Below are 45,171 nucleotides of genomic sequence, written 5' to 3' on the forward strand. Positions count from 1 at the left end.
CTTTATCGTGGAGGCGCTCAAAGATATTGACCTCACCAAGCTGACCAAGCCGCTGCGCATTCTCGCCACTGCCGACGAAGAGACCACCATGGCGGGGGCCCGCGCCATCGCCGCGGCGGCCGAGCTCAAACCCGACTACGCCGTGATTGGCGAGCCGACCGGACTGGTGCCGGTGGTGGCCCACAAAGGGCACATGTCGGAGGCGATCCGCATTACCGGCAAGAGCGGTCACAGCTCGGATCCCGCCAACGGTGTCAACGCCATGGAGATCATGCACAAGGCGATGGGGCAGGTGCTGCGCTTGCAGCAGGATCTGAAAGATCGCTACGCCGACCACCGCTTTGCCGTGCCGCAGCCAACCCTGAACCTGGGTTACATTCAGGGGGGTGACAGCCCGAACCGCATCTGCGGCTGCTGCGAGCTGCATATCGACCTGCGACCCACCCCGCAGGTGGGGCCGGACGAGCTGATGGGGATGCTCAAAGAGGCGCTGTCGCCCATCGAGATCCACCAGCCGGGCTGTCTGCATCTGCAACATCTGCATGAACCCATTCCCGCCTATGCCTGCGCCGACGACTCTGTGCTGGTGCGCGAAGCTGAGAAGGCGAGCGGTCGCGCCGCCGAGTCGGTCAACTACTGCACCGAGGCGCCGTTTATCCAGCAGCTTGGCTGCCAGACCATAGTGATGGGCCCCGGCCATATCACCCAGGCGCACCAGCCTGACGAGTACCTTGACCTCTCCTTCGTCAAGCCGACCACCTCGGTGTTGCAGCACCTGATCAGACGTTTTTGCCTGTAGTGGCGGCGGTGAGAGGGGCGTAAGAACTGTAAGTAAGTTACATAACAAGCCGGTTGTGGAGTGGTGATGGAAATACATGTTCTGAATCGGCCTGTTATTTGACCTTGCGCAGACAATCTGGGTAGATTGTCACCCTAAGATGACGGAGCATATGTTGTAATCGCACAACAATAAGTGAGGTCGTCTAGCACCCCGGATGGGTGTCAGGCACCAACAAGATAAGGATGTGGAATGAACGAAAAGTACGCCGCACTACGCGCCAACGTAGGTATGCTGGGTCAGCTGCTGGGTAAATCCATCAAGGATCATCAGGGTCAGGCCTTTCTCGACAAGATCGAAACCATTCGCCAATTGGCCAAGTCCTCCCGCAAGGGCAATGAATCAGACCGGGAACGTCTGCTCGATACCCTGCGCACCCTGAGCGATGATGAACTGCTGCCGGTGGCCCGCGCCTTCAGCCAGTTCCTCAATCTGGCCAACGTGGCGGAACAGTTCCACACCATCTCCCGTCGCTGCGAAGAGCAGGTCTGCACCCCAGACCCGCTGGAGCAGATGTTCGACAAACTGAAAGCGTCCAACCTGTCGCAAGAGGCCATCATTCAGGCCGTGCGCGAGCTGGATATCGATCTGGTGCTGACCGCTCACCCCACCGAGGTGACCCGCCGTACCCTGATCCACAAGCACGTGCAGCTCAACGACTGCCTCGAAGCGCTGGAGCTCTCCGACCTGCTGCCCCGCGAGCGGGACAAGATCCTCAACCGCATCGAACAGCTGATCAATCAGGCGTGGCACACCAACGAGATCCGCGAACAGCGCCCGACACCGGTCGACGAGGCCAAGTGGGGCTTCGCCGTGGTGGAGAACAGCCTGTGGCCCGCCATTCCCGAATTCATGCGCAATCTGGACGAGCGTCTGCAACACCATCTGGGTGTGCGGCTGCCGCTGGATGCCGCGCCGGTCAAGTTCACCTCCTGGATGGGCGGTGACCGAGATGGCAACCCCTTCGTTACCGCCAAGGTGACTGCCGAAGTGCTGGAGCTGGGCCGCTGGATGGCGGTTAGCCTGTTCTACAAAGACATCAAGGAGCTCACCTCCGAGCTCTCCATGTCCGACTGTACCGACGCCGTGCGCGCTCGCGTTGGCGATCACCCCGAGCCCTACCGTGCGCTGGTGCGCGAGCTGCGTGAAGCGCTGCGCGAGACCAAGGAGCACCTCACCGCCAAGGTGCAGGGCCAGGTGAGCGAGAGCCAGGATCTGGTCAAGACCACCGCCCAGCTGCGCGAGCCGCTGGAGCTCTGCTACCACTCATTGCACGCTTGCGGCATGGGCAATATCGCCGATGGCATGCTGCTGGACGTGCTGCGCAAGGTCGCCTGCTTCGGCATCCATCTGGTCAAGCTCGATATCCGTCAGGATGGCGAGCGTCACGGGCTGGTCTTCTCCGAGCTGACCCGCTATCTGGGACTGGGGGATTACGCCGAGTGGAGTGAAGATGACAAGCAGGCCTTCTTGCTCAACGAACTGAACTCCCGCCGCCCGCTCATTCCCCACGACTGGGAACCGAGCGCCGAGGTACGCGAGACGCTGGATACCTGTCAGGTCATCGCCGAGCACGACCCTGATGCGTTTGGCATCTACATCATCTCCATGGCCGGTGCGCCGTCCGACGTGCTGTCGGTGCAACTGCTGCTCAAAGAGGCAGGCTGCAAGTTCCGCATGCCGGTCGCCCCACTGTTTGAAACCCAGGATGACCTGATGGCAGGCACCGCCGTGATGGAGCGCCTGCTCTCGGTGGACTGGTATCGCGGCTACATTCAGGGCCGTCAGTACGTGATGATCGGCTACTCCGACTCTGCCAAGGATGCGGGCATGATGGCCGCTGGCTGGGCCCAGTACGCCGCCATGGAATCCCTGGTGGGGCTGGCCGAAGCCAACAACATCCGCCTCACCCTGTTCCATGGCCGTGGCGGTACCGTCGGTCGTGGTGGTGCGCCTGCCCATCAGGCCATCCTCTCCCAGCCGCCGGGATCCCTGCGCGGCGGTCTGCGTACCACCGAACAGGGGGAGATGATCCGCTTCAAGTTCGGCCTGCCGAAAGTGGCGATCAAGAGTCTGGAGCTCTACACCAGCGCCGTGCTGGAAGGGAACCTGCTGCCGCCACCCAAGCCGAAAGAGTGCTGGCGCGAGGTGATGGAACAGCTGGCCGCCGACTCCTGCGATCACTACCGCAGTATCGTGCGCGGTCATCCGGATTTCGTCCCTTACTTCCGTGCCGCCACCCCGGAGATGGAGCTCGGCAAGCTGCCGCTCGGCTCCCGTCCCTCCAAGCGCAAGCCCAACGGCGGCGTCGAGAGTCTACGCGCCATTCCGTGGATCTTCGCCTGGACCCAGAACCGCCTGATGCTGCCGGCCTGGCTCGGAGCCCACAAGGCGCTGCAACAGGCCATCGACGGCGGCAAGCTGGCGGTGCTGGAAGAGATGAGCGCCCAGTGGCCCTTCTTCCGCACTCGCCTCGAGATGCTGGAGATGGTGTTCCTCAAGGCGGACGTCTGGCTCGCCGAGTACTACGACACCCGTCTGGTGCCGCAGGAGCTGTGGGGCCTTGGCAAACAGCTGCGTCAGGAGCTCGCCGAATCCATCGAGGTGGTGCTGAAACTGAGCCCGCGCGGGGATCTGCTGGAGGATCAGCCCTGGATCAAGGAGTCCATCAAGCTGCGCAACCCCTACACAGACCCGCTCAACGTGCTGCAAGCCGAGCTGCTCAACCGCTCCCGCAACCACCCGGAGACCCTGCACCCCGAGCTGGACAAGGCGCTGATGGTCACCATCGCCGGTATTGCCGCAGGTATGCGCAACACCGGTTGATAGCCAGCCCAAGCCAGCAGGCTTCAGCAATATCCATCAAGCCAAAGGGCGCCGACACGGCGCCCTTTGTTTTTTGTTGCCCAGCAGAATTCGGCTCGATGGGAGCCTCACCCATGTTTTGGGCGGTATTTTGTAGGGTGCAATAAGCACAGCGCATTGCACCGCTCGAAAATGCTCTTTGCCTAGTCTCGTCCTGTGTTTCATAGGGCAAGCAGCACAATTCACCTTGTTCATTGCTCTCTACTCATTACCGGTGATGGGTACAGATTTCCCCTCCGGCTTGCATCCCTCGCCATGCAGGCGCAGACTGTTTGGCCTTGTTTTTATGCGATTCGATTCAAGGCAACCATCATGACTCCTGCCATCAACCTGCTGAAGAAGCTCAAGATTCCCCACAAGCTCTACCCCTACGAGTGCGACGCCCACGACGATTTCGGCAAGCATGCCGCGACCCAGCTCGGGTTGCCGGAGGCGCAGGTGTTCAAGACTCTGGTTGCCCATCACGACAAGCAGGCGGTGGTGGCCATCGTTCCCTCATCCGGCATGTGCAGTCTGAAACAGCTGGCCAAGGCGACCGGTCTCAAGAAGGTGGAGATGATGAAACCGGCGGAAGCGGAGAAGCTGACCGGCTACAAGGTGGGTGGCATCAGCCCGCTGGCCCAGAAGAAATTGTTGCCCACTGTGCTCGACGAGTCGGCGCTGCAGTTTGACGAGATCCTGGTGAGCGGCGGCAAGCGCGGCCTCTCGGTCGGCGTGGCGCCGCAGGATATGCTGACGCTGATGAAGTGGATCGCCGCACCTATCGGCGAAGAGTAGTGCCGGGCAAGGTGTGAACCCGCTATCCGGGCCTGTGGTGGCCCGGATTGCCCCACCTGTGAGCGGGCGCGAGCCCTGTGCTCAACGGGGTGCGTGCCAGTCTATACTGGGTGAACCCCGTTGTATGAGTTCAGCCATGATGTACCGACTTCTGTTGCTTTGTCTCTGTTTATCCTTCCCCTCTGCCTTGCTGGCTGCCACCCGTTTTACCCTGCTCAGTCCTGAAAACAGTCAGGACATGCGGATGCGTTATTACCGTGAGGTGATGCAGCTGGCGCTAGAGAAAACTCGCTCCGAATATGGTGACTACGAGTTGCTGGACTCCCTGCCGATGAACAAGGCGCGGATGCGGATCGAGGTGCAGGAGCAGGGCAAAAACGCCCTCTTTATTCTCGACAGCTGGCCTTATCAGGGGGAGGCGGTGGCGGATCAGGTGGCATTGATCCCGTTCCCGATCGATATGGGGATCCTCGGCTATCGGGTCTGTTTTGTCGGCTCGGATCGTGCTGCCGAGCTGGCGCGGGTGAACACCCTGGATCAGTTGCGCCACTTCACTCAAGGGGTGGGCACCGGCTGGCAGGATGCGGTGATCCTGCGCAACGGCGGGCTGACGGTACATGAGGTGGATAACTACGAGTCGCTGTTTCGTATGGTGGCACGAGGGCGCATCGATCTCTTCTGTCGTGGGGCCAACGAGATCCTGCCGGAGTGGCAATCTCATCGGGGCAAGGTGGCCGGTTTGACGGTCGATCGCCATCTGGCCCTTTTCTATCCGCTGATCCACGTGTTCTACAGCAATGCCCGCTACGTTCAGGAGCGCGAGCGCCTTGAGCGCGGTCTGCAACTGGCCTGGCAGGATGGTTCGCTCAAACGGCTCTGGCGCCATCACTTCCAACCCTCGCTGGTGTTTGCCAATCTGGGGGCTCGCCAGATTGTCCGGCTCGGCAATCCGCAGTTACCCAAGGACGGTTTTGACTATCGCCCCTACCTTTACAACCCGCTGACGGATGATTTCGGTTCACAACCCTGAGCCGGGTTATCAGGTGCGCAGCTCTGATAGAGTAAGGGAGAGATCATTGCCGCAAAGGAGATGGCCCATGCACGCATCTGCCCGCTCCCTGCTCTTCATCGCGTTGCTGCTGCCTGCCACCGGCGGTGCAGCCCCGGTCTTTACGCTGCGTACCTGCCTCGAAAACAGTGACTCCTACCCCTGGCTGCTGCAATCGGGGGAGGGGATTGTCCAGTATCACCTAAAGGCGGTTGCTACCGCCCTCAATGCCGAGATCGTGCTGACGCCGCTGCCGTGGAAGCGCTGCCTCTCTCGGGTGAGCAGTGGCCAGATGGATGCGGCCATCAAGATGAGTTACAGCGTCGAGCGGGCGACCAGGGTGGGGGTCTATCCCATGCGTGAGGGCAAACCCGACCCCGCCAAGCGGCTGCTGACCGAGAGCTACAGCCTCTACCAGCTAAAGGGGGGCAAGAGCCAGTGGGATGGCACCACCCTCAGGATCAAGGGCATGGTGGCGGCCCAGTCGGGATTCTCCATCGTCGACTGGTTGCAGGCTGCGGGAGCCGAGGTGGATGACTCCAGCCGTGACCCGCTGATCATGTTGAAAAAGCTGGTGATGGATCGGGCGCAGGCGGCCGCCATCCAGACCGAGGTGGCCGACAGCATTCTGGCGGCCCATCCCGCGTTGCAGGCCCGTATCGAGCGGCTGTCGCCGGTACTGGTGGAGAAGCCCTACTATCTGGTCTTCTCTCACCGCTTCTATCAGGCCCATCCCCGACAAAGCCGGCAGGCGTGGGATGCCATCGAGCAGGTGCGCGACTCTGCTGCCTATCAGCGTTATGCCACATCGCTCAGAAGCACACCTCCGGTGGGGGAGTAGGCTGATGGATGCGACTGGCCGAAAAGTGGAGGAGAGCGTGGGGTGGTGGCAGGGCCGAGCGGCCAAGCTAGGGGCTACACTGAAAGAACCCCTTCAGCCAAGGCGCGGTTTATGTCACCCCTGCATCTGCTGGCTGCCGCTCTGCTCTGCATGTTGTCGCTGACCGGACAGGCGGCCACCCGGTTTACCTATATCAGCCCGGAGAGCGAGCGGGATCCGCGTACCACCTATGATCGGGAGCTGCTGCGGCTCGCCCTCGACAAGACCCGCGACCAGTTTGGCGACTATCTGTTGGAGCCTGCGCCGCCCATGACCAAGGCGCGCGAGCGGGTCAGCATGCAGCTCGACAACTATCCCAACCTCTTTGTAATGGACAGCTACAGCAGCACCCGCGAGGATCTGGGGCTCGCCTATGTCCGTTTTCCCATCCATCTGGGGATCGTCAGCTACCGCATCTGTTTTGTCAGCCCGCAGCAAAAGGGGGCGGTGAGCAAAGTGACCGACCTCAAGGGGCTGCGCCAGTTCACCTTCGGTCAGGGCAAGGGGTGGCTGGATGTGGATATCCTGCGTTACGCCGGGATGGAGGTGGTGGAAGTGGAGGGGTACGAAAAGCTGTTCAAAATGGTGGCGCGGGGCCGCTTCGATCTCTTCTGCCGCGGGGTGAGCGAGCTGCGCAGCGAGCAGCTGACCCACAAGGAGATGACGGACCTGCTGGTGGATGATGCATTGTTGATCTACTACCCGCTGCCCCGGGTTTTCTACACCAATCCCAACAATCGCGAGGCGCTGCAGCGGGTCGAGCGGGGGTTGCAGCTGGCGTGGCAGGATGGCTCGCTACAGGCGCTGTGGCGCAAGAGCTTTGGCCCGGCCATCGCCTTTGCCAAGCTCTCCCAGCGCCGACTGCTGCGACTGGATAACCCCTTCCTCGACGGGATCAGCTTCGATTTCCGCCCCTACTTCTACAATCCGCAGACCGATCGCTTCGGCGATTACTGAGGTGCCTGCCGCTGGCGGCAGAGGGCCAACCAGGCCTCGGCGGTGCGGGAGAGATAGCGCTCGCTCGGCCAGATCACCCCGAGTCGCCAGCTCAATTCGGGCTCCAGCGGCCGCAGCACCAGACCATCCGGGGTCAGCCGGTGGCAGACCGGCTCCGGCAAGAAGGCGACCCCCATGCCGCTGCGTACCATGGCGGTGAGAAAATCCCACTGGCTGCTGCGCGCCGCCACCTGCGGCACAAAGCCCGCCTCCTGACATGCCTGCTCCAGCCGCTCGCTCAGGGTAAACGCCTGGGTATAGAGCAGGAAGGGCTCCTCCTGCAGGGACTCCAGCCGCAGCGGCGTCTCGCCATGCCAGCGGGGTTGATCAGGTAGCACGACCCGGATCGGGTATTGATCCAGCTCCAGCGCGCTGAGGGCGCCCCCCTCTTTGGTCGGCAGCATGGTGATGGCGAGATCCAGCTCCCCCTCCAGCACTGCCTGTTCGATGCGGCGACCGCCGTACTCCACCAGGGTTAGCTCCACCTTGGGATAGCGGGTGCGGTAGGCGCGGATCAGATCCGCATAGACGTGACCCACCATGGGGGGAATGCCGAGGGTGAGGCGACCGTGTTGCAGGCTCTGCAGATCCGCCAGTTCGGCCTCCAGCTGCTGCATCTCCGCCAATATGGTCTGGGCCCGGTTGAACAGCACCTGGCCGCTGTCGGTCAGGGTGAAGCGGCGCCCTTCCCGGTTGAGCAGGGGTTGGCCCAGCTCCTCTTCGATATTGCGGATCATCTTGCTGATGGTGGGCTGGGTGACGAACAGCTTTTCAGAGGCGCGGGTGAAGCTTTTTTCCCGCACCAGTTCGACAAAATAGCGCAGGGCGCGAATATCCATGGACTCTCTCGACTCGTGTTGGCGGGTACGGGATGAAGTATGCCTATGCGGCATGAATTCGATAATTTTAATTCATTTCTAGCAGGTTTTGCTCAACTCTATACTGTGAGCCGGTTCACAGAAAGACGATGATCATGAAAGCCCTCTGCTTGCGCTGGTTACAGACTCCCTTCCAGATTGTGTTGCTGGCAGCCATCTGGCTGCTGGCCGATACCGCGGTGCGTACCCTCCATCTGCCGCTGCCCGCCAACCTCACCGGCATGCTGTTGCTGCTGGCCTGCATCCTGCTCGGGGTGGTTAAGGCCGAGTGGTTCAGCGCGGGGGCTCGCTGGCTGCTGGCCGAGATGCTGCTCTTCTTCGTGCCCGCCGTGGTGGCGGTGGTCAACTATCAGGAGCTGCTGCTGCAAGAGGGGTGGCGCATCATGGTGGTGCTGTTGGTGAGCACCACGCTGGTGCTCGGTACTACCGCGCTGGTGGTGGACCGGGTCTACCGCCTCGAACTGAAACTGGCCCGCCGGAGTCGCCGTCATGTCTGATACCCTGCTCGGGCTGATCTGTTTCGCCCTCACCCTGATCTTCTACTACGCCAGCAAATGGCTCTATGGTAAAAAGCGCATTCTGCCGCTGATGCCGCTGCTGCTGGCGCCGACCCTGCTGGTGGCCGTGGTGCTGCTGTTCCACATCCCCTATCAGGATTACATGGCGGAATCCCACTGGCTGCTCTGGCTACTGGGCCCGGCGACCGTCGCCTTCGCGGTGCCGGTCTACGAGAACCGCCAGCTCATTCGTCGCCACTGGTTGTCGCTGTCGGTAGGGGTGGTCGCCTCGGTCATCATGGCGGTGGGGAGTACCGTGCTGCTGGCCCGCTGGCTGGATCTCTCCGACATGCTGCAGCGCAGTCTGGCGATGCGCTCCATCACTACGCCGTTTGCGGTGGAGGCGACCCGCGCCATCGGCGGTCAGAGCGACCTCACCGCGCTGTTTGTGGTGCTGACCGGCGTCATCGGTATGGCGGTGGGGGAGAGTGTGCTCACCGTGCTGGCCATTCGCAGCCGTCTCGGCAAGGGGGCGGGGTTTGGCGCCTCGGCCCACGGCGCCGGCACCGCCAGGGCCTATCAGATGGGCAACGAAGAGGGCGTGGTCTCCAGTATGGTGATGATGATTGCCGGTATGGTGACCGTGCTGCTGGCGCCCCTGCTGGGCCGGATGTTCTGGTAGGCCGGGCTTCCCTTTAGAAGGCGGCTCATCCCGGCACTACACTCTAGTGAGCGTGTATTTCCGGGATGAGCAGTATGACCTTTCATCGCCTCGCTTCCTGCTTGCTGTTGTGCAGCCTCTCTCTCCTTGCCAGTCCCCTACGGGCGAGCGACGTCATCACTCATATCAGCCCCGAGAGCGATCGGGACTTGCGTACCCTCTATTTTTGCGATCTGTTGCAACTTGCGCTGGAGAAGACCCGCGACAGCTTCGGTGACTACGAGCTGCGGGCGGCGCCGCCGATGAACCGGATCCGGCTGCGACAGGTGCTGCAAACCAATCTCTATCCCAATCTGTTTGCCGTCGATACGCCACAGCCCGCTAGCGGCGAGGCCCTCGACTATGTCCGCTTCCCGGTGGAGCTCGGCATCCTCGGCTATCGCATCTGCTTTGTCAGTCCGCAGCAAGCGAAGACGATTGCCAGCGTGACCCGCTTCGATCAGCTCAAGCAGTACCAGAACGTGCAGGAGCGTGGTTGGCAGGATGTTGCCATTCTGCGGGCGGCCGGTTTGCAAGTGCAGGAGGTGGACGGCTACGAGCGGCTGTTCAAGCTGGTGGCACGTGGGCGGGCCGACCTCTTTTGCCGCGGCGCCAACGAGCTCTTCGCCGAGCTGGAGCAGCACCGTGATGTGGCCGGCCTCATCGTGGAGCAGCGTATCGCCTTGCACTACCCCTTCCTCCATCTCTTCTACACCTTCAAGGGGAATCAGGCGGGGATCCGGCGCATTCAGACCGGGCTCAAACTGGCGTGGCAGGATGGTTCGCTGCAGCGGCTCTGGCTGCACCACTTCAAACCCTCCCTTGAGCGGGCCAGGCTCCACGAGCGCAAGCTGTTCGAGCTGCCCAACCCCCTGCTCAAGGGGATCGACTTTGATTACGACGCCTATCACTACGATCCGGTGACGGGGCGTTTCGGCCCCGGTTTGCCCTGAGTGAGTTGAGCGCACGGCCAGCCCTGCGGCTGGCCTTTTTACAGTAAAAGTTATGCCTAAATGGAATGTTTTTTATTATTTAAATTCATTTTTTGCAGGTTTGTTCGCTGCATATACTGGTAGTCGCTTGACGGTATCGGCGCACTCCAGTTGTCCTATCCGTCCAGCAGGCGTCTTGGTGCCCAGCATGAAGGCGTCCATCACCGATCGGGGTATGCCCCGAATTTTTTACCGCTGACGGAGCCTTCACATGTTCTCTTCTGCTACCAGCGCACTCATTGTCGAAGGGGGCGCCATGCGCGGCATCTTCGCCAGCGGCGTGCTAGATGCCTTCGTGGAAAGTCACCACTACCCGTTCGATTTCGTCATGGGGGTCTCGGCCGGCGCGACCAATCTGGTCTCTTACCTGAGCGAGCAGCAGCGCCGCAGCCATCACATCATCACCGAACTGGCTTGCAGCAGCGACTTTCTCGACCCGCTGCGCTTCGTCAAGGGGGGTGATTTGGTGGATGTCAGCTGGCTCTGGCGTACTAGCCGCTACCGCTTTCCCCTCGACCTGGACACTTTCTCCGCCTGTCGTATTCCCTTCTATGCGGTGACCACCGAGGTGGCGACTGGCGCGGCTGTCTACCTGCCTGTGTACCCCGACAATATGGATGAAGTGCTGACAGCTACCTGCGCCCTGCCGGTGGTGCAGCACGAGACCCCCTGTGTCGATGGCCGTCTCATGGCGGATGGCGGTATCAGTGACTCAATCCCGGTGATCGAGGCTTATCGGCGCGGGGCGCGGCGGATGACGGTGGTGCTCTCTGAACCCCGCGGCTATCGCAAGAAACCGGCCCGTTTCTGCTGGATGGTCAAAGCCTTGCTGAAAACTCAACCAGCGCTGGCGCAGGCGATGCTGGTACGGGATGTGGCCTATAACCGGGCTCTCGATTTTATTGAGACGCCACCCGCCGATTGCGAGATCGAGGTGATCGCACCACCGGCCGGTTTTCCGGTCTCCCGTTTTACCCGAGATCCATCCAAGCTGGAGTCCGGTTATCTGCAGGGCTACTGGCAGGGGCGCCAGAGCGTGCTGCGGGCAGTCAGGAGTGTACGTGCCGCTTAGCGGCAACCTGGTGTCTTTAAACGTTGCCACCCTCTGAGGCAGGTCACTGAATCGGGGGCGCTGGCGTGGTTAAATGGTCGGCTCACATCTTGCCGGATATTGCTGTGACCATGCCATCTGACCTTCAGCCGCTGCTCGCCTGGCCTGACTATCTGCAGGCATCCTGGCTGCGCTGCGCCCACCAGACCAGTGCCACCCTCTGGCATCCGCCCCACAGCGCCAAGGGGCAGACCTTGCAGAGCCTGCGCCAGCGCAAGCGGGATCTGCTCACCACCGGCGAGATGGCCCTCGAGGATCTCTACGAATTTATGGAGGGGCGCCCCTGCGCCCTGCTGCTCACCGACGAGAGTGGCTGCCTGCTGGCCCAAACCGGCCACCCGGATACCCTGCGCGAGCTGGCGGCGCTGGGGTTTGGCCCCGGCGCCTTTTTCAGCGAGGGGCGCATCGGCACCAATGCCATCAATCTGGCGGCGCTGGAGGGCGTGCCGCTCTGTGTCAGCGGCCCCCAGCACTTCAACCAGACCCTCCACCCGTGGCACAGCTGCGCCAGCCCGGTCTACAACAGCAATGGTCGTCAGGTCGCCATCATCGCCCTGATCTGCAAGGTGGAGGAGGCGAGCGCCGGCGATCTGGCGCTCACCGTCAGCGCCGGGCGCGAGCTGGCCCATCTGCTGCAGATGGAGACCCTGATGCAGGAGTCCCAGCACCACCTGAGCGAACTTTACGCCCTGCTCGACGGCATGGATGACGGCGTGCTGGCCTGGGATCCGCAGGGGCGGCTGCGCTACCTCAACGCGCTGGCAGCCCACCGGCTGCGGCTCGATCCCGCACTCTGTCTCGGCCAGCCGCTGGAGCAGCACCTGTTGTTGCCCCAGCGGTTGCAGCTGGCCATCAGGGGGCAAACGCCACTGAGTCATGTGGAGGTGACGCTGGAGCGGCTCGGCGCGCAGGAGGGGGAGTTTATCAATGCGCTGGTGAGCCTCAAGCCGCTGCCGGGGCCGGAAGGGGTCAGCTTTATCGCCCTGCTGCACCCGGTCGATCGGCTGCGGGCCATTCATCAGCTGCGCCAGACGGTGCCCGAGCTGTCGGCGCTGGTGGGGGAGTCGAGCGCCATGCGCAAGCTGCTGCGCTACGCCCGGCAGGCGGCCCAGAGTCAGGGGCCGATCCTGCTGCGCGGCGAGGAGGAGGTGGGCAAGGCCCAGCTGGCGGAGGCGATCCACTTTGGCAGCGAACGGGCCGCCGGGCCGCTTATTACCCTCAACTGCAAGGCGCTGCCGAGCGAGCGGATGGCGCTGGAGCTGATGGGTTCCGACGAGGCGGGGCAGGAGCGGGCGGGCAAGTTCGAGCTGGCCCACGGCGGCACTTTGGTACTGGAGCAGGTGGAGTGCCTCTCTGCCCCCATGCAGGCGGCGCTGCTGCAACTGCTCAAGACCGGTCGCATCCAGCGCTTCGATTCGGCCCGCATCCTGCCGCTCAAGGTGCGGATCATCGCCACCAGCAGCGCCCCGCTGGAGCAGCTGGTGCAGGAGGGGTTGTTTGGCCGCCAGCTGCTCTATGCCTTGCAGGCGTGCGAGCTGTGGCTGCCGGGATTGCGGGAGCGCGCGGCCGATCTGCCGGGCCTGATCAGCCAGCAGTTGGCAGCGCAGGGGCGCGAGCCGGTGCGCCAGTTCAGTCCGGCGGCCCTCGATTGTCTGCTCGCCTATCCCTGGCCCGGCAATCTGGGGGAGCTGCGCAGCGCCGTCGAGCATGCGCTGCTTCATGCCGGTCAGGGGCCGATCCCGCCCGAGGCGCTGCCCGCCGCCATTCGGCACGGCTATCAACGGGTGGCCGACGAGGTGGTGGGGCAACCGCTGCTCACTCTGGCGGAGCTGGAGCGGCAAGCCATTTTGCGCTGCGCTCACGCCTGCAAGGGGCAGGTGAGCCAGATGGCCCAGCATTTGGGTATCAGCCGCACCACCTTGTGGCGACGACTCAAGCTGCTCGAGATCGATCCTGCTGACTATCACGGCTGATGGTTATTGAGGTCGTTGCGAATCGGCCCGCCATATAAAACGGCCCCGCAGTTGCGGGGCCGTTTTATATGGCGGGGTCAGTGGTGGCGCTGCTACAGCCCCAACTGGTGGGCGGTGACGATGGCCGCCAGCACATCCTCGGCGGTGACCTTGAACGGCATGTTGTGGATGGTCTCCCCTTCGGCGGTGGAGGCTTTGGCCACCTCCATCAGGCTCGCCATATCCAGCTCCTTGACTCCCATCATATGCAGGTTGGTCGGTAGGCCAACCGAGCGGCAGAAGCCCAGCACGGTTTCGATCTCCGCCATCGGCGCGTTCTCCAGCACCAGTTGCACCAGGGTACCGAACGCCACTTTTTCACCGTGATAGAGGTGGTGACACTCGGCGAGCTGGGTCAGACCGTTGTGGATGGCGTGAGCGGCGGCCAGTCCGCTGCTCTCGAAGCCGATTCCGCTCAGGTAGGTGTTGGCCTCGATGATATTCTCCACCGCCTTGGTGCATAGCCCCTGCTCTACCGCCAGCTTGGCCTTGTAACCATCGGCCAGCAGAGTCTTGTAGCAGAGCTCGGCAATGGCCTGCGCCGCCAGGGTGGAGGCGCCACCGGCCATGGTCTGGCAACCTGACACCTTGTTGGCCCGCGCCTCGAAGTAGGTGGAGAGCGCATCACCCATGCCGGAGACCAACAGCCGTACCGGGGCGCGGGAGACCACGCCGGTATCCATGATGACCATGTTGGGGTTGGTCGGGATCATCAGGTATTCGCTGAACTGCCCCTCCGGGGTGTAGATGACCGCCAGCGCGCTGGTGGGGGCATCGGTGGAGGCGATGGTGGGTACTATGACCACCGGCACCTTCTGGTAGAAGGCGACCGACTTGGCGGTATCCAGCGTTTTGCCGCCGCCGATGCCGATGATGACGTCAAACGGGGTCTGCTGGCAGCGGGCCAGCAGGCGGTCGATCTCGGGGCGGGAGCACTCGCCGTTGAAGCAGTCGAACTCCGGCTTGATACCGGCGCCGTGGAAGCTGGTGGCTACGGTATCGCCCACCAGCTTGGTGACGAAGGCGTCGGCCAGAATAAGCGGCTTGCTGCCGAGCGCCTTGACGTAGTTGCCGATATTGGCGAGGGCCCCGTTGCCTTGCACGTATTTGCTGGGGCTGATGATAATGCGGTCCATATTTTATCCCTCTCTCTTTATGAATTAAGAATCGGGGCGAAGGGGCGGCTGTGCCGGGGACTCCTTCGTCTTGAATGAAGCTGCACAGGCTCAGCGAGCGAGTGCAGCCCTTGAAACAGTGGCGTGCGGCGTCAGTCGCCGAAACGCTCGTCGGCCAGCTGCTGGAAGCAGGTCAATGCTGCGGTGGCATCCTCGCCGCGCGCCAGCAGGGTGAGCGCATCGCCCTGACGCACGTTGAGCATGGCGAGCCGGGTCAGGCTGCGGGGATTGGCCTCTTTATCCCCCTTTTGCAGCTTGAGTTCGGCGGCAAAGGGCTTGAGGGCGGCCACCAGTCGGGCGGCGGGGCGCACATGCAGGCCGTGGGGGTTATCCACCACCACCTCGCAGCGCAGCCAGCCGTCGTCGACAACGGGGGCTGTCTCGGTGGCGGCCTGCGCCGCGCTGGCAGGCAGCATCGCCTGTTTCGGGCCCAGCGCGCCGATCGCCTCGGCGGCCACCTCATCCAGCGTCAGGCCGGAACCGGCCGCCACCATGGCGGCCAGGGTACCCTCGACCAGCGGGGCGGGGCAGAGTCGCACCCTCGCGCTCAGCTCCGGGGGCAGCAGTTCGAGGGCGGTCTCGGCGCTGAGCAGGGCGCTGCCCAAGTCCATCAGCACCAGCACGCCGCTGCCGTCGTCCGCTTCTTCAATCGCACTCATCACCGCGATGGCATCGGTACCGATGGGGTGGTCGGGGTCATCGACCCCGGCCGCCAGCAGCAATCGGGCCGGGCTGCCGAGCTGGTCGGCCAGCGCTTTCAAACCGGCCGCCAGCATGGCGCTGTGAGAGACAACTACGATTCCGATCATGTCACAACCTCGCTCTGTCACGCAGGGCGGTCAGCAGCAGCAGGGTCGAGGTGGCCCCAGCATCCTGATGGCCGATGCTGCGCTCGCCAAGATAGCTGGCGCGCCCCTTGCGGGCCTGCATCTGGATGGTCGCCTCGGTACCGGCCGCGGCGGCTGCCACCGCTTTATCCAGTGCTTCGTTGAGCGGCAGCTCTTGCTGCTGCGCCTGTTGCAGGGCGGCCAGTGCCGGCCACCAGGCGTCGCACATGGTCTTGTCGCCCGGCTCGGCACGGCCGCGGGAGACGATCCCCTCGACCCCGTCGCTCAGCATTTTGCACAGCTGACTGAGGCTCAGGCTCTGGCAGGCGTCACTGCTGGCCGCCGCCCGGATGAAGAAGGTGCCGTAGAGCGGGCCGCTGGCACCGCCGACCGAGGAGAGCAGGGTCATGCCGGTGGTTTTCAGTACCTGCCCGATATCCTTGTCCGCCACTGCTGGCAGCTTCTCGGCCACCTTGGCGAAGCCGCGCTGCATGTTGAGGCCGTGGTCGCCGTCGCCGATGTCGGTATCCAGCGCGGTGAGGTAGTCACGCTGCTCGGTGAAGATATGCTCGCAGTCGAGCAGCCAGTTGACGATGTGATGCTTGCTTAACATGGGTTCTCCTTAGCAGCCGCGACGCAGGGCGGGGGTGTGAACGGGGGCATCCCACAGGGTCATCAGTTCATCATCCACCTTGAGCAATGTGATGGAGATGCCGGTCATGTCGAGCGAGGTGCAGTAGGGGCCAATCAGGTTGCGCACCAGATGGATGCCCGCCTCCTCGCACAGGGTGGCAAGGCGACCATAGACGCCATAGAGCTCGGAGATGGGGGTGCCGCCGAGGCTGTTAACCAGCGCGATAACCCGATCGCCCTTGTTGAGTGGTTCAATAAAGGTGTGCTCTTCCTGCCAGCTGCCGCTGGTGCGATCCCAGTGGCGCAGGGTACGGCCGTAGGGAGTGTTGTCCGCCAGCTCGCTGAACATGTCGTCCACCAGGGTATTGAGGTCGGTGAAGGGGCGACGTTCGATGCCCGGTTCGCCGTGGATACCGACGCCGAACTCCAGCTCGTTGTCCGCCAGAGTGAAGGAGGGCTTGCCAGCGGCCGGCACGGTGCAGGCATGCATGGCCACGCCTATGGTGCGGCTCTGGTTGTTGATGCGGCGGGCCAGCGCCTCGCAGCGGGCAAGGTCATAGCCCGCCTCGGCTGCGGCACCGACCAGCTTCTCGCACAGCACGGTCGTGGCAACCCCACGGCGACCGGCGGTGTAGAGGCTGTCTTTGACCGCCACGTCGTCATCGATCAGGGCGAAGCCCACTTTTACGCCGTCGCCGTGCAGGAGCTCGACCGCGGTCTCGAAGTTGAGCACGTCACCGGTGTAGTTCTTCACCAGAAACAGCACGCCCGCGCCGCCATCAACGGCCTGACCGCACTCGTACATCTGATCCGGGGTCGGAGAGGTAAAGATCTCGCCGGGGCAGGCGCCATCCAGCATCCCTTTGCCCACCAGACCGCCGTGCATCGGCTCGTGGCCGCTGCCACCGCCGGAGACCAGCGCCACCTTACCCATCACGGGGGAGTCGGCGCGGGTGATGTAGTGGGGTTCGATACGTACCTTGAGCTCGGGGTGGGCGGCTGCCATCCCCATCAGTTGTTCACGGACCACAGCATCGACGGCATTGATCAGTTTCTTCATGGCTCACTCCTTGGCTTGCCACCGCACGGGTGGGCAAATGGTTGATGGAGCCAGTCTAACGACAGAAAAAGGGATAAAAATGACGGGTGATTTGGTTCGGATTTGAAACAGCAGAAGGGGGCTCGGTGTTTCAATCTGAAACGGCGCAGGGCTGGCGGGCGGGAAACTGTTAGCTGACTCACAGCCATGAAAAAGGGCCCCGCAGGGCCCTTCGCTACAACCGGAATATGCGGGCGGGTTAGATGGCCCAGCCACCGGCATAGAAGACCACCAGCGCCAGGGCGATGATGACGGTGCCGACGTTCAGCTTCTTCCACTCGGCAGCGAAGATGCGGCCAACGACCAGCGCCACGAAGCCCAGCATGATGCCGGTCACGATGTTGCAGGTGAGCACGATAAAGACGGCACACAGCATGCCGGAGAGCGCATCGACCGAGTCGCTGAAGTCCAGCTTGGTGACGTTGCCCAGCATCAGCAGACCGACATACATCAGCGCCGGTGCGGTGGCGTAAGCCGGTACCAGATAGCTCAGCGGGGAGAGGAAGATCATCAGCAGGAACAGCACGCCGACCAGTGCAGCGGTCAGACCGGTCTTGCCACCGGCCGCGGTGCCTGCGGCGGATTCGATGTAGACGGCCGCCGGAGCACCGCCAACGACGCCTGCCACCATGCTGCTGACGGAGTCGGCAGTCAGGGCCTTGCCGCCGCTGATGATGTGGCCACGCTCGTTGATAAGGCCAGCCTGACCGGCCACGGCACGGATGGTGCCGGTGGCGTCAAACACGGCGGTCATCACCAGCGCCAGCACGGTCGGAATGACCACCGGATTGAGGGCGCCCAGCAGATCCATGCTGCCCACCAGTGAGCCCTTCTCACCGGTCAGGCTCGGCATGGCGAAGAAGCCCTGCCAGGTCACTTTCGGGTCGAAGATAAGGCCGAGGATGGAGATGGCGATAATCACCATCAGGATGCCGCCCGGCACCTTGCGACGTTCCAGACCGAAGATGGCGGCCAGACCCAGCACCGTCATGATGACCGGGAAGGCGGTCACTTCACCCAGTTGTACCGGCAGGCCAGCTCCTTCGTTCTTGATCACCATGCCGACGCCGTTGGTGGCGATCAGCAGCAGGAACAGACCGATACCGATGCCGGTACCGTGAGCGATGCCGGAGGGGAGGTTATCCAGGATCCACTGGCGCACGCCGGTGACGCTGATCAGGGTAAACAGCACACCCATCAGGAAGATGGCGCCCAGCGCGACCGGAATGCTCAGTCCCTGACCCAGCACCAGACTGAAGGCGGTAAAGGCGGTGAGAGAGATGGCGCAACCGATAGCCATCGGCAGCTTGGCCCACAGCCCCATCAGCAGGGAGCCGAAGGCGGCGATCAAACAGATGGCCACAAACACCGGGCCCTGCTCAAAGCCGGCAGCACCCAGCATATTCGGCACCACTATGATGCTGTAGACCATCGCCAGGAAGGTGGTCAGCCCCGCGACCAGCTCCTGACGCACGCTGCTGCCGCGCGCAGAAATGGAAAAATAAGAGTCCAGAAAGCCGCCAGTCCCTGTTTGGGCGGCCATATCTTGCTTTGCCATAACTAATCCTGAAAGTGTGAAGGAAATCGTTTGCGTTGGTGGCGCGCAAAATAGCAAGAATTCGCGGCAAATACAGCGGATAACCTGACTTTTTCGTCACTATTTTACATTTTGAGTCCATTCGGAGCTCATTCTAAGACTCAAGCGGTGAGAGCGTGTAAGGGAGGGATCAAGCGGTCGGGGGAGGGGAGATCTGTGAGGAAAAAGCGGGGAAAAACAAAAAACCCGCCTAAGCGGGTTTTTTTAAATTCTTGCAGAGCTGTCAGCAGTTGGCATGAGCCATCAGCAGCATGCTCCGGCTTGAATTACAGACCAACTACGTTGGCAGCAGCCGGGCCTTTCTGGCCTTGCTCGATGGTGAACTCAACGCGCTGACCTTCGTCCAGGGTTTTGAAGCTGGTGGACTGGATAGCGGAGAAGTGTACGAACACGTCTTTGCTGCCGTCAGCCGGGGAGATGAAACCAAAACCTTTCTCAGCGTTGAAGAACTTAACGGTACCAGTCATTTTGTTAGACATAATAATTTCCTTAAATAGTGTTGAATGCCACCTAAATGGCAATTTTTGATTTTTCGTCAGCAATACGTATGGGGAGCACTAAAGAAGGAGAATTAATTGATAAGAATTATCCGAGGATAATTCTTATGCTAATCACTGCTTTACTAAAATGACTGCCTAACATAATCAGGTCTGAACTGCCGAACCATCGAGAAAGATTAAAACACGCTCTCATTTTTAAAGCAAACTTTATCTCGATATTAATGTTTTGTAACAGCCAAAAATATCATTTTTTATAGTAAACATGATGCATTTCAACGGCATAGAAAAATCAGTGCAGACTCATATCACCCTGTGGCAAGTCAGATTCGGCTTTTTTGTCCTGACTATGTAGCCAGTTCTGACAAAAAATATGAGAAAAAACTGAAAAAGGTGGCGATAGACCGGGGATTGTCAGTTGGCGTTCTCTCTAAGTCACAATGTAAATCACTTCTTTGCTGCTGCGATTAGCTTCTGGGCTGCAAATCAATGGCAGCGCCAAATCTGGCTCATCGAGCATCGCCCAGACATGCAAACGCCCGCAGGCACAAGTGCCAGCGGGCGTTTTGCAAGAAGGGATCAGCGCTTACTGCGAAACTTGTTGCTGACCGAATCAATCCAGCTGAAGGTTTCCGGCAGTACCTGGTTCTTGGCGCGCTCTTTGGCTTTCTCGCGAGCCAGCTTGGAGGCAGCCTTGGCTGCTTCGGCGCGGTCCGCCACAATTTTCAGGCGACCCTCTTCGCGGATCTTGTTCCGCTCTCCGTTGGTCAGCTGGTGGTCTGCATTGGCTTGTGCCTTTTGCAATAACAAGGCTATCTCGGCTTTTTCGGCCTCGGTCAGATCTTTCATTTCCAGCTTTTTCACGGCGCGCTCCTGCGGCAGGGTGGTTAGACACCCTAACACAGTTGTGCCGATCACTTCTTATGCAATCGGCTTTCCGGCAGTAAAAATGCGGGTTTGTGCCAATTTTCCGTTATTTCGCTGCCACTTTCCCGCCTGTTTGCCACATTTCAATTTATGGCGAGCGGTGAGGACAGCTCTTGCTCCTCCGGCTCGACGTGGATCAGCACGATGGCGTGGGGCAACTGCGCCATGATGGCGTGTTCGATGCGATCACAGATTTCGTGGGCTTCGCCGATGCTCATCTCCGGGGGCAGGGTGAGATGGAAGTCGATATGGCGACGACGACCGGCACGACGGCTGCGCAGATCGTGAAAACCGCTGGCGGCAGGGCAGCATTCGGTGATGATGCGGCTGGTCATCGCCAGCTCTTCCGGGCTCATGCTCTGGTCGATCAGCGGCTGGAAGGCCTCGTTGAGCATGCTGATCGCCTCTCTGACAATAAAGATGGCGACCGCAATGGCGACCAGCGGATCGAGGATGGCGAGTGAATGGTCGAACAGACCGGCCAGCCAGATCCCGCCAAGACCGACGGCGACACCGGCTGAAGTGAGCACATCCGCCTTGAGATGAAGCGCATCGGCAGCCAGCGCGACCGACTCCTCCTCTCGGGCCACCTTGTAGAGGTAGGCCGAGACACCGCTGTTGACCAGCGCCGAGATCACCATCACCAGCACGCCCCAGCCAATGCTTTCAATCGGGCTGGGGGTGATCAGCTTGTCGACGGCTTCGAAGATGATCCAGCCCGCGGCCAGCAAGATAAGCAGTGCTTCGATGACGCCGGAGACATTTTCAATCTTGTCGTGACCATAGGGGTGGCGTTCATCGGGCGGGAGATCGGACTTTTTCACCGCGAACAGGGCGATCAGGGCCGCCACCAGATCCATGGCGGAGTGGATCGCCTCCGAGATGATACTGACCGAGCCGCTGGCGAACCCGGCCACCATTTTCATGATGATCAGACTGATATTGGAGCAGACCGACACCATGGCGGCTCTGGTTTTTCTGTTCATGTACAGCTTCCTGAATAAAAACGGATATTTCGGTGCGGCGCGCATTATATCCGGCTGACCGGAAATAACCTATTCGGTGTTGTAACCTGATGTTTCCGATGGTATTGCGAATGCTTATTAAAATGGTGACCTCTTGCGTGGCAATAAATAATGAGAGGGATTTATATTTATCCGTGAAAATATCCAGGTAACGATAGCTTAATATAAGCGTGACAACATTTAATAATGCGAATTACTCTTTTTTGGTCTTTCCTGTCGAGGTCGTTTGGCCTCCCCGCTCAAGGGGCTGCGCGCGACATTTTTTGGACGAGAATGAGGCTGGATCCGGATGCCACTGGAGGGTATGCTGGGTCTGGTGATGGTCTTGCACCATCCCACCAAGCGTACTGAAGTTGATGATTCGGATGGCATGCTGGCTCCCATGAGGAACCAACTGTCTGGGTAACATTTTTGGAGTTTGATGATGAGTAACAAAGAACATCACAACGGCAAAGATGCCAAGAAAAAACCGCAGATGTCACTGAAAGAGAAACGCGAAGCCAAACGTCAGAAAGCAGAACTGAAAAACGGCAGCGCAATGAAGTAACGCACCCCTACTGCTGTTCCTTCGGAGCCAGTACAAAGCCAGCCCTTACCGGCTGGCTTTTATGTTTGTGGCTCACGGCGTGGCGCCGTAAGCCGCGAAAATCTGGTGATAACGACCATCCTGATGCATCGCCTCAAGGCGCTTATCAAACAGATTGCGGGCATCGGCCGTTCGGAAGGCAAAGTGATAGACGGTGGGCGGGAAGAGGTCTGCTTGCCTGACCTGATTGCGCTCGTAGTGCTCGCCTGCCTGGGCGGTGGCAATCAGCTGGTCGAGGTAGTAGTAGAACACCCGCTCCTCCAGTACGACGGCATCCACCCTGCCGCGCATCAGTTGGTGCACTTGTACCTGCTGCTTGGCTACCTCCTCATAGTGGGGATTCTGGTTGGCCATGGTGGCGAACGAGCCCCCCAGAATGGTTCTTGCCCGTTGAAAGGCGGTGACCCGTTTTGAATGCAGATCGTCCAAGGTACTGATGTGGGTGCTGCGCAGGGTGAAGATCCGGTTATGGAAGGTGATAACGGGCTGGGACAGAAAATGGGGATCAACCATACCGGGTCTGACGTTGATGATGGCATCCAGCTTTCCTGAATCGAACAGGCGGAAGGTACGCTCCAGTGGCAGAAATTCAAAGCTGGGCTCATAGCCGCTGCCAGCGAACGCCTCTTTCAGCAGATCCAGCTCGATGCCACTCTGATTACTTTCGATGACATAAGGGGGGATGGCAAAGCTGACCCCGACCTTGAGTGGCTTTGCCAGCAACTGACCGGGCAGCATGCTGGTCAGCAGGAACAATAAAGGGGTGAGCAGTTTCATTGCACTTTGCACAAAGCGCTCCTGTGGAGAATATCCATCACTGTAGGGGAAGCAACCATAAAGCGTTATATCCCTTTCGGGCTGAGTGGTTCAGCCTGAGTGCATAAAAAAAGACCCTGAGTTATCAGGGCCTTTTCAATATTCTGTTCTTAGAACGGGATATCGTCGTCGAAATCCATCGGTGGCTCGTTATATACCGGCGGCGCAGATTGCGGCTGCTGGGCAGGACGGCCATAACCGCCTTGCGGCTGCATGTTCTGCTGCGGAGCCGGTGCCGGGCGCTGCTGATTCATCGGCTGCTGCATGGCTTGCTGCGGTTGACCCCAGCCACCTTGTTGGCCACCCATGTTCTGGCCCATGCCCTGACCACCTTGCGGACGGCCACCCAGCATCTGCATGACGCCGGTGAAGCTGTCGACCAGCACTTCAGTGGTGTAGCGCTCCTGGCCACTCTGATCCTGCCACTTGCGGGTCTGTAGTTTGCCTTCCACATAGACCTGGGAGCCTTTCTTCAGGTACTCGCCAGCCACTTCGGCCAGCTTGCCCATGAAGACGACACGGTGCCATTCGGTGCGCTCTTTCTGCTCACCGGTCTGCTTGTCGCGCCAGGTTTCAGAGGTGGCCAGAGTAATGTTGGTCACAGCACCGCCACTCGGCATGTAGCGTACTTCCGGGTCTTGCCCGAGGTTACCGATCAGAATGACTTTATTGATGCCTCGACTGGCCATAATCTCTCTTCCACCTTATTTACCGGCCAGGTCGAAACCTGGTCCAACACGACTAGATACCTGATTAGTTGCTGTGTGCGGGGCGCAATGTCCCGCAGACGCATGTGACGGTCATAGTAACAGTTGCGAAGCGGATTGGCAGCATCCTTAACCGGCTTGATGTGCCAAAGGCAACTGTTGGCTCCTGCTGTAGTGATGGTCTGGTTGCAGCTGTTTCCGGCGCGTCCGGCATCACATTTCTGCCATATATTCCTGTTATGCTGGCCGATTGGCGAATTTGAATCGGTTTTTAAATCGACTAAAAACATATGGTTACGATATTTATGAGATCCATTCTCATACTTTTTTAATATTGTGCTCCCATACCTCCTTGGTAGACTCAGTCGGCCAGATTAGGTGGTTTACAGGTTCAAGGAAGAGCACACAATGAAAGCCGCATGCCCGATCGCACTGGTCACTGAAAATAATGTGCAGGCCAGCACATTTGCTGCATATCTCATCTCTCATTTGAGCCGTCCCGTCCAGCTAATCCACGAGATTAATCAGCTAGATAACCAGTGTGACGGCACGCTGTTTCTCATCGATCTCGACTATATCCGCTCCGGCCAGTCACTGGGCTGGAACCGGGCGATCTCTGAACGCTTTGGCATGGCGGCCACAGTGCTGCTCAATGCTCCCACTGCGACGGATCGCGACCTGCTGCTGATGTGGCCGCAGATCTGCGGTCTGTTTTTCCGTCAGGATCCGCTCGACCGACTGGTTGCCGGGTTGCAGAAAATCCTGTTGGGCGAGTACTGGATGCCGCGCCACCTGCTGTGCGAGCTGGTCGAATACTATCGCCAGGGCAATAGCTACCTGCTGCGTAACGACACCCTGCTGACAGCCAGAGAGCAGGAGATCATCCGTTATCTGATGACGGGCGCCTCCAATGTCGAGATCGCCGACAGCCTGTTTGTCAGCGAGCACACCGTCAAATCCCACCTCTATAACGTTTTTAAAAAGCTGAACGTGAAGAACCGGATCCAGGCGGTGAGCTGGGCCAAAGAGTATCTCGATGCTCCGGACTCCCACTGATGAAAGCGTTCTCTCTGGCGTGTTGCCTTGTGCTGCTCTGGGGCTTCACGACCGTTGTGGCGGCCGAGGCCGATGCTCCGCTGGAGTCGGTACAGCCGGAGCAGGAGAGTGATCGGCTGGATGTGGATGGTTTGGTGCTGGACCGCACTTTTACCCGCTTCGGTCAGGGCTTTTACAACGAATTTACCCGGTTGCGCAGTGATGAAGACCCGAATGCCAGAGAAAATCTGACGATTCATGAGCGCCCGACTGCTCGCTGGGGCAGCCTGATCTGGATCACCCATAACCGGAAGGTGATTTTTAAAACCGCGCTCTCTCCCGGCCGCAATCAGCAGGAGCAGAGCGCCAAACTGGCTTGGTCACAGGTCAGGCAGACCCTCGAACAGCAGAAGATCGCGACCCTGTTCATGGATACCTTCGATTTGGAACATGATGAACTATAAGGATATTTCTCATGCGTGCCCGGTTATTGCTAGTTGCAGCACTGATAGCGCCAGCGCTCCATGCGTCGGAGCTTGTCTATCGCCCCGTCAACCCCAGCTTTGGGGGTAACCCTCTCAACAGCAGTCATCTGCTTGGCACCGCCAATGCGCAGAATGATTACAAGGATCCCGCCAGTGGCAGCGGTAGCAGCGGTACCTCGGCGCTGGATCGCCTGACCTCCAACCTGCAATCCCGCTTGATCAGCCAGCTGCTGGCCGATATCGGCAAGGATGGCAGCCAGAGTGGCAGTCTGGTGACCGATGATTTTGCCATCAATGTGGTGGATGAAGATGGCACTCTGGTGGTTTCGATCACCGACCGGGTGACCAACCAGACCACCATGATCGAAGTGAATGGCCTGATTGCCGACTGAGGGCGCGATGAAACGACAACTGTTATTGATAGTGCCCCTGCTTGCGCTGGCTGGCTGTGCGACCCATATCGGCTCGCCCGTTGCCGATGAGAAGGCAACCCTGATGCCGCGATCCGTCTCTTACAAGGAGCTGATCAGTCTGCCCAAGCCAAAAGGGAAAATTGTCGCGGCCGTCTACGATTTTCGCGATCAGACCGGTCAGTATCTGCCAGCCCCGGCATCCAACTTCTCCACGGCGGTCACCCAGGGCGGGGTCGCCATGCTGAGCACGGCTTTGTGGGATTCCCAATGGTTTGTGCCGCTGGAGCGGGAGGGGCTGCAGAACCTGCTGACCGAACGCAAGATTGTGCGGGCGGCCCAGAACAAGCCCAACGTTCCCGGCAACAATGCCAATCAACTGCCCTCGCTGGTCGCCGCCAACATCCTGATCGAGGGGGGGATCGTCGCCTATGACAGCAATGTGCGCACCGGCGGGGCGGGGGCCAAGTATTTTGGCATCGGTGCCAGCGGGGAGTACCGGGTCGATCAGGTGACGGTCAATCTGCGAGCCGTCGATATCCGTTCAGGCCGGATCCTGAACAGTGTCACCACCTCCAAGACAGTGCTGTCGCAACAGGTGCAGGCAGGGGTATTCCGCTTCGTCGAGTACAAGCGCCTGCTGGAGGCCGAGGCCGGTTTCAGCACCAATGAGCCGGTACAGATGTGTGTCATGTCGGCTATCGAGTCCGGGGTGATCCGGCTGATTGCCAATGGCGTGCGGGACAATCTGTGGCAACTGGCCGACCAGCGGGATATCGACAATCCGATCCTGCAGGAGTACCTGCAAGACAACGCCCCGCTGCTTTGAGTTTTCCCGCTCTCGCAATGCCCTCCCTGGTGGAGGGCATTTTTTTGGCCTCTATCGAATACGACTTAAGACTTTCTGCTCAACGACAGGGCGGTGTTTTTCATCCTCGAATCAGCGGAGTGCCTGATAGGCCGCCTCTTGTCTGACAGGGATACTGTGGGCGTTTTCCAACAAGGCGATGGCGCGATGAAACATCTGTTGAGTGCTCTCTTTTTTCTGCTGATATCGGGCGCCCCGCAACTCGCTGCAGAGCCTGCCGTCTTTGATGAGCTGGCGATGGCAAGCGAGCTGGATTCCGGTTTGCAGAACGACGGGAATCAGGCGCTGTTGTGGCAACTCGGTAGCGAGCAGCAACTGCACCTCACCCAGCAAGGGGAGCTGAATCAGGCGCGCCTGCTGCAACAGGGTTGGGCCAATGAGTTGGCGCTCTCCCAGGTAGGAGATGAGAACTGGGTCAATGGTGCGCAACTGGGTGAGGGCAATAGCGCCGAACTCTATCAGGCGGGCATCAATAACCGGATTTGGCTGCTGCAACAAGGCAGCGGCAATGAAGCCTGGATCAGTCAGCAAGGGGCAGACAATCAGGCCCGGGCGATCCAGCTGGGTGATGGCAATCAGGCCAGCATCGAGCAGAACGGAATCGGATTAACGGCCACCGTCATCCAGATGGGGGCCAATCAGCAAGTAAATGTCGTTCAAACCAACTGAGCCTAGGCTCAACCATTAGCACGAGAGGGAAATCATGTTTAAACGTACCATCATTGCCTCGGCAGTTCTTCTGGCGACCAGCACCGCTTGGGCGGCATCTACTGGCAACCAGGCTACGGTGAACCAGGCCCAGAGCGGCAATATCGCCACCATTAACCAGGTGGTGGGAAGCGTCGATAACAAGGCTAACATCGATCAAGCTGGTAACAACAACACAGCTGTTACCACTCAAAAGAATACCGGCCAGTCAGATGCCGATACTCGGCAGGTAGGTGACAGTAACGAGGGTTACATCTTGCAACAAGGTGACACTAACCTCTCCAAAGCCTCCATCGATACAAAGGGGAACGACAACTTTGCTGATGTGATTCAGCAATTTGAGAATGGCGGTGCGGTTGCCGGGGTTGTGCAGGATGGGGATCGCAACGACGCCAAGATCAAGCAAGATAATGGTGACTTAGCTGACTCCAGGATCACTCAAATCTCGGATGGTAATCGGGCTGTCATTAATAACCAGATATCCGATTTCGCTCGGGCGAGTGTACAGCAGCTAGAAGGGGGGGCTCACCAGGCTGACGTGACCCAGACAGCGGCTGATGGAGCCAACGCCGAAGTGGTACAACGTGGAGAGAGCAATATCACCAAGGTGCTGCAGGCAACCGGTAACTATGACTATGCACCGGCGGAAGGAACATCTGCAGTGGTGACTCAGAGTGGTTCTTTGAACAATGCAGATGTCACTCAATACGATAGTGCCAACGTAGCGACTGTTGAGCAAAGTGGAACCCGCGGTGAAGTGGTGACTCTGCAGCAAGGGTCTGATGCCGGGAATGGCAACGGCCTGTTGGCCAAACAGTCTGGAACCGGGGAGTTTGCTGACCTGACACAGGATGGTAATCGCAACCGGATTGAGACCGACCAGCAAGGTACTGGCAATGATGCCTTGGTCAACCAGACAGGTGATGACAACAAGGCCGTGGTCAACCAGTTAGCCAGCAGTACCGATGGTGCGGTCACCATTGATCAGGTAGGTAATGACAACTATGCCAATGCAGTGCAACAAGCAGGCAGCGGCAATACCATCGATATCGACCAGAACGGAACTGGCAACCAGGTTGCCTCTGCTCGTGATGGTGAAGGCAAAGGCGCCTGGACCTGGGGCTCGGACAACGAGCTGGTCGTTGCTCAGAAAGGCACTGACAACTGGGCCTATGCCGATGCGTCTCACTCTGAGTCTGTGGTCAAAGTGACCCAGGATGGTGAGTTGAACAATGCCAAGGTTGAGTCCTACTTGGGTAGCGAGAACAAGCTCACCATGACCCAGAACGGCGCTGAGCACGAGGCCAATGTCTACGTCAATGCTGGGGTTGGTGGGGGGCGCAACACCGTTGATGTGGTGCAAAACGAAAGCTTTAATACTGCCAATGTGACCGTATTGGGCAGCGATAACCATGCCTATGTCTATCAAGGGGCTGGTAGCAACTGATGGTCATCTCCGGATTCAGGGGCCTGCGGGCCCCTCTTTTATTGGTGCTGCTCTGTGGGTTGATGCTGGTTCATCGCGTCGCTTCCCCAGCAAGCGCTAGGGGAAACGAGATGGAGCCCGATCCGTCGATCCGCTTGTCCCTCAATATTGCGCAGAACGAGCAGGGGCTGTCACTTGCGCCAACGCTGCTCAGCAAGCGCGACTTGACGGTGAGTGTCAGCTTGCTGGTGCATGGCGAAGGGGCGGCCGGGAGCACGACTCAGCGCCAGAGCCGTAATCTGTCGCTGCAGGCTGGAGTGGTCATGGCGGTTGGCAAAATAGGGCTGGGTTTGCGTTGTCCCTATCGGGTCGAGCTCACCGCTCTGATATGGCAAAACGAGCGGCTGCTGGTGGAGAAAAAAGAGCAGATGGCGTGCGCCGGATGATGCGCATTTCATCTCATGACTGTCTATTCATCCAGTAGTCTCTATGCCATACTGACTCGCTCAGGTTTCTGTATCGAGCGTGCAACAAGATGGAAAAGATCGTGGTCCGGGGTGCTCGCACCCACAACCTCAAGAACATCAATCTGACCCTGCCCCGCGACAAGCTGATCGTGGTCACCGGCCTCTCCGGCTCGGGCAAATCCTCTCTGGCGTTCGATACCCTCTATGCCGAGGGGCAGCGCCGCTATGTGGAGTCCCTCTCCGCCTATGCTCGCCAGTTCCTCTCCCTGATGGAGAAGCCGGACGTCGACCATATCGAGGGGCTTTCGCCCGCCATTTCCATCGAGCAGAAGTCCACTTCCCATAACCCGCGCTCGACCGTCGGCACCATCACCGAAATCTACGACTACCTGCGTCTGCTGTTCGCCCGGGTCGGTGAGCCGCGCTGCCCGACCCATGCCATTCCGCTTGCCGCCCAGACCATCAGCCAGATGGTGGATCAGGTACTGGCCCAGCCGGAGGGGAGCAAGCTGATGCTGCTGGCCCCGGTGGTGCGTGACCGCAAGGGGGAACACACCAAGCTGCTGGAGAATCTGGCGGCGCAGGGTTATATCCGTGCCCGTATCGACGGCGAGGTGTGCGATCTATCCGACCCTCCCGCGCTGGAGCTGCACAAGAAGCACACCATCGAGGTGGTGGTGGACCGCTTCAAGGTGCGCGATGACCTTGCCTTGCGTCTGGCCGAGTCGTTCGAGACGGCGCTGACCCTATCCGGTGGTATCGTGTTGGTGGTGCCGATGGACGGGGAGGAGGGGGTTGCTCCCATGACCTTCTCCGCCAACTTCGCCTGCCCGGAGTGCGGCTACTCCATGTCGGAGCTGGAGCCGCGCATCTTCTCTTTCAACAACCCGGCCGGTGCCTGTCCCACCTGTGATGGTTTGGGCGTGCAGCAATATTTCGACCCGGCCAAGGTGATCGGCGATCCGGCCATCAGCCTGGCCAACGGCGCCATCCGTGGCTGGGACAAGCGCAGCTTCTACTACTTCCAGATGCTCAAATCTCTCTCCGAGCACTACAAATTCGATCTGGAGACGCCGTGGGAGGATCTGCCGCTCAAGACCCAGGAGGTGATCCTGCGTGGCTCCGGTCGCACCGAGATCGAGTTCCGCTACATGAACGACCGCGGCGACGTGGTGGTGCGCAAGCACCCGTTCGAGGGGATCCTGCACAACATGGAGCGGCGCTACCGGGAAACCGAGTCCAATTCGGTGCGTGAAGAGCTCTCCAAATACATCGCCAACAAGTCTTGCTCAAGCTGCGGTGGCAGCCGGCTGCGGGAGGAGGCGCGCCACGTCTTCGTCGACAACCGCAACCTGCCGGCCATTGCCGAGCAGTCCATCGGCGATGCACTGGCCTTCTTCGAGGGGCTGAACCTCACCGGCCAGCGTGCCCAGATTGCCGAGAAGATATTGAAAGAGATCGTCGAGCGGCTCGGCTTCCTGGTGAACGTCGGTCTCAACTACCTGAGCCTGTCGCGCAGCGCAGAGACCCTCTCGGGCGGCGAAGCGCAGCGCATTCGACTGGCCAGCCAGATCGGTGCCGGTCTGGTAGGTGTCATGTATGTGCTGGACGAGCCGTCCATCGGTTTGCATCAGCGCGACAACGAGCGTCTGCTCAAGACACTCACTCATCTGCGTGATCTCGGCAACACGGTGATCGTGGTGGAGCACGACGAGGACGCTATCCGCCTTGCGGACCATGTGCTCGACATCGGCCCGGGAGCCGGGGTACACGGCGGGGCCATCGTCGCGCAGGGTACGCCGGAGGAGATCATTGCCAATCCCGAGTCACTCACCGGTGACTACCTCTCCGGTCGCAAGCAGATCGCCATTCCTGCCGAGCGCACGCCGCTCACCGGCAAGTGGTTGAAGCTCAAGGGGGCGAGCGGCAACAACCTGCGCAACGTCAACCTGGATCTGCCGATCGGAGTGATGACCTGCGTCACCGGCGTCTCCGGCTCCGGCAAGTCGACCCTGATTAACGATACCCTGTTCCGCATTGCTCACCGTGAGTTGAACAAGGCCACCGAATCCACCCCGGCACCCTATCGCAGTGTCGAGGGGCTGGAGCATCTGGACAAGGTGGTGGATATCGACCAGAGCCCCATCGGTCGTACCCCACGCTCCAACCCGGCCACCTACACCGGCCTGTTTACCCCGATCCGCGAGCTGCTCTCCGGCACTCAGGAGGCGCGTTCCCGAGGCTACCAGCCGGGCCGCTTCTCCTTCAACGTGAAAGGGGGCCGCTGCGAGGCGTGCCAAGGGGATGGAGTCATCAAGGTGGAGATGCACTTCCTGCCGGACGTCTACGTACCGTGCGACGTCTGCAAGGGCAAGCGCTACAACCGCGAGACGCTGGAGGTGAAGTACAAGGGCAAGAACATCCACGAAATCCTCGAGATGACGGTGGAAGATGCCCGCGAGTTCTTCGATCCGGTACCGGCAGTGGCGCGCAAGCTGCAGACCCTGATGGACGTGGGCCTCTCCTATATCCGCCTCGGCCAGTCGGCCACAACCTTGTCTGGCGGTGAGGCACAGCGGGTCAAGCTGGCGCGCGAGCTCTCCAAGCGGGATACCGGTCAGACCCTCTATATTCTGGACGAGCCGACCACCGGCCTGCACTTCCACGACATCCAGCAACTGCTCAAGGTGCTGCACCAGCTGCGGGATCGTGGCAACACCATCGTCATCATCGAGCACAATCTGGATGTCATCAAAACTGCCGACTGGATCGTCGATCTGGGTCCGGAGGGGGGCGCCGGTGGTGGCCGCATTCTGGTGACGGGGACGCCGGAAGAGATTTGCACCAATAAAGAGTCTCATACAGCTCGTTTTTTGAGGCCACTTTTGGCGCGATAAGCCGTTATAATCGAGGGGCCTTTGGCCCCTTTTTGTTATAAAAATCGGGAGCATAGGGGGAAGCTCGTCAAGTGTGGGCAGGCTTGGCATCTCAGCATCATGGTAATGGATATATCGGGTTATGGCTCAGGCTCCGCGCACGATTGATCATCAGTTGGCTTACTCCATGTTCCCCATCTGGCTGGGGGCGATCCTGCTATTGCTGGTCCTGCTGGCGTGGGCCCAAATCCCGGCTGCCAGCCGGATTGAAGAGCAGCGAATGAAGGAGCATCTGCTGCGCGTGACCAAGGCGGTGCAGGCGGATGTGGCCGCTCTGGATGCATTCAGTCGGGATTGGGGCATCTGGGATGACAGTCACCGTTTTATGGACAACAAAAGCAGGGCGTACATCGAATCCAACCTGTTCAGTGATATGCCGATGCGGGATTTTAGTCTCAACCTGATGAGCTTCATGGATCTCACCGGCTACGAAATCTGGACGCGCACCCTGCTACCCGATGCGCCGGGGATCAATCCGGACCAGTTTCCCTACTTCCTTGATGAGCTGAAAAAGCAGTTAAGGGCGCGCTCGGTGGCGCAAGGGGGCATCAATCTGCACGGGATCCGTGCTTCCCAGTGGGGGCCGCTGATGTACTCGTGGCAGCCGATCAGAAACAGTGACGAGTCGGCACCGTTCAACGGTTTCTTGCTGGTTGTACGTTGGCTCGACAAGGCCTATCTCGAGCAGGTATCGGAGCGTACCGCGCTGCCTCTGGCGATCTCCCACGCCAATCTGGATGTCACCGCTACCTTCAAAAAACTGAAACCGCAAATAACGTATCGCCTGATCGACCTTGGGCTCACCCGGCTTAGGGGAGAGGTGCGACTGCTCAACAGCGATAACCAGCCGGTGCTGACTCTGGTGATTGAGGAGGAGAGAAAGATCTTGAGTGGCGTCATGGAGGGGGCGCTCTGGACCTTTATCGGTATGCTTTTTATCAGTTTTATCTGCGTCATGATCGCCATGTACCGGCTCAACAGCATTGTGCTTACCCCGTTGCAGCAGCTGGTGTCGGCGCTGCAACGCTTTGGCGATCGGCCAGATGCCACCTTGATCCCCTATATCGACAGCAGCGCCGAGATGGCGACCTTGAGCGGCAAGTTCAAGGAGATGGCCAGCAAGGTCAGTCAGCAACACGATGATTTGTTGGAAAAATCCAGCCAGATGGAGATGGCTGCATTCACCGACCCCTTGACCCGTTGTTTCAATCGTCGCTATCTGGATAGCTGGTTGCAAGACAATTGGGCCCGCCCTTGTCAGCTGTTGCTGCTCGATCTCGATCATTTCAAACGGATCAACGACCGATTTGGTCATGATATGGGTGATCTGGTGTTGCAGCAGCTGGCAGAACTGCTGCACAAGCTGGTGGTGAGTGACGCCGAGCCCGTTATCCGGTTGGGAGGGGAGGAGTTTTTACTCCTGTTGCAGGTGGATAATGAGCAAGAGTTGGTACAGCGTGCCGATTATCTGCGGCTTCGTGTTGTTCAGCACAGTTTCGGTTCGGAGGAGAGGCCGCTATGGTTAACGGTTTCATCGGGATATTGTCGGTATCCTCTGCATCCGGCGTGCCCCGATACCTTCTGGAGCCACAGTTTCAAGCTGGCCGACCTGGCGCTCTATCAGGCAAAACTGAGGGGCCGTAATCGATGCTGTGGCTATTCGGGCACTCTGTCTGTTCGGGAGGTGATGGAAAAGACCCCGGAGCAACTTGTCGAAGGGAATAGTCTTGCGTTGCAACATACTGTCAGCCCGGATTAGCCCTGCCGGACCAATACCAGATAGGCCAGGGCGACAATAAAACCGAGCAGGATAAAGAGAAAGGATCCGATCCCCCAAACGGCCGCGAGAAAGGCCCCCACCTTTTGCCATTTCGACTCATTTTTCATAAATAAACCATTACTTCCCAGTAACTTGCATGGCGCAAAAAATACGCTGATTTGCCCATATTAACAACAATTAATAGCCACTCTGCCGAGCGATAAGGTGTGGTTTGCTTGCTTGTTTTGGCGCTGAATGGGGTTAGTTACAACCTGTCGAAACAGGTATTCCGGCTTGTTGTCTGGGGACTCAAGGAGATTGGGATGGCGCGCAAAGATGTCACACCAATCGATTTATTTCCGCGCAACCTTTGCTTCAAGTCAATAACTTTGCATTTACAAGGGCATATAGTCAGCGGGCTTACAGCATCAAATGAAAACAAAAAAAGGGATTACGTGATGAAAAAATTACTTCCTCTGATGATTGCCGCTGCAGTGGCCTCTCCTTTCGCCATGGCCCATCAGGCTGGCGACATTCTGGTTCGTGGTGGTTTGGCATTTGTATCGCCGCAGGAAAGCAGCACGCCTGTAGAGCTGGAAATTAATGACAACATGCAATTGGGATTGACTCTCTCTTACATGATTACTGATAACTGGGGTATCGAATTGCTGGCTGCAACCCCCTTCTCTCATTCAGTCAAACTCGGTGGCGCTGAAGTTGCCAAGATCAAGCATCTGCCGCCGACTCTGATGGGTCAGTACTATTTTGGCGATGCTCAAAGCAAGGTTCGCCCGTATGTCGGTATTGGCGTGAACTACACCACCTTCTTTGATGAAGAGGGTCGTGGTGCACTGTCAGGAACCGATGTCAAAGTCGATGACTCCTGGGGGGTTGCCGGACAAGTTGGCATCGATATGGCGATCACTGACCGCTGGTTTGTCAACGGTTCAGCCTGGATCATGGATATCGATACCGATGTGCATACTGCGATTGGCACCATTAATACCAAGGTCGACCCGATGGCCTTTATGGTGGGTGTTGGCTACCGCTTCTAATGATTCTGACTGCGGTTCTGAACGGATCGCGGAAGATAGCAAAGTACGTCTCTTTCAGCCCGGCTTTTGCCGGGCTTTTTTCGTATTGCTGATTTTGTCTGGACTGTGATCCAACCCGATACAAATCAATTAAATCCCTGTCGCTTTATTTCAGTTATTCGCCACCCTTGCCGATAGTGACTATGTTCACTTTACCTTCCCCCAATGAGTGAGGATGTCTCCATGGGCTTATCTATTGTGCAGCGGATCATCGCCGGATTCGTGTTGATGCTGCTGTTGCTGATCCTGCTTGGTGTGATCAGTACCTTTAAAATCAAGGGTATAAATGACGGCCTCTCTGCCGTATCTGACCGGGCAACCCCGCTGGTAGTGGCTGTCGCAGGTCTAAAGGGGGCACTGCAGGATAGTAACCGCTGGGTGCTGGTCTACCGCACCAGTGAAGATGCCGCCCAGTTGCCGCAGCTGGCCAATCAGTTCAAGGAGCAGCAGAACCGCTTCGCCCAGCTGAGTCAGGAGATGGGTAAATTTACCGACGTAGCGGATGCTCGTGTCCGCTTCCAGCAGGTTGAGAGTGCTACCACCCAATTTTATGGCTTGGCGGATCAGGTGTTGGCCCAGCATCGGCAGTGGGTCAGTGCGCTGGATCAGCGCCACAAGCTGGAGATGGAATTTATCCGCCTTGAGGATACCTACCAGTGGGCGGCGGATCTGCTGCTGCAACAGACCGCCAGCAAGCGCTCCATGCGCAACAAGGCGGAGCTTATTACCTCGGGTATCGCCCGCGATCTGAAGAATATCCGCCGTGCCGATGCCAAAACCGACCTAAATGAGCTGGAAAAGGTACTCAGCAAGGATATCGAGATGGCCCGCAAGCGGTTGGAGCGGGTAGTGGTGCCCGATGATGTGAAAGCGCGCTTTGTCTCCAATCTGGATCGGATGCAGGAGTTGGCGCTCGGCGCTCAGGGCTTGCTGGCAACCATGCGTCAGGCTCAGCAACTGGCGCTGTCGCTGGCCACGCAAAATCAGCAGCTGGATGCCAGTCTGGTCAACAGCCTCAATTTGCTCGATGAGATGGGCAAGTCCGCCGGTGCCATCGCCAGCGACAGCCGGATCAACGCCGATGCGGCGGTCAGCAGTGCCAGCTTCTGGATCCTGGTGGTTGCCGCGATGTCGGCCGCTGCGGCGCTGGTGATCGGCTATACCACTGCGCGCAGCATTCAGCGCCCGTTGCAGATGATCAACAAGGAGCTCGATTACATGGCGGCCGGTGACATGACCCGCCGCATCAACTACCGCAGCAGTTGTGAATTTGGCAGCCTTTCCCGCTCTATCGATACGCTGGCGGGCAAGACCGGTGAACTACTCTCTCAAATCAATGCGGGCTCCCGCCATCTGGTGGATGAGGCGAGCCGGGCCGCCGAGATCAGCGAACGGGCCATGTCCCGGGTACAAGAGCAGAAGAGCCAGACCGATCAGGTGGCCGCCGCCATTACCGAGCTGGAAGTGAGCGCCACCGAGGTGGCCCGCTCTACCGATGGCACCAAGCGGGAAGTGGATCTGGCCGATGAAGAGGCGCGTAATGGTCGCCAGAAAGTGGCCACCACTCGCCGGATCACCGAGCAGCTGGCTGGCGCCATGGAAGAGGCGGTCGGGATCACCTACAAACTTGGGGAATTCAGCAACAACATCGGCAGCATTCTCGATGTGATCCGCAGCATTGCCGAGCAGACCAACCTGCTGGCGTTGAACGCTGCCATCGAAGCGGCTCGTGCTGGCGATGCCGGTCGCGGTTTTGCGGTGGTGGCCGATGAGGTACGGGCGCTGGCCAATCGCACCCAGACCTCGACCGAAGAGATCCAGGGGATGATTGAGAACCTGCAGAGCTCCAGCAAGCATGTGGTTGAAGTGATGGGGCGTAGCCAGGAGCAGACCCAGAGCTGTGTCGAGCAGACTCGCGAGATGGATGTGGCGCTGCAATCCATTGCCGATCGGATGGGGGCCATCAAGTCGATGGCGGATCAGGTGGCCCATGCCGCTCAGGAGCAGATCTCCGTCAGTCAGGGGGTCGCTCGTCATATCGCCGGTATTGCCGATGTGGCATACGAGACTGAGCGCGAGGCGCGCGAATCCGCCAGTAGCAGCGAAGTGCTGGCCGACCTGGTCGCCAAACAGCAGCAATTGATCGCACATTTCAAGGTCTAGGAGGGCTTATGTCTAAAAAGTGGATTGGAGCCCTGAGTCTCCTGTTGTGTGGCCAGCTGATGGCCAGCGAGCTGGTGATTGAAAGCTGGCGAACCGATGACAAGGCGTTGTGGGAGCAGAAGATTATCCCGGCGTTTGAAGCGGCGCATCCCGGCATCAAGGTGAGTTTTCATCCGGTGCAGAACGTCAACTACATGCCCACCCTGTGGGAGAGCCTGAAAGGCGGTAAGGCGGGGGATCTCATTACCTGTCGTCCGTTTGATGACTCGCTCGCCCTGTTCAAGGCGGGCCATCTGGCCGAGCTGACCGAAATGGCAGGGATGGAGAACTTCCCGAGTTTTGCCCAGTCACCCTGGCAGACTGACTCCGGTGCCCAGACCTTCTGCGTACCCATGGCCTCGGTGATTCATGGCTTCTTCTATAACAAGAAGATCTTCAGTGAGTTGGGGCTCACCTTGCCGCAAACCCGCGATCAGTTCTTTGCCGTGCTGGACAAGATCAAGGCCGACGGTCGCTATGTGCCGCTGGCCATGAGCGGTTCCGAGAGTTGGGTTGCCTCCGAGCTGGGGTTCCAGAACATTGGTCCCAACTACTGGAAGGGAGAGGACGGCCGTCTGGCACTGATCGGCGGGCAGGAGCGGTTGGACAACCCGCAATATGTGAAGGTGTTCGATGAGCTGGCGCGCTGGCGCTCCTACCTCGGTGAAGGTGGCGAGAGCCGCGATTATGCGACCAGTAACGAGCTGTTCACCTCGGGCAAGGCCGGCTTCTACGTGGCGGGCTCCTGGGAGATTGCCCCCTTCACCGGCAAGGTCGATTTTGGCGTCATGCGTCCGCCGGTGGCCAAACAGGGTGATGGCTGTTTCTTTACCGACCACACCGATATCGGTATGGGGATGAACCCGGCCAGCAAGAACAAAGAGGGGGCAATGGCCTTCCTGCAGTGGCTGACGACGCCGCAATTTGCCGAGCTCTATACCAACTCGCTGCCGGGATTCTTCTCCCTCTCCAACCACTTCTTCGATGTCACCAATCCGGCGGCCAAAGAGATGATGGAGTGGCGCGATCAGTGTGACTCCACCATTCGGGTGGCGACCCAGATCCTCTCCCGTGGTACGCCCAAGTTGGGGGATGAACTGGCAGAGGTGAGTCAGGCTGTGCTGCTTGGCAAGATGGAGCCCAAAGCTGCCGCGGATCGACTGGAAAGTGGTTTGAAGGGGTGGTATGCCCCTCATCAGGGCAATAAGGCCAAGAGCGCGGATTGTCAGTGTGATGCGGTTGCCCCTGCCTCGGTTTCAACACCGACAGCTGAGGTGTCAGCAGCCCCCGCGACCAGTGAAACACCGGCCGTGGTGGCACCAGCTGTGACTCCCGCAGAACCCGCATCAGCGGCCGCTGCCCCATTACCGGCGCCGTCGGATGAGGTGGAGCAGGCGCTCTCCAACGAGCTGGAGGCGCCACAGCAGCCACAGCAGCCACAGCAGCCACAGCAGCCACAGCAATAGGTCATCTGCATCAATAAAAACGGGAGGCATCAGCCTCCCGTTTTTTTATGGCTCGCGGCCAGCATGTATCGCTTTATTGTGCTTCGTGGGGCCAGCGGCAGAGGCTGCCGATGCGGGCAACCGGGGCAAACCCCAGAGAGCGGTAAATGCGATGGGCATGGTAATGCTCGTCAGCCACTATGATCAGCTGTTTGGCGCGGGACAATCCTGCGCGAGCCACTTGACTCAGCAGCTGGCGGCATAACCCCTGGTTGCGCCACGCATGGTGCGTACGTACCAACTGGAAGCGCCCAAGTGTGCCGCAGAAGAAGAGGCCACAGCTGGCGACCAGTTTCCCCTCTTGCCAGATCCCCCACCAGTCCCCGAGACCATCGGCAATCATGGCCTGATAGAGCGCCTGACGGGATCGCAGATAGGGGAGATAGCTCTGTTCCGAGTGCCCCTCATCTCGTTCATTGAGTTCGAAGTCGAGCCACTCAGGCCAATCAGTAGTGGTGAAGGTGCGTGCCTCAACCTTGTTCATGTCGCTGTGAGGGGGTGGGCAGCTCTGCTCATCCAGCGCCAGCACCACGCACTCCATATATTGGTATCCGGTTGCGACAAAACCGGCGATCCGGCTGTTTTGTCCGGCCGCCAGTGGCCATTGGAAGGTGCGGTGGCGCACTCGAGGATCCTGGCCGATCAGCTGATCAAATGTGGCTTCCAGCCAGCCTTTGTCACGGTCGCTGGGCGGGGTGGGGAGCAGCAGGTAGTTGCCGAAGTAATAGTCGGGAGCATCCGGCGTGCGAACCGCCCAGAACTGATCGTGCTGAACAACCTCGCCCTGATAGCGATCGAACAGCAAGTCGGTGGCAAAGCCGGGGTGGGTATCCATGATGGTGCTCCTGCAAAGACTCATTCTGTTATCGGCAGGAGTGGGAAATAGATGAAAAGGGGCCGGAGAAACCTCCGGCCAAACAATCACACGCAGATTCAGAACGTCCAGGACGATCTGACCCCATCATAACTCGACTGGGGCAATTTTGGGATGGGCACTTTCGGTTACGTACCGTTAATTTTGTAAATATGAAGTTCGTCAGATCGGATGTGAGGTAAATCCCTGTTGACTTTGTGTCGTTTTGCTCATAAATATAAAGACGTTTAGACGTCCAAACATCCGTTTTGACGTAGGCAGATGGATTGCAGGACAGGGAGAAGAGCAGATGGGATTTCACAGTGCACGTCAGGTTGAGGCGCTCAACCAGAGCTTGGCAGATTTGAATGGCGATATATCGGTCAGTTTCGAGTTTTTTCCGCCCAATAGTGAAGGGATGGAAAATACCCTCTGGCAGTCCATCGAACGGCTGAAAGTGCTGGAACCCAAGTTCGTTTCCGTCACCTATGGCGCCAACTCCGGCACCCGTGATCGCACCCACAAGGTGATCAAGGACATCAAGGAGCGGACCGGCCTGATTGCGGCGCCGCACCTGACCTGTATCGATGCCAGCCGCGATGAATTGCGCACCATCGCCCGCGACTACTGGAACAGCGGCATTCGCCATATTGTGGCTCTGCGCGGTGATTTGCCGCAGGGGTTGGATAAGCCGGATATGTATGCCACCGACCTGGTTGCCCTGCTCAAGTCAGAGGCGGACTTCGATATCTCGGTTGCTGCCTATCCGGAAGGGCACCCGGAGGCCAAGAGTGCGCAATCCGACCTGCTCAACCTCAAGCGCAAGATTGATGCCGGTGCCAACCGCGCCATCACTCAGTTCTTCTTCGATGTGGAAACGTATTTGCGCTTTCGGGATCGCTGCGCCGCCATCGGTATCGATGCCGAAATCGTGCCGGGGATCCTGCCGGTCTCCAATTATCAGACCCTGGCCAAGTTTGCCGGTTTTACCAACGTGAAGATCCCGCGCTGGATGCATCAGCGTTTCGAGGGGCTGGATAACGATCAGATGACTCGCAATCTGGTGGGGGCGAGCATCGCCATAGATCAGGTGCGCGTGCTGAGTCAGGAAGGGGTGAAGGATTTCCACTTCTATACCCTGAACCGCTCCGAGCTGACTTATGCCATCTGCCATACTCTGGGGGTTCGTCCCAAGGGCTGATCAGTGCTCACAGCGATAAAAGCAAAAAGCCAATGAGTTGCTCATTGGCTTTTTCGTTATGGCCGATTATCAAGGTCTGGTCGGGGCGATCTCTTTTGGCTCAAGATCGATGACCGCATTACCGGCAGCCCCCGGATACTGGTGATAGACCTGATCCTGTTCCAGTGTGTAGAAGGTATCCAGATAGTCGTCGTTATTGGTCATCCAGGAGTCGGGTAGCGCCTTGACGATGCGACCGCCGAGATCGAGGAAGGGCAGGGCTTCCGGCACGCCACCCGCAGTAAAGCCGAGTTTGAGAGCTTCAATCAGCAGGGCGCTCAGCTCCTTGTAGTTGACGTTGTCATCCTGTTCCATCATCACCACATCGACGGCACCCCAGCGATAGCGATCCCAGTAAACCAGGATCTGGTTGGGGGTGTAGTCTGTGTTGTCATAGTCGAGGTAGGGCATGTCGACAATATCGACTACTGGCTCATCCCGACTGGGATTGACCCCTGCGACCACCGCATACACTTCGGCCGCGCCGAGCAGCCAGGGCTCCTGATCATCCTTCAGTCTGATCTTTTTCAGGATACTGGTCTTGAGTGGCGCCGTGCTGGCCGCCACTCGCGGAGCGCTTTGCCGATCCGCATCGGCCAGCGCCTTGCGCATCACCTTCAAGCCTGCGTTCTTGGCTTTGACGGGATCGGCTTCGACTACCAGAACCGGCCGGGCCGGTGCCTTGTCCACATCCAGATAGACGGGATTGCCAGCGCTGTCGAACGCTTCAATGGCGCTCCAGCTCTTCTCATCTCCACTTGGAACATAGGCGACCAGCGGTTCGACGCCCTGTTGCAGTGCAGCGGCCTGATCGGTGTTGGCCAGCCGCAACTGCATCAGTTGCTTGACCTCGCCATCCAGTCCTTGCCGGCTGATGGCTGCCTGGTTGGCATCGGTCGCCTGCCGCTTAAGGCGCGGGCTGGCCTTCTGCAGCAGATTGGGAAGCGGGCTCTGATATTGCTGATTGCTCAGCAGGGGCAACAGGTTTTTCTGCTGAAGTGCGAGCTGGCGAGCCAGCTCTCGATCCGTATCGGCAGCCTGGACGCTCGTGGCACCCAGTATGGCCAGTAGTAACAAGACAGCCTGATTTTTCATTTTTATTCTCCGTTACATGGAACCTGACAGGGCACCATGTCCGGGAAGATTGGTGCCCTGGCACCACTAGAAGGAAATTAGTTTCACTTGTGAATCATTTTATCTGGATAGTGTGCAGAGGTTCACGGTTTGAGGTTCAATTGATTCCTTTGTCGATGTGGTTGGAACTGATAGATCGCCAGACCAATCAGCAGACCCCAGCAGGCTGCCGCGATGCCGAGCAGGCTGATCCCGGACGCGGTAATGATAAAGGTGAGCAGCGCAGCTTCTCGCGCTTCATCCTGGTGCAAGGCAGAGTGCAGGCTGCTGCCGATGGTACCTAACAGGGCCAAACCAGCGACGCAGGTGACAAGGGCTGCCGGAAAGGCGCTAAACAGGGCCGCGACGGTCGCACCGAAGCAGCCGGTCAGGAGATAAAAGCAACCCGCCCATACCGCAGCTGGCCAGCGGCGCTTGGTATCCGGGTCGACCTCTTTGCCCATGCAGATGGCGGCAGTGATGGCGGCCAGATTGAAGGCATAGCCGCCAAAAGGGGCGAGCAGCAGGCCAGTCAGGCCAGTCCAGCTGATCAGCGAGGAGGTGGAAGGCTGATAGCCGTGGGCCCGCAAGATGGCAATTCCCGGCATGTTTTGCGATGTCATGGTGACAATGAACAGCGGCAGCGCGATACCAAACAGAGCATCAAGGGAGAAGGCTGGCCATGTCCAGACCGGGCTGGCGAGTTGCCAGTGAAGGGTGCCCATTTGCAAATCCCCCCGCACGCTGCAGATCAGCATCCCCACTCCCAGTACTAGCACCATGGTATAGCGGGGCCAGAGATGACGACCCAGCAGGAAGGCCAGCAGCAGGATGCCAAGCAGCAAGGGATCTTGCGGGGCGACCTTGAATAGATCCAATCCGAATCTGAGCAGCACGCCAGCGAGCATGGCGGCGGCCAGTGGAGCCGGAATATGTTTCATCAAACGGTCGAACCAGCCGCTGATGCCACACAGAGTGATCAGCAGGGACGAGATCACAAAGGCGCCGATGGCTTCCGCCAGAGTGAAGTTGCCCAGCGTGGTGATCAGCAGTGCCGCACCCGGTGTGGACCAGGCGGTTAGTATGGGTATGCGGTAATAGAGAGAGAGGCCGATGCAGCTCACCCCCATGCCGATCCCCAGCGTCCAGAGCCAGGAGGCGACTTGAGCTGTATCTGCACCCGCCGCTGTGGCGGCCTGGATGATCAGGATGACGGAGCTGGTGTAGCCGACCATCACGGCGATAAATCCTGCGACCAGATGGGGGATGGCGAAGGGCATGACTCTTCCTCTTGGCGTTGTGACGCGCTGTGCGTTATTACGTACAATACAGCTTTGACTATATCGCCGTGCGCTATAGCGCACAAGGCGCATCGTGCAAGAGTAATAAAGAGGCAGTTATGCAAGAGATGAGTCAGCATCTGGCTGCTCGACTGAAGGGGCTGCGCAGCGAGCGCGGCTGGAGCCTGGATGCCGCCGCGCGCGAAACGGGTGTCAGCAAGGCGATGCTGGGGCAGATTGAGCGGGGAGAGTCCAGCCCGACAGTGGCGACGCTGTGGAAGATCGCCACCGGTTTTCGAGTCTCCTTTTCCAGTTTCATTGAGCCTACACCCGCTGCGCAGGCAGAGGTGCTCTATCGCACCGCCGATGCCATTCGCCAGCAGCCAGCGGGAGAGGGCATGCAAGTGGCACCGCTCTTCCCTTATGAAAACCGGTTTGGTTTCGAGTTGCTTGAGCTGACCCTGTTACCGGGTTACCAGCGTGAATCCGAGCCCCATGAGCCGGGAGTGACCGAGCATGTCATCGTCATCAGCGGCATGATGGAGGTGCTGGTGGAAGGGGAGTGGCGCTCATTTGAGCAAGGGGAGGCGGTGCGTTTTGCTGCCGACCGTCCCCACGGTTATCGCAATCTCGGCATAGCCCCGGCTATTTTTCACAACTTGATCCACTATCCGGTGGCAACACCCTGAACATGTTACGCAGTCATCAACCCGGACGACCATCTGCTCTGGGGCGGATCAGTATCGGGGTATAGACCCAGACAAACAGACCATAGGCAGCGATCCAGGCAAGCGCGCTGAGGTTCCAGCCATGCAGGGTAAAAGTGGGCCAGAACAGCGGAATTACCACCCGCATTGTGGCGGCAGCGATAACCAGGGCGAATGCGCCAGTGATCCTGCGTCCTACTTGCAAGGCTCGACCGCTATGGCCGAGGGAGACTCGCGCAATCATGCCCAGGATCATGGTCCCCATGCAGCCTGCGCTGAGCAGGTGGCTGGCCATCGACAACGTGATGGGCAGATCCGCGCTATGTGCCGCAAGGGCGAACAGGCCAAGAGGGATAAACAGATAAGCGAGATGGAGTGACCACAGCAGGGGATGCGTAAGGGTCGATGGCAGATGCCAACGCAGTTGTCGCCACAGATGCAAACTCGCCGCCACTATATAGAGAGGCACTATATATATGCTGGTGACCCATTGGGTGGGGAGTAACAGCCAGCAGAGCAAGATAAGCCACTGTGTCGCGAGCGCAGTCCGTTCCAGCCAGAGTAGAGGTGCAGCTTTCTCCTGACCGGTTGCTCGGGCGGTGAAGAACGGAATCACCCTTCCACCCATCACGGCGATCAGGGTGGTAAACAACAGCACAGTGGTGATCAATAGGTGCTCAACGGTGGTCCAATCGGCCTGCCATAACCAGCTGGCGCCATTGAGCAGGGTCAGTATCAGCAACAGGGGCACGAAGAAGAGGTTGCGCCATTGCCGGGTTATCAAGATAGGCTTGGCAAGGAACCAGGCGCACAGCGGCAGCCAGAGCAGGTCTGCTACCATCAGGAGCGTATTCTCTTCACCCAGCCAGGGTAACAAGGTCCTTGGCAACATCCACAACCCCACCACCATTGCCAATGGCCAGCTCCGAACCCCGGGATGGGCCGTCCAGTTCTGCACCGCGGTGAGCAGAAAACCCGCGACGATGGCAGCCCCGAAACCAAACAGCATCTCATGACCATGCCACCAGGTCGGGTTGGCAATCCCTGGCAAGGTAAGCCAACCGTTGAGCTGCCCCAACCAGAGCAACATGCCGACGGCAGCAAACAGAGCACCGAACAAGAAGAAGGGTCGGAACCCCAGGCGGAACAGCGGGACGATTTGCTCTTCCTTATGGCTATCGAGGATTTGATGCATGAGGGTATTCCAATTAAACATTTGAGATGGCAATTATAAATTGGCTTTTCAAATGTTCAATTTAAATCCGGCAATAGCCAGGATTGATGTCATTTTGAGCAAAAAAAGAGGTGGTTGCTTGATATCTGAGCGAACTAACTTTTTTGCTGAAAAAGCCCTTGCCATCCAGGCGCGGCTCCCTATAATGCGCCCCTACCAGCACGGCGGAACACGCCGAACTGATGAGCCAGCTTCCTTGTGAAGCCGGCGCCGAAAGAAAAGCGAAAACAATCGCTTGACTTTCGAAGTGAGAAGCGTAATATGCGCCTCCTCAACGCGACAAGCGTGACGCTCTTTAACAATTTGAATCAAGCAATCTGTGTGGGCACTCACAGCATCGAGCATCAAAAACAATTTTTGATTTTC

41 protein-coding genes (1 of these 41 running past the window's edge) are annotated in these 45,171 nt (G+C 59.1%); 26 read left to right on the forward strand and 15 right to left on the reverse strand.

The genetic code is table 11. The annotated features are described in order from the left end of the window. The 6 genes from argE to G5193_RS17990 all read left to right on the forward strand — a co-directional run. A protein-coding gene (gene argE / locus G5193_RS17965) for an acetylornithine deacetylase (RefSeq protein ID WP_227341843.1) crosses the window boundary here: on the forward strand, positions 1-799 show its 3' portion. Its footprint begins 347 nt before the window's first position; 799 of the gene's 1,146 nt are visible here — the last part of the coding sequence; its start codon lies beyond the left edge, outside the window; the stop codon is at positions 797-799. 231 nt (positions 800-1,030) lie between these two features. Next, on the forward strand, positions 1,031-3,664 hold the full coding sequence (ppc, locus tag G5193_RS17970) for a phosphoenolpyruvate carboxylase (RefSeq protein ID WP_076494012.1): 2,634 nt from the start codon (positions 1,031-1,033) through the stop codon (positions 3,662-3,664). A gap of 351 nt (positions 3,665-4,015) precedes the next feature. Next, positions 4,016-4,480, forward strand: a complete 465-nt coding sequence (ybaK, locus tag G5193_RS17975) for a Cys-tRNA(Pro) deacylase (protein ID WP_139463594.1) — start codon at positions 4,016-4,018, stop codon at positions 4,478-4,480. A 136-nt stretch (positions 4,481-4,616) separates the two neighbouring features. Further along, a complete protein-coding gene (locus tag G5193_RS17980) occupies positions 4,617-5,510 on the forward strand; it encodes a hypothetical protein (protein ID WP_421206712.1) in 894 nt (297 codons plus the stop codon). A 67-nt stretch (positions 5,511-5,577) separates the two neighbouring features. Further along, entirely contained in the window at positions 5,578-6,369 is a 792-nt protein-coding gene (locus tag G5193_RS17985; protein ID WP_421206714.1) for a substrate-binding periplasmic protein, read from the forward strand. Positions 6,370-6,480: 111 nt separating this feature from the next. Beyond that, the gene (locus G5193_RS17990; protein ID WP_216952182.1) at positions 6,481-7,365 is read left to right on the forward strand and encodes a transporter substrate-binding domain-containing protein; all 885 of its coding nucleotides are present in this window, start codon (positions 6,481-6,483) and stop codon (positions 7,363-7,365) included. Here G5193_RS17990 and G5193_RS17995 read toward each other — a convergent pair. Beyond that, a complete protein-coding gene (locus G5193_RS17995) occupies positions 7,359-8,243 on the reverse strand; it encodes a LysR family transcriptional regulator (RefSeq protein ID WP_216952181.1) in 885 nt (294 codons plus the stop codon). The two genes, G5193_RS17990 and G5193_RS17995, sit on opposite strands and share 7 nt — an antisense overlap. A gap of 134 nt (positions 8,244-8,377) precedes the next feature. On the opposite strand from G5193_RS17995, the gene G5193_RS18000 reads away from it, so the two are divergent. The 5 genes from G5193_RS18000 (at position 8,378) to dhaR (ending at position 13,555) form a co-directional block, all read left to right on the forward strand. Next, entirely contained in the window at positions 8,378-8,779 is a 402-nt protein-coding gene (locus G5193_RS18000) for a CidA/LrgA family protein (protein WP_041202734.1), read from the forward strand. After that, a complete protein-coding gene (locus tag G5193_RS18005; protein WP_005357793.1) occupies positions 8,772-9,461 on the forward strand; it encodes an LrgB family protein in 690 nt (229 codons plus the stop codon). The genes G5193_RS18000 and G5193_RS18005 overlap by 8 nt, the downstream gene beginning before the upstream one ends. A 74-nt stretch (positions 9,462-9,535) precedes the next feature. Next, positions 9,536-10,432 (forward strand): hypothetical protein, encoded by an 897-nt coding sequence (locus tag G5193_RS18010; protein WP_421206716.1) that lies wholly within the window; start codon positions 9,536-9,538, stop codon positions 10,430-10,432. Positions 10,433-10,682: 250 nt separating this feature from the next. Continuing rightward, positions 10,683-11,543: a patatin-like phospholipase family protein gene (locus G5193_RS18015; RefSeq protein WP_421206718.1), complete on the forward strand. Its 861-nt coding sequence runs from the start codon at positions 10,683-10,685 to the stop codon at positions 11,541-11,543. A gap of 110 nt (positions 11,544-11,653) precedes the next feature. Then, a complete protein-coding gene (gene dhaR / locus G5193_RS18020; RefSeq protein ID WP_335843643.1) occupies positions 11,654-13,555 on the forward strand; it encodes a dihydroxyacetone kinase operon transcriptional regulator DhaR in 1,902 nt (633 codons plus the stop codon). 92 nt (positions 13,556-13,647) lie between these two features. Here dhaR and G5193_RS18025 read toward each other — a convergent pair whose 3' ends face one another. The 8 genes from G5193_RS18025 to G5193_RS18060 all read right to left on the reverse strand — a co-directional run bounded on the left by G5193_RS18025 (position 13,648) and on the right by G5193_RS18060 (position 21,335). After that, the gene (locus tag G5193_RS18025; RefSeq protein ID WP_319919201.1) at positions 13,648-14,730 is read right to left on the reverse strand and encodes a glycerol dehydrogenase; all 1,083 of its coding nucleotides are present in this window, start codon (positions 14,728-14,730) and stop codon (positions 13,648-13,650) included. Positions 14,731-14,861: 131 nt separating this feature from the next. Then, entirely contained in the window at positions 14,862-15,578 is a 717-nt protein-coding gene (gene dhaM / locus G5193_RS18030; RefSeq protein WP_216952176.1) for a dihydroxyacetone kinase phosphoryl donor subunit DhaM, read from the reverse strand. 1 nt (position 15,579) lies between these two features. After that, positions 15,580-16,209, reverse strand: coding sequence for a dihydroxyacetone kinase subunit DhaL (dhaL, locus tag G5193_RS18035; RefSeq protein ID WP_021231630.1), 630 nt, complete (start codon positions 16,207-16,209; stop codon positions 15,580-15,582). A 9-nt stretch (positions 16,210-16,218) separates the two neighbouring features. Continuing rightward, positions 16,219-17,289 (reverse strand): dihydroxyacetone kinase subunit DhaK, encoded by a 1,071-nt coding sequence (gene dhaK / locus G5193_RS18040; protein WP_005340163.1) that lies wholly within the window; start codon positions 17,287-17,289, stop codon positions 16,219-16,221. A gap of 238 nt (positions 17,290-17,527) precedes the next feature. After that, positions 17,528-18,886 (reverse strand): NCS2 family permease, encoded by a 1,359-nt coding sequence (locus G5193_RS18045; protein ID WP_421206720.1) that lies wholly within the window; start codon positions 18,884-18,886, stop codon positions 17,528-17,530. 305 nt (positions 18,887-19,191) lie between these two features. Continuing rightward, positions 19,192-19,404: a transcription antiterminator/RNA stability regulator CspE gene (gene cspE / locus G5193_RS18050; RefSeq protein WP_005316548.1), complete on the reverse strand. Its 213-nt coding sequence runs from the start codon at positions 19,402-19,404 to the stop codon at positions 19,192-19,194. Between the two features lie 597 nt (positions 19,405-20,001). Continuing rightward, positions 20,002-20,286 (reverse strand): DUF3811 domain-containing protein, encoded by a 285-nt coding sequence (yjbD, locus tag G5193_RS18055; protein ID WP_005340165.1) that lies wholly within the window; start codon positions 20,284-20,286, stop codon positions 20,002-20,004. A 146-nt stretch (positions 20,287-20,432) separates the two neighbouring features. Further along, positions 20,433-21,335, reverse strand: coding sequence for a cation diffusion facilitator family transporter (locus G5193_RS18060; protein ID WP_421206721.1), 903 nt, complete (start codon positions 21,333-21,335; stop codon positions 20,433-20,435). 460 nt (positions 21,336-21,795) lie between these two features. On the opposite strand from G5193_RS18060, the gene G5193_RS18065 reads away from it, so the two are divergent. Beyond that, on the forward strand, positions 21,796-21,921 hold the full coding sequence (locus G5193_RS18065) for a hypothetical protein (protein ID WP_019445191.1): 126 nt from the start codon (positions 21,796-21,798) through the stop codon (positions 21,919-21,921). 72 nt (positions 21,922-21,993) lie between these two features. On the opposite strand, the gene G5193_RS18070 is transcribed toward G5193_RS18065, so the two are convergent. Both G5193_RS18070 and G5193_RS18075 read right to left on the reverse strand, forming a co-directional pair. Next, complete coding sequence (locus G5193_RS18070) at positions 21,994-22,737, reverse strand: substrate-binding periplasmic protein (RefSeq protein WP_421206735.1); 744 nt, start codon at positions 22,735-22,737, stop codon at positions 21,994-21,996. Positions 22,738-22,886: 149 nt separating this feature from the next. Next, positions 22,887-23,465, reverse strand: coding sequence for a single-stranded DNA-binding protein (locus tag G5193_RS18075; RefSeq protein ID WP_204480312.1), 579 nt, complete (start codon positions 23,463-23,465; stop codon positions 22,887-22,889). A gap of 426 nt (positions 23,466-23,891) precedes the next feature. Here G5193_RS18075 and G5193_RS18080 point away from each other — a divergent pair, with 426 nt between their 5' ends. The 12 genes from G5193_RS18080 to G5193_RS18135 all read left to right on the forward strand — a co-directional run bounded on the left by G5193_RS18080 (position 23,892) and on the right by G5193_RS18135 (position 38,339). Next, positions 23,892-24,539 carry a LuxR C-terminal-related transcriptional regulator gene (locus G5193_RS18080; protein WP_158113813.1) on the forward strand — a complete coding sequence of 216 codons (648 nt, stop codon included), beginning with the start codon at positions 23,892-23,894 and terminating at the stop codon, positions 24,537-24,539. Then, entirely contained in the window at positions 24,539-24,982 is a 444-nt protein-coding gene (locus G5193_RS18085; protein WP_201952785.1) for a curli production assembly/transport protein CsgE, read from the forward strand. Before G5193_RS18080 ends, G5193_RS18085 begins: the two co-directional genes overlap by 1 nt. 11 nt (positions 24,983-24,993) lie before the next feature. Continuing rightward, complete coding sequence (locus G5193_RS18090; RefSeq protein WP_270905357.1) at positions 24,994-25,395, forward strand: curli assembly protein CsgF; 402 nt, start codon at positions 24,994-24,996, stop codon at positions 25,393-25,395. Between the two features lie 7 nt (positions 25,396-25,402). Then, positions 25,403-26,242: a CsgG/HfaB family protein gene (locus G5193_RS18095; protein WP_005355003.1), complete on the forward strand. Its 840-nt coding sequence runs from the start codon at positions 25,403-25,405 to the stop codon at positions 26,240-26,242. 186 nt (positions 26,243-26,428) lie between these two features. After that, entirely contained in the window at positions 26,429-26,950 is a 522-nt protein-coding gene (locus tag G5193_RS18100) for a curlin (RefSeq protein WP_201952781.1), read from the forward strand. 34 nt (positions 26,951-26,984) lie between these two features. Continuing rightward, a complete protein-coding gene (locus G5193_RS18105; RefSeq protein ID WP_421206723.1) occupies positions 26,985-28,436 on the forward strand; it encodes a curlin in 1,452 nt (483 codons plus the stop codon). Positions 28,437-28,546: 110 nt separating this feature from the next. After that, complete coding sequence (locus tag G5193_RS18110) at positions 28,547-28,861, forward strand: hypothetical protein (RefSeq protein WP_421206725.1); 315 nt, start codon at positions 28,547-28,549, stop codon at positions 28,859-28,861. Between the two features lie 89 nt (positions 28,862-28,950). Further along, positions 28,951-31,779 carry an excinuclease ABC subunit UvrA gene (gene uvrA, locus G5193_RS18115; protein WP_421172476.1) on the forward strand — a complete coding sequence of 943 codons (2,829 nt, stop codon included), beginning with the start codon at positions 28,951-28,953 and terminating at the stop codon, positions 31,777-31,779. Between the two features lie 121 nt (positions 31,780-31,900). Continuing rightward, positions 31,901-33,577, forward strand: coding sequence for a sensor domain-containing diguanylate cyclase (locus tag G5193_RS18120; protein ID WP_421206726.1), 1,677 nt, complete (start codon positions 31,901-31,903; stop codon positions 33,575-33,577). 458 nt (positions 33,578-34,035) lie between these two features. Further along, complete coding sequence (locus G5193_RS18125; RefSeq protein WP_279464765.1) at positions 34,036-34,632, forward strand: OmpW family outer membrane protein; 597 nt, start codon at positions 34,036-34,038, stop codon at positions 34,630-34,632. Between the two features lie 222 nt (positions 34,633-34,854). Then, on the forward strand, positions 34,855-36,834 hold the full coding sequence (locus G5193_RS18130; protein ID WP_164535993.1) for a HAMP domain-containing methyl-accepting chemotaxis protein: 1,980 nt from the start codon (positions 34,855-34,857) through the stop codon (positions 36,832-36,834). An 8-nt stretch (positions 36,835-36,842) separates the two neighbouring features. Beyond that, positions 36,843-38,339 carry an ABC transporter substrate-binding protein gene (locus G5193_RS18135; protein WP_421206727.1) on the forward strand — a complete coding sequence of 499 codons (1,497 nt, stop codon included), beginning with the start codon at positions 36,843-36,845 and terminating at the stop codon, positions 38,337-38,339. A gap of 73 nt (positions 38,340-38,412) precedes the next feature. On the opposite strand, the gene G5193_RS18140 is transcribed toward G5193_RS18135, so the two are convergent. Further along, positions 38,413-39,213, reverse strand: a complete 801-nt coding sequence (locus G5193_RS18140) for a GNAT family N-acetyltransferase (protein ID WP_421206729.1) — start codon at positions 39,211-39,213, stop codon at positions 38,413-38,415. A gap of 328 nt (positions 39,214-39,541) precedes the next feature. Here G5193_RS18140 and metF point away from each other — a divergent pair, with 328 nt between their 5' ends. Beyond that, entirely contained in the window at positions 39,542-40,432 is an 891-nt protein-coding gene (gene metF / locus G5193_RS18145; RefSeq protein ID WP_033138589.1) for a methylenetetrahydrofolate reductase, read from the forward strand. A gap of 69 nt (positions 40,433-40,501) precedes the next feature. On the opposite strand, the gene G5193_RS18150 is transcribed toward metF, so the two are convergent. Both G5193_RS18150 and G5193_RS18155 read right to left on the reverse strand, forming a co-directional pair. Continuing rightward, positions 40,502-41,566: a DUF3103 family protein gene (locus G5193_RS18150; RefSeq protein ID WP_421206731.1), complete on the reverse strand. Its 1,065-nt coding sequence runs from the start codon at positions 41,564-41,566 to the stop codon at positions 40,502-40,504. Positions 41,567-41,688: 122 nt separating this feature from the next. Beyond that, positions 41,689-42,864: a benzoate/H(+) symporter BenE family transporter gene (locus G5193_RS18155; RefSeq protein WP_421206732.1), complete on the reverse strand. Its 1,176-nt coding sequence runs from the start codon at positions 42,862-42,864 to the stop codon at positions 41,689-41,691. 119 nt (positions 42,865-42,983) lie between these two features. Between G5193_RS18155 and G5193_RS18160 the strand changes: the two genes are divergently transcribed. Further along, positions 42,984-43,553: a helix-turn-helix domain-containing protein gene (locus tag G5193_RS18160; protein WP_064339317.1), complete on the forward strand. Its 570-nt coding sequence runs from the start codon at positions 42,984-42,986 to the stop codon at positions 43,551-43,553. A 16-nt stretch (positions 43,554-43,569) separates the two neighbouring features. Here G5193_RS18160 and G5193_RS18165 read toward each other — a convergent pair whose 3' ends face one another. Beyond that, positions 43,570-44,766: an NnrS family protein gene (locus tag G5193_RS18165; protein WP_219295632.1), complete on the reverse strand. Its 1,197-nt coding sequence runs from the start codon at positions 44,764-44,766 to the stop codon at positions 43,570-43,572. Between the last annotated feature and the right edge of the window lie 405 nt (positions 44,767-45,171).

Origin of the sequence: Aeromonas sp. 601027, from assembly GCF_049174455.1 — a bacterium.
GTDB lineage: Bacteria > Pseudomonadota > Gammaproteobacteria > Enterobacterales > Aeromonadaceae > Aeromonas > Aeromonas veronii_A.

Excerpts from the sequence above, each read along its gene's own strand:
- ppc (WP_076494012.1), top strand. The coding sequence starts at position 1,031 with ATGAACGAAAAGTACGCCGCACTACGCGCCAACGTAGGTATGCTGGGT.
- ybaK (WP_139463594.1), top strand. The coding sequence starts at position 4,016 with ATGACTCCTGCCATCAACCTGCTGAAGAAGCTCAAGATTCCCCACAAG.
- G5193_RS17980 (WP_421206712.1), top strand. The coding sequence starts at position 4,617 with ATGATGTACCGACTTCTGTTGCTTTGTCTCTGTTTATCCTTCCCCTCT.
- G5193_RS17985 (WP_421206714.1), top strand. The coding sequence starts at position 5,578 with ATGCACGCATCTGCCCGCTCCCTGCTCTTCATCGCGTTGCTGCTGCCT.
- G5193_RS17990 (WP_216952182.1), top strand. The coding sequence starts at position 6,481 with ATGTCACCCCTGCATCTGCTGGCTGCCGCTCTGCTCTGCATGTTGTCG.
- G5193_RS17995 (WP_216952181.1), bottom strand. The coding sequence starts at position 8,243 with ATGGATATTCGCGCCCTGCGCTATTTTGTCGAACTGGTGCGGGAAAAA.
- G5193_RS18000 (WP_041202734.1), top strand. The coding sequence starts at position 8,378 with ATGAAAGCCCTCTGCTTGCGCTGGTTACAGACTCCCTTCCAGATTGTG.
- G5193_RS18005 (WP_005357793.1), top strand. The coding sequence starts at position 8,772 with ATGTCTGATACCCTGCTCGGGCTGATCTGTTTCGCCCTCACCCTGATC.
- G5193_RS18010 (WP_421206716.1), top strand. The coding sequence starts at position 9,536 with ATGACCTTTCATCGCCTCGCTTCCTGCTTGCTGTTGTGCAGCCTCTCT.
- G5193_RS18015 (WP_421206718.1), top strand. The coding sequence starts at position 10,683 with ATGTTCTCTTCTGCTACCAGCGCACTCATTGTCGAAGGGGGCGCCATG.
- dhaR (WP_335843643.1), top strand. The coding sequence starts at position 11,654 with ATGCCATCTGACCTTCAGCCGCTGCTCGCCTGGCCTGACTATCTGCAG.
- G5193_RS18025 (WP_319919201.1), bottom strand. The coding sequence starts at position 14,730 with ATGGACCGCATTATCATCAGCCCCAGCAAATACGTGCAAGGCAACGGG.
- dhaM (WP_216952176.1), bottom strand. The coding sequence starts at position 15,578 with ATGATCGGAATCGTAGTTGTCTCTCACAGCGCCATGCTGGCGGCCGGT.
- dhaL (WP_021231630.1), bottom strand. The coding sequence starts at position 16,209 with ATGTTAAGCAAGCATCACATCGTCAACTGGCTGCTCGACTGCGAGCAT.
- dhaK (WP_005340163.1), bottom strand. The coding sequence starts at position 17,289 with ATGAAGAAACTGATCAATGCCGTCGATGCTGTGGTCCGTGAACAACTG.
- G5193_RS18045 (WP_421206720.1), bottom strand. The coding sequence starts at position 18,886 with ATGGCAAAGCAAGATATGGCCGCCCAAACAGGGACTGGCGGCTTTCTG.
- cspE (WP_005316548.1), bottom strand. The coding sequence starts at position 19,404 with ATGTCTAACAAAATGACTGGTACCGTTAAGTTCTTCAACGCTGAGAAA.
- G5193_RS18060 (WP_421206721.1), bottom strand. The coding sequence starts at position 21,335 with ATGAACAGAAAAACCAGAGCCGCCATGGTGTCGGTCTGCTCCAATATC.
- G5193_RS18065 (WP_019445191.1), top strand. The coding sequence starts at position 21,796 with ATGATGAGTAACAAAGAACATCACAACGGCAAAGATGCCAAGAAAAAA.
- G5193_RS18070 (WP_421206735.1), bottom strand. The coding sequence starts at position 22,737 with ATGAAACTGCTCACCCCTTTATTGTTCCTGCTGACCAGCATGCTGCCC.
- G5193_RS18075 (WP_204480312.1), bottom strand. The coding sequence starts at position 23,465 with ATGGCCAGTCGAGGCATCAATAAAGTCATTCTGATCGGTAACCTCGGG.
- G5193_RS18080 (WP_158113813.1), top strand. The coding sequence starts at position 23,892 with ATGAAAGCCGCATGCCCGATCGCACTGGTCACTGAAAATAATGTGCAG.
- G5193_RS18085 (WP_201952785.1), top strand. The coding sequence starts at position 24,539 with ATGAAAGCGTTCTCTCTGGCGTGTTGCCTTGTGCTGCTCTGGGGCTTC.
- G5193_RS18090 (WP_270905357.1), top strand. The coding sequence starts at position 24,994 with ATGCGTGCCCGGTTATTGCTAGTTGCAGCACTGATAGCGCCAGCGCTC.
- G5193_RS18095 (WP_005355003.1), top strand. The coding sequence starts at position 25,403 with ATGAAACGACAACTGTTATTGATAGTGCCCCTGCTTGCGCTGGCTGGC.
- G5193_RS18100 (WP_201952781.1), top strand. The coding sequence starts at position 26,429 with ATGAAACATCTGTTGAGTGCTCTCTTTTTTCTGCTGATATCGGGCGCC.
- G5193_RS18105 (WP_421206723.1), top strand. The coding sequence starts at position 26,985 with ATGTTTAAACGTACCATCATTGCCTCGGCAGTTCTTCTGGCGACCAGC.
- G5193_RS18110 (WP_421206725.1), top strand. The coding sequence starts at position 28,547 with ATGGAGCCCGATCCGTCGATCCGCTTGTCCCTCAATATTGCGCAGAAC.
- uvrA (WP_421172476.1), top strand. The coding sequence starts at position 28,951 with ATGGAAAAGATCGTGGTCCGGGGTGCTCGCACCCACAACCTCAAGAAC.
- G5193_RS18120 (WP_421206726.1), top strand. The coding sequence starts at position 31,901 with ATGGCTCAGGCTCCGCGCACGATTGATCATCAGTTGGCTTACTCCATG.
- G5193_RS18125 (WP_279464765.1), top strand. The coding sequence starts at position 34,036 with ATGAAAAAATTACTTCCTCTGATGATTGCCGCTGCAGTGGCCTCTCCT.
- G5193_RS18130 (WP_164535993.1), top strand. The coding sequence starts at position 34,855 with ATGGGCTTATCTATTGTGCAGCGGATCATCGCCGGATTCGTGTTGATG.
- G5193_RS18135 (WP_421206727.1), top strand. The coding sequence starts at position 36,843 with ATGTCTAAAAAGTGGATTGGAGCCCTGAGTCTCCTGTTGTGTGGCCAG.
- G5193_RS18140 (WP_421206729.1), bottom strand. The coding sequence starts at position 39,213 with ATGGATACCCACCCCGGCTTTGCCACCGACTTGCTGTTCGATCGCTAT.
- metF (WP_033138589.1), top strand. The coding sequence starts at position 39,542 with ATGGGATTTCACAGTGCACGTCAGGTTGAGGCGCTCAACCAGAGCTTG.
- G5193_RS18150 (WP_421206731.1), bottom strand. The coding sequence starts at position 41,566 with ATGAAAAATCAGGCTGTCTTGTTACTACTGGCCATACTGGGTGCCACG.
- G5193_RS18155 (WP_421206732.1), bottom strand. The coding sequence starts at position 42,864 with ATGCCCTTCGCCATCCCCCATCTGGTCGCAGGATTTATCGCCGTGATG.
- G5193_RS18160 (WP_064339317.1), top strand. The coding sequence starts at position 42,984 with ATGCAAGAGATGAGTCAGCATCTGGCTGCTCGACTGAAGGGGCTGCGC.
- G5193_RS18165 (WP_219295632.1), bottom strand. The coding sequence starts at position 44,766 with ATGCATCAAATCCTCGATAGCCATAAGGAAGAGCAAATCGTCCCGCTG.